The sequence below is a fragment of the Oceanisphaera sp. IT1-181 genome, from assembly GCF_033807535.1.
In the GTDB taxonomy this organism is placed as follows: Bacteria; Pseudomonadota; Gammaproteobacteria; order Enterobacterales; family Aeromonadaceae; genus Oceanimonas.
Genome location: NZ_CP136856.1, coordinates 330,001 through 387,671 on the forward strand (window position 1 = coordinate 330,001; position 57,671 = coordinate 387,671).

Genomic DNA, 57,671 nt, shown 5'->3' on the forward strand with positions numbered 1-57,671 from the left:
CAGCCGCAGTGACCAGGTGGCTGGAACTGTTTATCAAAAACACAGCACTGTGCAAACTCGTAAGAGGACGTATACGGTGTGACACCTGCCCGGTGCTGGAAGGTTAAATGATGGGGTTAGCCTTCGGGTGAAGCTCTTGATTGAAGCCCCAGTAAACGGCGGCCGTAACTATAACGGTCCTAAGGTAGCGAAATTCCTTGTCGGGTAAGTTCCGACCTGCACGAATGGTGTAATCATGGCCACGCTGTCTCCACCCGAGACTCAGTGAAATTGAATTTGCGGTGAAGATGCCGTATACCCGCGGCTAGACGGAAAGACCCCGTGAACCTTTACTATAGCTTGGCACTGAACATTGGCCCTACATGTGTAGGATAGGTGGGAGACTGTGAAGTAGTGACGCTAGTTGCTATGGAGTCAACCTTGAAATACCACCCTTGTATGTCTGATGTTCTAACGTAGGCCCCTTATCGGGGTTGCGGACAGTGCCTGGTGGGTAGTTTGACTGGGGCGGTCTCCTCCTAAAGAGTAACGGAGGAGCACGAAGGTTGGCTAAGTACGGTCGGACATCGTACGGTTAGTGCAATGGCATAAGCCAGCTTAACTGCGAGACGGACAGGTCGAGCAGATACGAAAGTAGGTCATAGTGATCCGGTGGTTCTGTATGGAAGGGCCATCGCTCAACGGATAAAAGGTACTCCGGGGATAACAGGCTGATACCGCCCAAGAGTTCATATCGACGGCGGTGTTTGGCACCTCGATGTCGGCTCATCACATCCTGGGGCTGAAGTCGGTCCCAAGGGTATGGCTGTTCGCCATTTAAAGTGGTACGCGAGCTGGGTTCAGAACGTCGTGAGACAGTTCGGTCCCTATCTGCCGTGGGCGTTGGATGATTGAGAGGAGCTGCTCCTAGTACGAGAGGACCGGAGTGGACGAACCCCTGGTGTTCGGGTTGTATCGCCAGATGCATTGCCCGGTAGCTACGTTCGGAATCGATAACCGCTGAAAGCATCTAAGCGGGAAGCGAGCCTCAAGATGAGTCATCCCTAGGGCTTTACGCCCTCTGAAGGGCCGTTGGAGACTACAACGTTGATAGGCAGGGTGTGTAAGCGCAGCGATGCGTTGAGCTAACCTGTACTAATTACCCGTGCGGCTTAACCATACAACACCCAAGAAGTGTGAGACCTTGCGTAACAAGGCGACTTAAATTATTTCAGACTAACAAATTCAGCTCTCCAGATTACAATTTATGCCTGGCGGCCATAGCGCTGTGGAACCACCTGATCCCATGCCGAACTCAGTAGTGAAACGCAGCCGCGCCGATGATAGTGTGGCAGCTGCCATGTGAAAGTAGGTCACTGCCAGGCAACCAATTCAAAAAGCCCTTCACTGATGTGAAGGGCTTTTTCACGTCTGCAGCGCACACACTTTTACATGGTAAGGTAGACACTGCGGAGCGTAGCGACTTCTCTATGGTGAAAGGTGGCCGAAGCACGCCCGGAAAAGCAGCGCTTTGCAGTACTTCGCGACCCGAGCTCTGCCTTTTACCCTGAATAAGGGACTGGCCATGCCAGGCAACCAATTAAAAAAGCCCGATTCGAAAGAGTCGGGCTTTTTTTGTCTGAAATTTAGCAATAAGCTAAAAAAACATCGACTGTTGTATTTTTGCCCTCTCGAAATATCTCTCCGTTCAAAGTCGCAACTACAAAAACGAAGTCTGCCCTGCTTGTGTTCGTTTAGTGAGGCAACGCTCAATCATAGCTAGCCATTAGCCGCTAAACCTTGCCGAAAAGTAAGAAACGTCATAGCGTTAGGTTGTCATTAAGTGATTGCATTGCGATGCTAAATTAAGTGGTGACTATAAAAGGGCTAAGCCCGAGGGAGCAGGTCTATGGATGATAATGCCCGTAAACGCTTTATTCTGGATACCAATGTGCTCTTACATGAGCCACTTTCTATTTATTCCTTTAATGAACACCAAGTTTTGATACCCATGACGGTGCTGGAAGAACTGGATCGCATCAAAGATCGACAAAAAGACGTGAGCCGAGATGCCAGAGTCGCGATTAGAACCTTGGAGAGCCTGTTTCATGACGCCACACCGGATCAAATCATCGCCGGTGTCCCTTTAGGAAAGTTAGGAGAAGAGGCATCAGGCTCAATTGCTATCGTTACCGATAAGCACTTGCCTGAAGGTTATGCGATGTTTACCGATGATGAAGCGGATAATCGCATCATTAACACGGCGTTGTATCTGCAATACCAATTTCCCGACAGTAAAACCGTATTGGTGACCAAAGACATCAATATGCGCTTAAAAGCCAAAGGGGCAGGGCTGAAGTATGTTGAGGACTATCGCTCCGATCAATTAGTGGATGATATTCGTTTATTAGCTAAGGGATTTTATCATCAGGAAAACAGTTTTTGGGAGCGAGTGGGCGAGTGTGACAGTGAAACTCGTGGGCGCGAAGTTATCCATACGGTCGCCGATGAATTGCTGCCGGGTGCGCATATAAATCAATATCTGATAGATGATACCGATGACTTTGCTGGGCGCGTATTAGAAAAATTGGGTAATAAGGTTCGCTTCGTGGATCTGGGGCGCGAGCGCATGATGGGCCGTAAAGCTTGGGGCATACAGCCGAAGAATATTTATCAGGCCATGGCTTTGGATGCATTATTGGATCCCAATATTGAATTAGTGATTTTAACCGGCCCCGCAGGCAGTGGTAAAACGCTACTGGCGATGGCTGCGGCACTAGAGATGACCATTGAAAAGGGCATTTACGATAAAGTTATCGTCACGCGCAATACGCCAGAAATCGCCGAAAGTATTGGCTTCTTACCCGGTACTGAAGAAGAAAAAATGGCACCTTGGCTAGCGGCGATTACCGATACACTGGAAGTGCTGCACAAGCAAGACGAGTGTATGGAGGGCTCACTAAAATACATTATGGATAAAGCCAACCTGCAGTTTAAATCCGTCAATTTTATGCGGGGCCGTAGTATTCAAAATACCTTCGTGTTGCTGGATGAATGTCAGAACTTAACCGCCTCGCAATTAAAAACTATTATTACTCGTTGTGGAGAAGGCACGAAAATAGTGTGCTCTGGTAACTTGGCACAAATAGATTCTAATTACCTAACGCCCGTCACTTCAGGATTAACCTATATAGTGGAGCGTTTTAAAGACTTTGAGGGCAGTGCTAACGTCTACCTCAATGGTGTGATGCGCAGCCGTTTGGCGGCGTTTGCAGAAGAAAATCTTTAAATTGAAGTAAAAAATAAAGAATAAGTGCACAGCTTATCTATCATCTTCCATTACCACCTTGACCCAGATAAGCGGCTAATTCTGAAGTGCGGGGGGCTAATAATAGCTCCCCGTTTCCTTGCTCCAAGATGCGCCCCTGATGAATAAACACCAATTGGTCTGCTATCCGTGCCGCTTCTTCCGGATGATGGGTGACCAGCAGAACGGTGAGCTGCAGTTGATCCGCTTGGCTGCGTAACAGCGCCAATAACTCATAGCGCAACGCGGGATCGAGAGCAGAGAAAGGCTCATCTAATAGCAAGATAGGGCGTCGACGAGCTAAGCTGCGCGCTAAGCCCACTCTTTGTTGTTGGCCTCCGGATAAGGAGGCTGGCATACGTTGCAGTAAGTCAGCGATACCAACTTGGCTGGCGACCTCTTGGATCTGCTGCTCTTGTGCGGCGTTGAGCTTGAGAGAGGGAGATAAGCCAATCGCAATATTCTGATAAACACTGAGATGCCAAAAAAGATTATGGTCTTGAAATAGCGTAGTGATCGGTCGTTCGGCTGGGGATAGTGCGTTTAAGGATTGGCCATTAAATAGTAAGTCCCCCGAATCAATAGGCGAAAAGCCTCCAATCATGGCTAGTAACGTGGATTTTCCTGCGCCGCTGGGACCAATGAGTGCGGTTATCTCTCCTGCCTTGGCGGACAAGGTGAAGTTAAGATCAAGCTCTGGGTAGCGAGCACAGAGCTCAGTTAGTTGCAGCATCTTTGCCTCCCAATACACCCTCAATCAACATAAATAATCCTAGGCTTAACATTAGTAACACCAATGCCGTGGCACTGGCTTCGGTAAGCTGATAATTACCCAGCTGCTGATATAGCAGCCAAGGCAGCGTTTGTAGTGACTGGCTGCCAAATAAGGCAATGGCACTCAAATCGCCCAGCGATAACATCATGGCCAAAGCAAAAGTGAGCGCCATGGATTTTCGTAACAGTGGCCACTCCACTTGTTTAATGCGTGCCCAGCCATTAATGCCTAAACTCTCGCACAGTTTGTGATGCTGGCGACTGACTCGCTCCATCGGGGCTTGTAAGGCGCGCAGGCCATAGGGCAACGCCATTAAGGCATTCACTAATAACACCAGTATTGGCCCCAGCGTAAACACATCGGCCACGTTGCGCAGCATAATAAACAAGCCGGTTGATAACACCACCGCCGGTAGCACCAAGATAATGGAGCCGATGGCTTCCATCAGCGCGGCACTGCGTCGACGCTGTAACTGCAAGCGAAGGTGGCGGCTAGTGATCAGCAGGCTCACGGTAAACAGCATAGATAACAGCGCCGCCCCCGAAGCAATCAGTAGAGAGGTGCGTGTGGCATGCCAGAGCTGGGCCGAGCTTAGGGCGGCGACGAGTTTAGGATTTAAACCACTGCTGATAATGGCCAGCAGCGGTGGCAAAAACAGTGCTAAGCACAAGATTAAGACTAACGTGTCCCACAATCGTAAACTTAATTGGTGGCGATCTGGGCGAGCGATTAGCCCCAGATTACTAGGCTGGACGGCAGTAGAGCGGGAAGTAAAACGATATTGCAGCAGTAAGAAACTGGCGCAAAACAACAGTTGCAATAAGGCCAGCATACCGGCGTAGGGCAGGTCGAAATCAAAGCGTATCGCTTGATAGATGGCGACTTCTAAGGTGGTGGATTTAGGGCCGCCGCCTAGCGCCATTACGGTGGCGAAACTGGTGAAGCAAAGCATAAAGATCATGCTGGCAAGCGCAGGCAGTGCACTGCGCATCATCGGCCATTCTAGGCGTAAAAATAATTGCCAACCGTTAAAACCCAATTGGCTGGCAATGCGCCACTGGCTAGCGGGAATACTCTCTATGGCTTGCAGTAATATTCGCGCAGCCAAGGGCATATTGAAGAATATATGCGCCAATAAGATGCCAGTTAAGCCATAAAGGTAGCCTACAGATTCTAAGCCAAAAGCGTGCAGTAACTGGTTCACCCAGCCTTGGCGGCCGTGTACCGTGACTATGCCAAACACCACTAAGATCACCGGCAACACCAGTGATAGACCGAATAAGCGTAATAGCAGAGTACGACCGATAAAGCGGCGCCGTGATAAGGCTTGCGCCAAAGGTATGGCTAATAGCAGGCTAAGCAGGGTTGAGAGCAGCGCCTGATAGAAGCTAAACCAAATGATATGCACAAGGTAGCTATCGTTTAATAAGGCTCCTAAGTCGTGCTCGCGGCTTTGCAGGAGCAATGCCGTGATGGGACCCGCAGTCAGCAGCAGGATGGCGAATAGACTTAAGCTGCCGGGTAGCCACCAGTTACGCTTAGTCATCAGCGGATGACGGCGTTACGCCAGGCTCTTAGCCACTGACTGCGCTGCTTTGATACTTGCTCTGTGCTAAAGCTTAACGCCTGCTCAGGAACGGTTAGCTCTGCAAAACTGTCGGGCAAGAGGGTGTCGATCACCGGATACATCCAGTTGCCGCTAGCTACGTGCTGCTGAAATGCCGGAGTCAGCATAAAGGCCATAAACTGGCGGGCTAGCTGGGGTTGGCTACTAGTTTTTAAGACGGCGGCCACTTCTACTTGTAGATAGTGACCTTCGCTAAAATTTGCCGCCTTATATTGATGCTGTTGCTCGGCGCTAATGTGATAGGCCGGCGAGCTGGTGTAAGACAGCACTAAGTCGGCCTCACCCTTCAAGAACATACCATAAGACTCACTCCAACCTTTGGTGACGGCCACCGTACGCTGAGCTAGGTTTTGCCACACGCTTGGCGCTTGCTCGTCGTAGAGCTTTTGTACCCACAGCATTAAACCTTGGCCGGGGGTACTGGTGCGTGGATCTTGATACAAAATAGTGAGCTCGGGGCGCTCGAGTAATTCGGCAAAGCTGTGCGGCGGGTTTTTAAGTTTTTCGGCATTATAAATAAAAGCAAAATAGCCATAGTCGTAGGGCAAAAATACCGAGTCGGACCAACCATTCGGCACGCTAAGTGCAGGGAGAGTTTGCTGGTGTTCGGCCAATAAATCGGTGGCTTTGGCCGCGGCTAATAAGCTGTCATCCAACCCTAAAATCACATCGGCTTTGCTGTGTTTACCTTCTAGGCGCAACCGATTAAGGATAGAAACGCCGTCGTCTAGTGCTACAAATTTAAGCTGGCAGTCACATTCAGCTTCAAAAGCCTGCTTAATTGCCGGTCCTGGCCCCCAATCAGATGCAAATGAGCTATATGTATAAATGGTCAGTGTTTCTTGCTTCGCAAATGCGGAGCCGGCCACTAATAGCATCAGCAAGGGTAATAATTTATACACAGAGCACTCCTAATGAAGGAAAGGGCCACCACGTAAACGGGCGGCATTGCTGACTAAAATAAGGTCAACAGTAGTCGCAGAGGGAGATTTAGCCACTGCGCATGAATGAGCTATAACGATTGAAGTTGAAGGTATTGTAGGTCTATTTTTTTAGCTAAACCAGTGTCTTAGGGATCACAAACTTACAAGGAAAGTAAAACATGATGTTAACCAAGGAAGAACAGCGGGTATTTAATCGTATGCAGCTCAATACCAAGGTTATTCTTGCCACTGCCCAATCTCGCATTGAAGGAGTCTGTCGTAATTTGAGCGCACAAGGGGTGCTGATGGAAGTCTCCAATGGTCAATGCCAGATCGGTGAGGAATGGCAGCTAGTGGTGCCTTCGGCAGACAATCAAGTACAGCCATTAAAGGCCATGGCCAGAGTGTTGCGCGTCGACGCTGGTGAAAGAACCGATATGGTGGCACTCACGCTAACCGAAGTAAGATAACAGATACGGTAAAGTACGATTAAGAGGCACGATATACGATGGTGATAAACGGCACGGGTTTTCCAGTCAGTCTGAAAATCCCTGTGGCTTGGGGCGACATGGATGCACTGCAACACGTGAATAACGTGGTGTATTTTCGCTATTTTGAAACCATTCGCATTGAGTACTTTCAGCGCATTGGTTTGATGAAGTTATTAGCGAGTGAACAAGTGATGCCGGTGGTCGCAGAAACCAGCGCTCGCTATCGGCGGCCGGTTATTTTTCCCGATACCTTATTGGTGGAGGCAAAGGTGAGCGAAGTTGGCGAATGTGGGTTTAGCATGAGTTATCAAGTTACAAGCTTGCAGCAGGGTGAAGTAACTACGCAGGGTTCAGCACGAGTGGTGATGTTGGATAAAAACACCGGTAAGAAGAAGGTATTAACCGCAGAGCTTAAGCGGCAAATTCTACAGTTAGAACACTTACCAATAGAACACCTACCAACAGAGCCATAAAAAACGCCGACCTTCGTCGGCGTTTTAATTAGCATTATATTTAAACCAACAAACTTACAGCCAGCTAGGTTGCTGTGCTTCAAAGTCGTCGATTTGTGCTTGATGCTGCAAAGTCAGACCTATGCTATCTAGGCCGTTGAGCAGGCAGTAGCGGCGAAATTCATCAATTTCAAACGAGAAATTAAGATCACCTACGCGCACTTCCAAGGCTTCTAGATCGACGGTGACGTCGGCCGCTGGGGTCGCTTTCACGTGAGCAAACAGTGCGTCCATTTCGGCGTCGGTTAACTTAACCGGTACCATGCCGTTGTTAATAGCGTTGCCATAAAAAATATCGGCAAAGCTAGGTGCGATTACCGCTTTTAGGCCAAAATCGCTCAGTGCCCAAGGGGCGTGTTCACGGCTAGAGCCGCAACCAAAGTTTTCGCGCGCCAACAAGATCACCGCTTTATCAAACGGGGCTTGGTTGAGCACAAACTCAGGATTAGGCTGCTCACCGGCTTCATCTAAGAAGCGTGAGTCATGAAACAAATGCTTACCAAACCCTGAGCGCGTTACTTTTTGTAAGAACTGCTTAGGGATAATCTGATCCGTATCCACGTTCGCCACATCCAAAGGGGCGGCAATACCGGTTAATTGCTTAAATCCGCTCATCTCTAAAACCCCTTATAAATCACGAATGTCGACGAAGTGTCCGAACACGGCAGCGGCAGCGGCCATGGCAGGGCTCACCAAGTGCGTACGACCACCGCGGCCTTGGCGACCTTCGAAGTTACGGTTACTGGTGGCAGCACAACGCTCGCCGGGCAGTAAACGGTCGTTGTTCATGGCTAAGCACATGGAGCAACCAGGCAAGCGCCACTCAAAGCCCGCTTCGAGAAAGATCTTATCTAAGCCTTCAGCTTCGGCTTGAGCTTTCACCTGCTGTGAACCTGGTACCACTAACGCTTGTACGCCGGCGGCGACTTTACGGCCTTGGGCGATGGCGGCTGCAGCACGCAAGTCTTCGATGCGGCTGTTAGTACAAGAGCCAATAAACACCTTGTCTACGCTAACGTCGGTCAGCTTGGTGCCACCTTCTAATGCCATATACTGCAGTGACTTAATGGCGGTTTGACGCTCGGCGACATCGGTCATGTCGGCGGGTACAGGAATGGTCTCATTAATGCCCATCACCTGACCTGGGTTGGTGCCCCAAGTTACTTGCGGTGCGATATCGGCACCGTCTAACTCAACCACGGCATCAAACTTAGCATCAGCATCAGACTTCAACGTCTGCCAATAAGCGACGCCGTTATCCCAGTCCTCACCTTTAGGCGCGAATGGCTTGCCCTGCAAATAATCAAAGGTGGTTTGGTCGGGGGCGATTAAACCGGCTTTCGCGCCCAGCTCAATGGCCATGTTACAGATGGTCATGCGCGCTTCCATGGATAGCGCCTCAATCACGCTGCCGCAGAATTCCACTACATAACCGGTACCACCCGCGTGGGTGACCTTGCCGATAATGGCCAACACCACGTCTTTAGCGCTAATGCCGGGCTTAAGCGCGCCATTAACTTGGATTTTCATGGTTTTTGCACGACCCTGTTTCAGGGTTTGCGTGGCCATCACGTGCTCAACTTCTGAGGTGCCAATACCAAATGCCAAGGCGCCAAAAGCACCGTGAGTGGCGGTATGGGAGTCACCACACACGATAGTGGTGCCAGGCAGGGTTAAGCCTAATTCAGGACCGATAACATGCACGATGCCTTGGTACTTGTGGTGCAAGTCATACAAAGGCACGCCAAACTCTTCACAGTTCTTGGCCAGCGTTTCCATTTGGATGCGGGCCATTTCACCGGAGGCGGCAATGTCATTGGTTTCTGTGGATACGTTGTGATCCATGGTCGCCCAAGTACGGTCTGGGCGACGCAGCTTGCGGCCTTTTTCACGCAAACCATCAAAGGCTTGCGGAGACGTTACTTCGTGCACTAAATGGCGGTCGATATACAACAAAGGTGTTTCGCCTGCTTCGTTACGCACCAAGTGCGCATCAAAGACTTTTTGATATAAGGTCTTAGACATTAGCTTGCTCTCCTAATGCGATTCGCAATGTGCTCGCCCATTTGTACCGTAGTTTGTACTGGGTTTTTCGCGTCTGGGCTGTAGAGATCACCACTGAAGAAACCTTCGGCTAAGGTTTCGCTGACCGCGCGCTCAATGGCGGTGGCGGCTTCTTCCAGCTTAAAGCTGTAACGCAGCATAAGTGCGGCCGATAAAATCTGTGCGATCGGGTTAGCGATACCTTTACCGGCAATATCTGGCGCCGAACCACCCGCGGGCTCGTATAAGCCAAAACCTTGGTCGTTCAAGCTCACAGAAGGCAGTAAGCCCATAGAGCCGGTCAGCATGGCCATTTCGTCAGAGATAATGTCGCCAAACAAGTTAGAACACAGCATAACGTCAAACTGGGACGGATCTTTGATCAGCTGCATGGTCGCGTTATCGATGTAGATATGGTTCAAGGTCACGTCTGGGTAATCTTTTGCCACTTCTATCACTACTTCACGCCACAAGATGGATGCTTGCAATACGTTGGCTTTATCGACGGAGGTCACTAGGCCACGACGACCTTGGGCCGCTTCAAAGGCTAAGCGTGCGATACGCTCAATCTCAAAACGGTGATACACCTCGGTATCAAACGCTTTTTCTTGCTCGCCTGAACCTTCACGGCCTTTGGGTTGACCAAAGTAGATGCCACCGGTCAGCTCGCGCATACACACGATGTCAAAGCCACGAGCACTGATATCGGCACGCAAAGGTGAGAAGCCTTCTAAGCCTTTGTAGATACGTGCTGGGCGCATATTACAAAATAGCTTGAAGTGACCGCGCAGGGGCAGCAGGGCGCCGCGCTCAGGCTGGTCGTTCGGCGGTAAATGTTCCCACTTAGGGCCGCCTACCGAACCGAACAGCACAGCGTCGGCTGCTTCACAGGCCGCCAAGGTCGAGGCCGGCAGCGGAGTGCCGTGGTTGTCGATGGCGATGCCACCCACATCATGGTGACTGTACTCCAGACGAAAACCAAACTCAGTCTGTACCTTGTCTAATACCTTGAGGGCTTCTGCCATCACTTCTGGGCCTATGCCGTCACCGGGCAATACGGCGACCTTGTAACTTGCACTCATACTCACACTGTCTCCACACGAATTTTATTTTGAATGGCTTCTTTTTTTTCTGCGACCTGTTCGGCACGCCAAATGCTGTTAATCACATGTACTAAGGCTTGGGCAGACGATTCGACTATGTCGGTGGCCAGACCCATGCCGTGGAATTTGCGCCCGTTGTGCTCGGCGACGATGTCCACTTGGCCAAGGGCGTCTTTACCTTCGCCCTTGCTCTTAAGCTCATATTTGTCGACGCGAATATCATAACCCGTTACGCGGTTAATACACTGATAAACGGCATCCACTGGGCCATTGCCCACGGCGGCTTCATTGATGACTTCGCCACCAATGGTCATACGTACACTGGCGGTCGACATCACATTACTGCCAGACTGCACGCTGAGGTACTTAAGCTTGAACTGCTCGGGTTCTTCATGAATTTGGCTGAAGAAGACCAAGGCTTCTAAATCGTAATCAAACACCTGACCTTTACGGTCGGCCAGCTCTACAAAGCTTTCGTACAGTGCGTCGAGCTCATAATCTTGCTCGCCGTAGCCCATTTCGCTCATGCGGTGTTTGATCACATGGCGGCCTGAGCGCGAGGTTAAGTTCAACTCGTTCTTCTGCAAGCCAATGCTTTCTGGGGTAATGATTTCGTAGGTGTTCTTGCTCTTCAATACGCCGTCTTGGTGAATACCAGAAGAATGTGAGAAGGCATTAGCGCCAACAATGGCCTTGTTCGGCTGTACGGGCATATTGCACAGATTGCGCACTAACTGGCTGGTACGGTAAATTTCTTGATGCTTGATATTAGTGTGCAACCCTAAGAATTCGGCTCGGGTCTTCAATATCATGGCAATTTCTTCTAACGAGCAGTTGCCTGCCCGCTCGCCAATGCCGTTGATGGTACATTCAATCTGGCGTGCACCATATTGGACTGCCGCAATGGAGTTGGCGACCGACATCCCTAAGTCATCATGGCAATGCACAGAGATCACCGCTTTATCGATATTAGGTACGCGGTTAAATAAGGTTTGGATAATGCCACCAAACTCGCTTGGTACCGTATAACCCACAGTGTCAGGAATGTTCACCGTAGTGGCGCCGGCGTTAATTGCGGCTTCTACCATTCGGCACAGGTTATCGATGGGCGTACGGCCTGCATCTTCACAAGAAAACTCCACATCATCCGTATAGCGGCGCGCATGCTTTACCGCATGCACCCCCATGGCTAATACAGAGTCGAAGTCTTTGCGTAACTTGCTCTGCACGTGAATGTCGGATGTAGAAATAAAGGTGTGAATGCGAAACTGTTCGGCAGACTTTAACGCTGCTGCTGCGGCATCTATATCGGCTTCCAAGGCGCGGGCCAGCGCACACACGCGGCTGTTCTTGATATGGCGCGCTATGGTTTGTACCGATTCAAAATCACCTGGGGATGAAATAGGAAAGCCCACTTCCATCACATCTACACCTAAGCGTTCGAGCGCATAAGCAATTTGTAATTTTTCTTTAACCGTTAGGCTGGCGGAAAGCGCCTGTTCGCCGTCTCGCAAGGTGGTATCGAATATAATGACTTGGTCCGACATGTCGCTTTCCTCTTAATTGTGTACTGCTGAGAACTATGTACCGAGAGTCGTGTACTCGTGGTATGTACCTTGCCGCCCGCGACAGATATAAAAAACCCGTGCGGATGGCACGGGTTTTTTATTGGTATAGTATGTGGATGATGAATTCCAGCTACAACCGACCCATGCGCGTGAGCACTAGTGAGGTTAGTAATAATAGTAGCTGAGTGTGTTTGAACATAGCGCTCATCCATCATCGAAGAATAGTTTCGTGAACAACAGTATAGCAATAACTTTAAACGTAGGCGATGTCAATATTATTGTCGCATTTATCTTGCTGTGTTGCAGCTTAATAAACTGGTAATTAGTTTTTTACTAATATTTTGCTCTGTGTTTTGTTCAAGTGGCGAAGTCTTACACTGCTATTGACTGGTAGTCGATATAAGCGTCTAGCAAGGCGTTTCTGCCTGTTTGCTGAGTAAGCCAGCAGCAGGCTGAAGGTATTTAAGAAGGCGTATCAGTTTTAGCAAAAGTACTAATAGCATATATAAAGCGGTGTGTGGCGATATGGTTCTAAAATGCGGACTTCTGCGCAAAGCCTGCTATTAGCATGTGACGCTAGGTTAATGAGCTGCTAGCCTTGTTAGCAGACTCAAAGTAGTCAGGTTCAATCGTTAGACCCCAGTTAGCAGGTTCAAACTAGCCTCTGGTTGGTGGGATATAAAATTAGTGCGTCAACGGCACTGATCACAGGCTGTAGAGCTTTAACAAAGCTCGTAGACAAGCGATTTAAAGCAGGTTAAGGTGATTTTTCTTCCTTTTTCTGCCTAACTTTATCCCATCAGGCAGAAGTGTTTGTTTTTTATATAAAGATAAAAGCTATTTGCTTTGCACTGTTTTCATGTCTAAAAAGTGTCATGCCTAAAAGGTGTAACGCCTAAAAGGACTAGCACGCACAGCCGCACAGCAAATAGAGTAAAGCCTGGAGGGCTTATCATGGAGATGTTATCAGGCGCACAAATGGTGGTTCGGGCGCTGGAAGATCAGGGAGTCGAGCATTTATTCGGCTATCCCGGCGGTTCAGTGCTTGATATCTATGACGCCTTATTTGAAAACAGCAAAATTGAACATGTATTAGTGCGCCACGAACAGGCAGCGGTACATATGGCCGACGGCTATACCCGCGCTACGGGTAAAGTCGGCACCGTGCTGGTGACGTCAGGCCCAGGTGCGACTAACTGTATTACCGGTATTGCCACCGCTTATATGGACTCGATCCCTATGGTGGTGCTGTCGGGTCAGGTGCCAACTTATTACATTGGTGATGACGCCTTCCAAGAAACCGATATGCTGGGTATCTCGCGGCCTATCGTTAAGCACAGCTTTATCTGTAAGAAGGCCTCAGATATTCCGCTGGCCATTAAAAAAGCCTATTACATCGCCGCCAGTGGCCGCCCTGGTCCTGTGGTTATTGACTTGCCGAAAGATGTGCAAAACCCGCTGGAAAAACATCCCTATGTTTATCCTGAATCGGTGTCGATGCGCTCTTATAACCCCACCAGCGTGGGTCATAAAGGCCAAATCAAAAAGGCCATGCAAGCGCTTGCTGCTGCCAAACGCCCGATCATGTATGTGGGCGGCGGTGCAGTAACCGCAGAAGCCAGTGCTTTGGTGATTGAGTTAGCAGAAAAGTTTAACTTGCCGGTGACTAACACTCTGATGGGGCTCGGCGTGATGCCGGGTACGCATAAGCAGTTTGTGGGCATGTTGGGCATGCACGGAACTTATGAAGCCAATAAGAGCATGCATAACTCGGACTTTATTCTCGCCATTGGTGCGCGTTTCGATGACCGGGTAACCAACAACGTCGCCAAGTTCTGCCCCGATGCCACCATAGCGCACGTCGATATCGACCCGACCTCGGTCTCGAAAAATATCAAGGCGCACATTCCTATTGTGGGCTCAGCGGATGCGGTATTAGAGCAGATGCTGGACATCATTCGTGAGCTGGGTTTAAACACTGACCCTAACGCCATGACCGATTGGTGGACACAAATTGACGAATGGCGAGCACTTAAGTGCTTAGATTATGCCAAAAGCGACACCTATATTAAGCCGCAACAAGTCATTGAGTCTATCTATCGTATTACCGAAGGTAAGGCCATGGTCAGCTCAGACGTGGGCCAGCATCAAATGTTTGCCGCGCTCTACTACCCGTTCGATAAGCCGCGCCAATGGATCAACTCCGGCGGTTTGGGCACCATGGGCTTTGGTTTACCGGCCGCCATGGGCGCGCAAATGGCACGACCCGATGCGGTTTCTATCTGTGTGACCGGTGATGGCTCTATTCAGATGAATATTCAAGAGCTGTCTACCTGTATGCAATACAACATACCGGTGAAGATTATCTCCCTGAACAACCATTCGCTTGGCATGGTGAAGCAGTGGCAGAAGATGTTTTATGAAGGTCGCGAAAGCCACTCTTATATGGACTCTTTGCCGGACTTTGTGAAACTGGCGGAAGCTTATGGCCATGTGGGCATTCGGGTATCGGATCCTAAAGAGCTGGATGCGGCACTCGAGAAGTGTTTCTCGATGACCGACAAGCTGGTGTTTATGGATATTATTATCGATCCAGAAGAGCACGTTTATCCGATGCAGATTAAAACCGGTGCTATGGATGACATGTATTTAAGTAAAACGGAGAGAACCTAATGCGGCGTATTATATCCCTGTTACTGGAAAACGAGTCCGGTGCCTTGAGCCGCGTAGTGGGCTTGTTTTCTCAGCGCGCTTATAACATCGAAACTTTGACCGTAGCACCGACCGAAGATCCGACGCTGTCGCGCATGACCATAGTCACCGCCGGTGATGAGCGCCAAATTGAGCAGATCATCAAGCAGCTGAACAAGCTGGTGGATGTGCTCAAAGTGAGTGACTTGAGCGAAGGCGATCACATAGAGCGCGAAATTGTGCTGGTGAAAGTGCGAGCCGATGGCGCGAATCGCGATGAAGTAAAGCGCACCGCCGATATCTTTCGCGGCCAAATCGTCGATGTGTCGCCACATCTGTACACGGTACAGTTGGTGGGCACCAGCGATAAGCTCGATGCTTTTATTCGCAACATGAGTGAGAGCACCGAAGTCGTGGAAGTGGTGCGCAGCGGTGTGTGTGGTATTGCACGCGGCGAAAAATCACTGCGCTCGTAATTGAGCTAAGCGTGATGCATCTCAAAAACCGCCTTCGGGCGGTTTTTTTATGGCGAGCAAGAGCTGTAAAGTGTGCGGTGTAAGAGAAACAGGTCGCTATACTGACGCTCAGTAATGGATGGCTGCCACAGGGTTGAACGCTGCCAGTTAGGCAAATCTACTCGCGCCTTACCATTCACGCCTCTCACTTCACAGTCCCGCTCTCAATTCGTAAAATAAGTTGACATCTAACCTCAGCAGTTGAAAATCAGCAGCAGATGTTTGGTGCTATGGAGCCAGCAATGCTAGCGCAAAGAGAGACTGTCGAGTCTCTGAGTCAGCCAAAAGAGCAAGAGTGTGTCGAGCAGAATAATACCGAGTCGGTACTTGTTCATCGCTATGGCGGCGTTATGGAAGGGCTGGCTGAGATGTTTGGTCAGCACTGTGAGCTATGCTTGTACTCGCTGATGGAACCCAGCCAACCTTTGCTAAAGCAGGTACAAGGCGAGCAGGGCACACACTTAGTCGGTGAGCCCATGCCGGAGTCGCTGGCACTGCATGTTACCGCGCTGCTTGCAGACTCGGTGCACCATGTTACTTACTTTGCGCACACTCGGTTAGGCGCGCCAATTAAGACCTCTTTGCAGTTGCTGGTCAATGCACAGGGCGAGGCGTTAGGCTTGCTCTGTATCCATCTGCACTTAGGCGCCCCTTTTCATGAGTTGCTGGGCGAGTTAATGCCTAAGCCGCAAGTGGCTAAGCGTGTCGAAGTGTCACCGGAAAACTTCAATAATAACGTTGAAGAGCTGGTGACCTTGACCGTAGAGCGCACCATAGAGGGCATTAACGCCAATGGGCTGGTGGCCAATCATCTTAAAAATAAACATATAGTGACCACGCTATATGAGAAGGGCATTTTCGACATCAAAGACGCCATTGCCATGGTGTCGAGCAAGCTCAATATCTCAAAACACACCGTTTATCTTTATATTCGGCAAAAAAAACGCGATGACGAAGAGCTATCGCCCCCCACCCCGGAGACATCATGACTAAAAGCATCATAGCCACAGAACACGCCCCCGCTGCAATCGGCCCTTATGTGCAAGCCACTCGAGTGGGTAATATGCTCTTTACTTCAGGCCAGATCCCGCTGGATCCAGTTACCATGGAAGTCGTAGCCGGCGGTATTGAGGCACAAACCAAGCAGGTAATGGATAACTTATTGGCTATCCTGACCGCTGCTGGCGCCGACAGCACCCATGTGGTCAAAACCACCTGCTACTTGAAGGACATGGCCGACTTTGTACCTTTCAATGAAGTCTATGCCAGCTACTTTACGCTGGGTGCGCCGTCTCGTTCTTGCGTAGAAGTGGCGCGGCTGCCGAAAGACGTGTTAGTAGAAGTGGAAGCCATTGTCTGCCTCGATTAATTCAGTGATGGATGTGTATCCAGCAGCCGAGGCGACACCCACAGCGCTGCGCTTTGCCTTATTAGTGACCGGGCCAAGTTACGGCACGCAAGCTGCCAGTGATGCTTATCGCTTCGCTCAGGCTGTGCTTGAACAAGGCCATGTGCTGAGCCATGTTTTTTTCTATCAAGAAGGCGTGCATAACGCCAATCACTTGGTGGTGCCGGCAAGCGATGAAACTAACTTGCAACAAGCCTGGGCTGCATTGGCGAAGACGCAAGGGCTGCGCTTAGATGTGTGCGTGGCCGCCGCGCTACGCCGCGGTGTGTGCGATGAAGTGAGTGCTGCGCACGCGAATTTGAGCCAATGGAACTTGGCCGAGCCTTTTTATTTGAGTGGTTTAGGCCAGCTTGCCGAGGCTGCACTGACCGCCGATCGGGTAGTGCAATTTTGAGGGCGCTGTTATGAAGAACGAGCATAACGCTCTCGAACAGGAAGGTGTTTGCTTGTGAATAACGTCGCCTTTCTGTTTCGTACGGCTCCCCATGGTTCGGCGTCAGGCCGAGAAGGCTTGGATGCGGTGCTGGCCACGTCCGCCCTCAATGAAGACATAGGGGTGTTCTTTAGCGATGATGGTGTCTATCAGTTATTGGCTGAGCAAGACCCCAGCGCTATTTTAGGCCGCCACTATGCACCTACCTTTGGTTTGCTCGACTTGTACGATGTGGAGCAGGTGTACGTGTGCCAGCGCTCGTTAACTGAGCGGGGCATAGGGGTGGCGCAAATCACCATTCCTGCTCAGGTGCTGGCGCCCCATGACTGGCAACAGACACTGGCAGGCTTTAACGTTCGGCTGAGCTTTTGAGTCTTCAGCGTGTAAGCATTCAGCTGAGTGACTAAGGGAAAACATGCTGCATACGGTAAAACATTCGCCTTTTAGTCATCAGGCATTAGCACACGCTTTGCGTGAGTTCCAGCCCGATGATCGGCTGTTGTTATGGCAAGATGGCGTGATTGCGGCTACGGTAGCCCAGTCGCAAGCACCTTTGGGGCAAGCCTCCTGGTGGCAAGCACCATTACAAACGTTGGCGAACAGCCAGCGTTTGTATGTGATGGCAGAAGACTTACAAGCACGTGGTTTAAGTCAGGCAATAGGGCAGCCAATTAGCATGCTCGATTGGGTCGATTTAGTCGCAAAATGGGGCAGCCCCCAAGCTTGGTAGTCTGATGCACATAAATTGTACCGCTAAAACTGTATAAATCTTGACTCAGAGCGGTAGCAAGCATAGAATTTTGCGTCCTCGCTTTTTGAGGACCGTTTTTCACAACTGTAGAACGATACATTTTCAGGAGCTGTTAATGACTACTATTAACCAGCTGGTCCGTAAACCGCGTAAGGTCGCTGCTGCAAAGAGCAACGTACCTGCGCTGGAATCGTGCCCGCAAAAACGCGGCGTATGTACCCGTGTATATACCACCACCCCTAAGAAGCCTAACTCTGCATTACGTAAAGTATGTCGTGTTCGTCTGACCAATGGTTTTGAGGTTAACTCATACATTGGTGGTGAAGGCCATAACCTGCAAGAGCACTCCGTAGTGCTGATCCGCGGCGGTCGTGTTAAAGATTTACCAGGTGTGCGTTACCACACCATTCGTGGCGCGCTGGATACCTCTGGTGTTACTGCACGTCGCCAGGGCCGTTCTAAGTACGGTGCCAAGAAGCCAAAGTCTTAATAGTTCTCTGTTAAGTAAGGCCAAACATTTTATTCAATAACACTATTGTGTTTTGGGTTATCCCTGAAGTTACGGAGAATTTTCAATGCCAAGACGTCGCGTTATCGGCCAGCGTAAAATATTACCAGATCCTAAATTCGGATCCGATTTGCTGGCAAAATTTGTAAACATCCTGATGGTAGATGGTAAAAAATCTACTGCTGAGACTATCGTTTACACAGCCCTAGAAGCAGCTGCTGCAAAAAGCGGCAAAGAGCATTTGGCGCTGTTTGAAGAAGCCTTAGAAAACATTCGTCCTACAGTTGAAGTTAAATCACGCCGCGTAGGTGGTTCTACCTACCAGGTGCCAGTAGAAGTACGTCCAGTACGTCGTAATGCCTTAGGCATGCGCTGGTTAGTAGACTCTGCGCGTAAGCGTGGCGAAAAGTCCATGGCTCAGCGTTTAGCTGGCGAGCTGTTGGATGCTGCTGACAACAAAGGTTCTGCGGTTAAGAAGCGTGAAGACGTGCACCGTATGGCTGAAGCAAACAAAGCGTTTGCACATTACCGCTGGTAATTGGATGGGTGCGCTGTTTGGCGCACCCCTTTTAATTACTTACTAAGGGCATTGACCTTAGAAAGAGGATCTTATTGTGGCTCGTACAACTCCAATTGAGTACTATCGCAACATCGGCATTAGTGCTCACATTGACGCCGGCAAAACCACCACCACAGAGCGGGTGCTGTTTTATACCGGTGTAAATCATAAAATTGGTGAGACTCACGAAGGTTCCGCTACCATGGACTGGATGGAGCAGGAACAAGAGCGTGGTATTACTATCACCTCTGCTGCGACCACCTGTTTTTGGGATGGCATGGCTCACCAATATCCACGGCATCGCATCAACATCATAGATACGCCAGGGCACGTTGACTTCACCATTGAAGTTGAACGTTCCATGCGCATACTCGATGGTGCTGTTATGGTGTACTGTGCGGTAGGTGGCGTTCAGCCGCAGTCTGAAACCGTATGGCGTCAGGCGAATAAATATAAAGTTCCGCGTATCGCGTTCGTTAATAAAATGGACCGTACCGGTGCTGACTTCTTACGTGTGGTTGAGCAGATCAAGTCTCGCCTTAGAGGCGAAGCTGTTCCTGTACAATTACCGATCGGCTCCGAAGAAAACTTCAAAGGGGTGATCGACCTAGTGACAATGCAAGCCATTGACTGGGACGAAGAAAACCATGGCACGACTTTTGTTACTCATGCCATTCCAGCTGAGATGCAAGAGTTAGCCGAAAAATGGCGTCAGAACATGGTGGAAGCTGCTGCTGAAGCCAACGATGAACTGATGGACAAATACTTGGAAGGCGAAGAGCTGAGTGAAGCCGAAATTAAGGCCGCTTTGCGTCAACGCGTGTTAAATAGCGAAATCATTCTCGTGACCTGTGGTACGGCCTTTAAAAATAAAGGTGTCCAGGCCATGTTAGATGCGGTTATCGACTATTTACCTTCTCCAGTAGAAGTTCATGCCATTACCGGTCTTAAGATCGACGGTGAGACGCCAGATTTGCGTCCTGCTGACGATAAAGCCCCTTTTTCCGCCTTGGCGTTTAAAGTGGCAACCGACCCGTTTGTGGGTAACCTGACTTTTTTCCGCGTGTATTCTGGCATTATAAATACCGGTGATGCCGTGTTGAACTCAGTCAAGGGGAAACGTGAACGCCTTGGTCGTATCGTGCAGATGCACGCCAACAAACGCGAAGAAATTAAATCCGTTTGTGCAGGCGACATCGCCGCGGCTATCGGTCTCAAAGACGTGACGACAGGTGATACCCTGTGTGATCCCAGTGCGCCTATTATTTTAGAGCGCATGGATTTCCCTGAGCCGGTTATTTCTGTGGCCGTAGAGCCCAGAACTCAAGCCGACCAAGAAAAAATGGGCATGGCTTTGACACGTTTGGCGCAGGAAGATCCGTCTTTTCGCGTCAATACCGATGAAGAGTCTGGTCAGACAATTATCGCCGGTATGGGTGAACTGCACCTTGATATCCTTGTCGAACGCATGAAGCGAGAGTTTGGTGTGGAAGCTAACGTGGGTAAGCCCATGGTGGCCTACCGCGAAACCATCCGCACTAGCGTGGAGCAAGAAGGTAAGTTCATCCGCCAATCAGGGGGTCGTGGTCAATTTGGTCATGTATGGCTCAAAATTGAACCTCGCGAACCCGGTGCGGGTTATCTGTTTGAGAATGCGATCATCGGTGGCACTGTTCCTAAAGAATATTGCCCAGCGGTAGATAAAGGTATTCAAGAACAGATGAAACAAGGCGTATTGGCCGGATATCCGATTGAAGATATCAAGGTCACATTATACGATGGCTCTTATCACGATGTTGACTCTTCTGAAATGGCCTTTAAAATCGCAGGTTCCATGGCGTTTAAAGAAGGCTTCATGAATTGCGACCCCGTGCTGCTTGAACCTGTGATGAAGGTTGAAGTTGAGACGCCAGAAGAGTATATGGGTGATGTAATCGGTGACGTAAACCGTCGCCGTGGTATCATCGAAGGCATGGAAGATGGCCCGTCAGGCAAAGTTATCAACGCCGTGATCCCGCTGTCGGAAATGTTTGGCTACGCTACAGATCTGCGTTCACAGTCGCAAGGTCGTGCTTCTTACTCCATGGAGTTTGAAAAGTACGGCGAAGTACCTGCAAGCATGGCTGAAGCGTTGGTTGCTGCTCGTAAAGGTTATTAATCTTTTTGTTTTAATTACCCGCTTACAAAAGTGAAGTGGGAACAAATTAGGAAGGACTAGTCCGTGTCTAAAGAAAAATTCGAACGCGTAAAAACACACGTAAACGTTGGTACTATCGGCCACGTTGACCACGGTAAAACCACTTTGACTGCTGCTATTACTACTGTATTAGCTAAGAAAATGGGCGGCACCGCACGCGGCTACGCTCAAATCGATAACGCTCCAGAAGAAAAAGCACGTGGTATCACCATCGCCGCTTCTCACGTTGAGTACGATACTGAAGCACGTCACTACGCACACGTAGACTGCCCAGGTCACGCTGACTATGTTAAAAACATGATCACCGGTGCTGCTCAAATGGATGGCGCAATCTTGGTTGTTGCTGCGACTGATGGCCCTATGCCACAGACTCGTGAGCACATCCTGTTGGCCCGTCAGGTTGGCGTTCCTTACATCATCGTGTTCATGAACAAGTGTGACATGGTTGATGACGAAGAATTGCTGGAACTGGTTGAGATGGAAATCCGTGAGTTGTTGTCTGAGTACGACTTCCCAGGCGATGACACTCCAGTAATCCTGGGTTCTGCACTGAAAGGTCTGGAAGGTGACGCTGAGTGGGAGCCAAAGATTCTTGAACTGGCTGACGCACTTGACTCTTACATCCCTGATCCAGAGCGTGCAATCGATGGTGCTTTCTTGCTGCCAATCGAAGACGTTTTCTCAATCCAAGGCCGTGGTACTGTTGTAACTGGTCGTATTGAGCGCGGTATCGTTAAAGTTGGTGAAGAAATCGAAATCATCGGCCTGAAAGACACCGTTAAGAGCACCTGTACTGGTGTTGAAATGTTCCGTAAGTTGCTTGACGAAGGTCGTGCTGGTGAGAACGTTGGTGTTCTGCTGCGCGGTACTAAGCGTGAAGACGTTGAACGTGGTCAGGTTCTTGCTAAGCCAGGTTCAATCAAGCCACACACTACTTTTGAATCAGAAATCTACGTTCTGTCAAAAGAAGAAGGCGGTCGTCACACTCCGTTCTTCAAAGGCTACCGTCCACAGTTCTACTTCCGTACAACTGACGTGACCGGTACTATCGAATTGCCAGAAGGCGTTGAGATGGTTATGCCTGGTGACAACGTACACATGGTTGTTACTCTGATTGCTCCTATCGCGATGGAAGACGGTTTACGTTTTGCTATCCGTGAAGGTGGTCGTACTGTTGGTGCTGGTGTTGTAGCGAAAATCGTTGCTTAATTAGCGCTTAAAAGTATATAAAAAGGAGGCCTAGGCCTCCTTTTTTTATGCCTGTACTGGCGTTACGCCAAGCCATTATCTAGGGTAGTGGTTTAGCGTAACGCTTGAGTGTTGAAACGGCGTTCACGCGGTCTCATTTATTTGTTGAGGTGCTTGATGGACATTAAATCCGTAACCGATTCGCTGTCAGTGACAGACCAAGTCACGAGCGATGACTTATTAACACTTAAAAACGCCGGCTACGGCACTATTATCTGCAATCGACCGAATGGTGAGGCTCTAGAGCAACCCGCCGCTGAGAGCTTGGCTGAGCGCGCCAAAGAGCTGGGTTTACATTGGCATTGGCTGCCAATTAAGCCCGGTGAGTTTAGTGAGCAAGAGATAGCGCAATTTGGCGAACTGTTGAATCAAGCTGAGCGCAATAAAGAGCCGGTGTTGGCGTTTTGCCGCACCGGTACCCGCTCCATTACCTTGTGGGCATTATCACAGGCCGCAAGTGTGCCCAGCGCACAACTGGTGCAACAAGCCAGTGCCGCCGGCTACGACCTCTCGGGCCTAGCGCCTCGTCTTGAAAGCGCTTATCGCAGCTAGCTTGCCTTAACGGATTACATACCCACACCTTAGATAAAAAAGCTTATAGCCGCCGCTATAAGCCTTAAATGCGCGTTAGGACGAGCTTGATCTGCTCTCGAATAAAAAGTGTGAAGTGAGTTAAAATTTAAGCACTAATGACTTGCATTGATAACTAATATCATTTAGATTCCTTTCATTGATGCGGAGGATCTAACTATGTATGTGTGTTTGTGTAAGGGCATTACTGATAGTCAGCTGCGTGACGCGATTGCGAACGGCGGCAATGAATTTAAACAATTAAAGCAACAGCTAGCTGTGGGCTCCCAGTGCGGTAAGTGCGTGCCGGTCGCCATGGCTATTTTGGCAGAAGAAAATGCCAAAGCCTGCCTGTATTACGAAGTCGCTTAAGCGCCACCAAGGTGACCCTCCACCGCTATTGATATTTCTCGCATCAAGCACACTCAGCCCCGTTTAGGGGCTTTGTTGTTTTAAGGTCTCACTCGGTATTTTTCTCACACTTTATACCAATCTAAGTAAAAATATGACCTATCTCATAATTTCGGTGAAGAGGACTTCAGCAAAGTTTTTTTACCTTGTAGCCGTCAACTTGTTCGACGGGCCAGCTTCGCTGGCTGTTTTAAAACATAAAACCGTGGCTAATAAATTGCCACACTACAAAAGACAGATGCAGTGTAGCCGTCCGGCTCTTCGGTGAAGAGGACTTCGACGGTCTTGCGAAGCAGGATGATATGATCAGTTATATTTCCAGAATGGTATTAGGGTCTGTTGACGTTTGACTATAAGATATTGATATAAAAGAGAAAGCTCGTATTGTTCAAGTTATCACATTCTAATGGTACGAGTTTGCGATGCCCCGATTACTGCTCACTGATGAGTTCTGGTCGAAGCTACGGAAAATTTTGCTGCAAGAATCCATCTATGACAAGCGTGATTTACGTATGACGGTAGAAGGTATGCTTTATCGTATGCGCACTGGTTGCCCTAGGCGGGATCTGCCCACCGCTTTCGGAGGGTGGAACAAAGTTTACAAGCGCTTTAATGCCTGGTCAGCCGCAGGCAAGTGGCTCAGGATCTTCAAGGCGCTGGTGGTGCAGCCAGACCTGGAGTGGACCTTCATTGATGGCACCTACGTCAAGGCGCATCAACATAGTGCAGGGGCAGCCCGTTCTGATAACCAAGCCATAGGGAAAAGCCGGGCAGGTAACACCACCAAGATTCATCTGGCCGTGGATGCCTATGGCCTGCCCATCGAATTCGATATCACCGGCGGTGAGGTTCACGATTGTAAGGCCGCGCCGAAACTGATTGCCAAGCTGCCGGCCACACAAGCCATTATCGCGGACAAAGGCTATGACAGCGAACCGCTCCGGGAGCAGATCGCATCACAAGGCGCTCAACCCGTCATCCCCAGAAAGCGCAATTCCACCAAAGGTAACGCTGACTTGGATAGAGGTTTGTATCGTTATCGACATTTGGTGGAAAACGCCTTTGCTCGGTTAAAGCAATATCGGGCCGTGGCGTCGCGCTTCGACAAGTTGAAGCGGAATTACGCAAGCACGGTGGCCATGGCCTGCGGGTTTCTATGGCTGCCCATGTGAAACGTCAACAGACCCTAGCTGTTAGTTCGCGCAGTAAAATATTTTAAACCGTTCCGCCTCGGCGAAATGCGAGAGCAAGCGTTCGCCTACAAAAAACAAATTCACCGCTCTTTGTTTGGTTTGGCGTTCGACGCAAACCTGTCGCCTCACGCCTTAGCCACAAGTGCTAGGCGCTCGACTTTGTTTTAGCTAGTATGGGGTTCGCTTTTTATTAGGACTCAAACACAGATGAAAGAAACCTGTCGTATTCTGCCCGCGCATAAAAATGTGGCCTTAGTGGCCCACGACCATAAAAAAAGCCAATTACTGGAATGGGTAGGGCGGCGTGCCGAAGCTCTCAAGTTGCATCATCTCTATGCTACAGGCACTACCGGCAGCATGCTGAGCCGCCAGATTGGCTTGCCGGTTCGTTGTTTGATGTCTGGCCCCATGGGCGGAGACCAACAGCTGGGTGCGCTGATTGCCGAGGGCAAAATCGATGTGTTGATTTTCTTCTGGGATCCGCTGAATGCGGTCCCTCACGACCCCGATGTGAAGGCCTTGTTGCGCTTAGCCACGGTGTGGAATATTCCCGTCGCCACCAATGTGTCGACCGCGGATATGCTGATGGACAGCATGCAAATGAGTCAGGATTTTAGTATTTGTATACCGGATTACGAAGGTTACTTAGCAGAAAGAACGAAGGAATAGCTAAGAGATAGCGGTAAAAACGCCTTACGCTGTACGCCCTACGTTGGTCTCCGGCTGGTTCAGAATGTTTTGACGTATCGCGTACGGCGTAGAGCGTTGTTTTCAGCCTTAGCCATGCCTATCTAACTGCTTGTAAGCGTACTTGGGTCTGTCACTCATGATTAAGCTCTTTTGCTCTTCGGTCATATTGGCCGGATTTAGCCCTAACACCTTAAAAGTCAGCAGCGGGCGGGCGGCAATGGCGATCATTAACGGCTTAATGGCATTTAGGCCAGCTTCGCCGGGCTCGCCGAACGCGTAGCTGAGGATGCCTTGCTCTAACAAATTTTTGACGGCAGGCTCAGTCACTGGCAATTTAATGACGCTTTTGCGCTGGATAACAAACTCACGCAATACGGCTTTTTCATTGGCATCCAAATAATCCAATAACTCTTTCAAGAGCCGTTGTTGCATCACACGCTGCTTACGATAAAACACATACTGAAATCCTATGATGGCCGTATGGGATAAAAAGTAGGATCCAGCCCCCACCATACCTAATATAAATAGCAGGCGATAATCATGCAGCCACAGGCCAAAGGCGCCGGAAAATAGCGTGTTAGGCAGCAAGCTGATTAAGGTACTGCTCAACAGCAACCAGCACATAAAGCGATTAAAGGACGATATTTGTCGTAAATCCCACATATTTTTCTCCGTAAAAGGGCGGGCGTCAGCACTGACTTGCGAGCTAAGAAAACTGCCGAGCCTCACGGCATAAAGCAATATATATGCCATTAGCACCATGTTAACGTCTTTTAACCCATAAACAGAGAAAGATCGGTAAGCTTAAGACTGAATGAATAATGGCTAAATAAGCGAGGCGTTAAGTTACCTTAACGTAAAGATCATATAAAAGATCTTAACATTTGGCGTGTTTTATGTTTTATTAGTGCTCAATTAATTTTTATCACTAGATTCGACTATTAGAATATCGACAGGGAGTCCGAGAAAATGAGCTCAGTAACACTTGAACAAGCGTTGACCATTACCCGTGGTGCTTTACAGCGTGCGTTAGAAATTTCTGCTGCACCAATGACAGTTGCTGTATTAGACAGCGCCGGTTATTTGGTGTCGCTGCAGCGTCAAGAGGGTGCCAGTTTATTGCGCCCAGACATTGCCAAAGGTAAAGCGTGGGGTGCCGTGGCCTTAGGTCGTAGCTCTCGTGGTTTGGCTGAAGTAGCCGAAGCCCGTCCTGCTTTTGTCGCCGCGGTAAACGTGATGGCTCAAGGCCATATTATTCCAGCAGCGGGTGGCGTATTAATCCGTGATGCACAGAATAAAATTATTGGTGCCGTGGGCATCAGTGGCGATACACCTGATGTAGACGAGCTGTGCGCCGTAGCCGGTGTAGAACTGGCTGAGCTAATTGCTGATTGTAAATAAGACTGCATAAATTCACGGGTATAAGCATGGCGGCAAGGTAGCTTAAATGTGTATAGTCGTAACCAGCTAATCTGATGTATTAGTAGCAGAGTAATGTTGATTGCAGAATAATTTTGCAAAATATTAATGTTACTCCTACTGAGCGCCCATTTTATAGGGCGCTTTTTTTTGATTAAATTCAGCCGAAATTCGGGTAGGGTTAGCTAAGATACCGACGGAATGATAGGGAGTTCAACGACACTATGTCTCGGATCAGAGCCAAAAACGAAGAAATTATTATACGAGCCGCGAGCCGCGTATTTGCTGAACATGGCTATGCAGCAACCAAAACCGCCGTGATTGCCGAGCTGGCCCAATTACCTAAGCCTAATATTTATTATTACTTTGGCAGTAAAGAGAAGCTCTATCGCGCCGTACTAGAAAGTGTGGTCGAGCCGTTGTTAGCCGCGTCAGCCCCTTTTATCGAATATCAGGATCCGGTGGTCGCACTCACGGCATATATTAAATCCAAGCTCATGATCTCCAGGCACTACTCCTACGCCTCTAAAGTGTTCGCCAATGAAATCATGCATGGCGCTCCCCATTTACCCACCGACATTGTCGAGCAACTCGCCGAGCAAACTCGCACCTTGACCGCCAAACTTAATGACTGGATAGCACAAGACTTAATGGCGCCGATTGATGCTCACCATTTGTTATTTGCGATTTGGGCCTCCACCCAAACCTATGCGGACTTTAATTGGCAGATCACCACGGCGCTGGGTAAAGAAGAATTAGACGACCAAGACTTCGATCGCGCTGCCACCCTTATCACCCGCATGGTGATTGGCGGTTGTGCCGTTAAATCTTTACCTGCGGATCACTAACGCTTCACCCGTCAGTTAAGGTGCTTTATACCAAGTACTTAATAGCATGTATTTTAATACCAAGTACCTTAACTGACTGTTTTAAAAACCGCGTTTATCGCCGCCTTACTGTACTGGTGCTTTTACTCTTCCCTACGATACTGATTTACAACTTCTCTTCTTCCATGCTTGCTCATTTCTTTACTCGCCGTTTCCTTGTGTTGCCACGCTCTTTTCTGTCGCCAACAGGCGATGCCTTACGCCTGCAGCCAAGGCGCGATCACTCAAGCGTTACTGTCGCGAGCTACAATAAAGTAGCGGTTGCGATCAGGTGAAAATCACAAAGAGTACACAATACTGATTTGCATTTAAGACGCTGATTAAAAAGAGTTAATTTTATTTATCGGCTTAGTTGATCACGGTAAGGTTAATAATAAGTAAATATTTTATTGACTATATGGTCAGCTTTCACTTTAATTACACGTGAAGATATTATTGCTTTGCAGTCTTGCAAGGTGTGCAGTGTATAGCTGAAGGAGGTTAGCTTGATTAAGTTCCTACTTAACCAAGAGTTGCGAGAGGAAAGTGACCTGTCGCCAAATATGACGGTGCTTAACTATTTGCGTACTCGCGTAGGTAAAAACGGCACCAAGGAGGGGTGTGGCTCGGGCGACTGTGGTGCCTGCACCGTAGTGTTGGGAGAGCGTGTGGATGAGCATATTCGCTACCAGACCGTTAACTCCTGCCTGACCTTCGTCTCAACACTGCACGGCAAACAATTGCTCACCGTCGAAGACTTAAAAGCTAAAGACGGCAGCTTGCATCCGGTGCAGCAAGCTATGGTGGATTTTCATGGCTCGCAGTGCGGTTTCTGTACGCCAGGCTTTATTATGTCGATGTTTGCCTTAAGCAAAAATAAGCCCGCTGCTACGCAACCCGATATCTTTGAAGCACTGGCCGGCAACCTTTGTCGTTGCACTGGCTATCGCCCGATAGTGGATGCGGCCAAGACCATTGCTGAGCAACCACAGCTTGTTGATCAGTTCTCGCGCTATGAAACTGACATCTTGGCCAAGCTGGATAAAATAGAAACAGACACCCTAGTTACCCTTAACGGAAACGACAAGGTGTGCTACTCGCCGGTATCCAGCGATGAGCTGGCGGCATTGTTAGTTGAGCATCCCGATGCCCAGCTATTGGCCGGTGGCACCGACTTAGCCTTACAAGTGACGCAGTTTTATCGTGAACTGCCGAAGATGATTTATGTGGGCAACGTGCGCGATATGAAGCAGCTCACCGAAGATGATGAACAGCTGGTGATTGGTGCTGCGCGCAGCTTAAGTGACAGCTTCGAGCCCTTGAATCGGGTATTCCCCGATATGGGCGAGCTGCTGCATCGTTTTGCGTCTTTGCAAATTCGTAATCAAGGCACCCTTGGCGGCAACGTGGCCAACGCTTCTCCTATTGGTGATGCCCCGCCGGTGTTGATGGCCTTAAATGCCCGCTTAGTGCTGCGCAAAGGTGAGGTACGTCGCGAGCTGCCCATTGGCGACTACTTTTTGGATTACAAGAAAACTGCCCAGCAAACCAGCGAATTTATTGAACAGATTATCGTGCCTAAGCCTAAGCCAAATCAGCACTTCAAGGTGTATAAGCTGTCTAAGCGGTTAGACGATGATATTTCTGCGGTCTGTGGTGCCTTTAACTTAACCATTACCGATGGGCTGATCACTGACGCGCGCATTGCCTTTGGCGGCATGGCAGCCGTGCCTAAGCGCGCAGCGGCCTGTGAGCAAGCCTTGCTCAATCAGCCGTGGAACCATGCCACCGTTAAAGCAGCCATGAAAGCATTAACCGGCGATTTTGAGCCGCTGTCTGACTTTAGAGCCAGCAAAGAATATCGCAGCAAAACCGCCACTAACCTGCTCTACAAGTATTTTCTGGAGCAACAAAGTCTGCAACTGGAAACTAGGGTGACGTCTTATGTCTAATCAAGCGCAACTAATTCTGACCATGGATGAAATGATGGCGCAGGTTAAACAAAACCTGCAAACCGGCGTAGGCAAAAGTGTGCCCCACGACAGTGCCGCCATGCAGGTGGCGGGAGAGGCGCAATACATAGACGACCGCTTGGAGTTTCCTAACCAGTTGCACTTGTATGCGCGAATGTCGGATCGCGCCCATGCGCGCATCACCAAGCTAGACGTCAGCCCTTGCTATGACGTTGAGGGCGTTACCTTGGTGATCACCGCCAAAGATGTACCCGGTCAGTTGGACATAGGTGCCATTTTACCCGGCGACCCGCTGTTGGCTGATGGCGTCGTGGAATATGTGGGCCAGCCCATCTTTGCGGTCGCCGCTAAAGACTTAGAAACGGCGCGCAAGGCGGCCATGTTAGCCGTGATTGAATATGAAGACTTACACCCAGTGCTGTGTGTAGAAGAAGCATTGGCCAACAAGCACTTCGTTACCGAAAGCCATAAGCAGCAAAGAGGCGACTCGGCGGCAGGTTTAGCCAAGGCTAAGCATGTGATTGAAGGCAGCATTCATATTGGTGGCCAAGAGCACTTTTACCTTGAGACCCAAATTAGTTCAGTGGTGCCCACCGAAGATGGCGGCATGATGGTGTTTACCTCCAGCCAGCATCCCACTGAAATTCAAAAATTGGTGGCCAGTGTCTTGGGCGTGCCCATGCATAAGGTGGTGGTCGATATGCGCCGTATGGGCGGTGGCTTTGGCGGTAAAGAAACCCAAGCTGCCGGTCCTGCCTGCATGGCGGCTGTGGTGGCCCACCTGACCGGTCGACCCACCAAGATACGCTTGCCGCGCATGGAAGACATGAACATGACCGGCAAGCGTCATCCGTTTTATAACACCTATAAAATTGGTTTCGATGATACGGGTCGCATTCAAGCCACCGACATTATGGTGGCCGGCAATTGTGGGTATTCCCCAGACTTATCGTCCTCAATCGTGGACCGCGCCATGTTCCACTCCGACAACGCTTATTACTTGGGCGATGCCACAGTAGTGGGTCACAGATGTAAAACTAACACCGCCTCTAATACTGCGTATCGGGGCTTTGGTGGGCCGCAAGGCATGATGACCATAGAGCATGCGATGGACGAAATCGCCTCTTACTTGGGCAAGGATCCGCTGGAAATCCGCAAGCGCAATTTCTATGGTAAAGAGGATCGAAACGTCACTCACTACCATCAGCCGGTAGAGCACAATATTATTCACGAGATGGTGGCGGATCTTGAAGCCTCCAGTGAATACGCCAAGCGTCGCAGCGAAATCAAAGCCTTTAACGCCCAGAGCCCGATTTTGAAAAAGGGCTTGGCGCTGACGCCGGTGAAGTTTGGTATCTCCTTTACTGCCAGTTTCTTAAATCAGGCGGGAGCCTTAGTGCACGTGTACACGGATGGCAGTATTCATCTGAACCACGGCGGCACCGAAATGGGGCAAGGGCTGAATATCAAGGTGGCACAAATTGTCGCCGAAGAGTTTCAGGTCGATATTGACAGGATCCAAATCACCGCCACTAACACCGATAAAGTGCCGAACACTTCACCGACCGCGGCTTCTAGCGGCACGGATCTTAACGGTAAGGCGGCGCAAAATGCCGCGCAAACTATTAAGCAGCGCTTGATCGACTGGGCAGCCGGGCACTTTCAAGTGACGCCAGAAGAAGTGATCTTCAAGAATAATTTGGTACAGATCCGTCATCAGATGTTGTCGTTCCCAGAATTTATTCAGCTGGCTTATTTCAACCAGATTTCGCTGTCCAGCACCGGTTTCTACCGTACACCTAAGATCTTCTACGATCATGCCACCGGATCAGGCTCGCCTTTCTATTACTTTGCTTACGGCGCCGCCTGCTCTGAAGTGGTGATCGACACCTTAACCGGTGAGTACAAGATCTTACGGGCGGATATTCTGCATGACGTGGGCGACTCACTAAACCCAGCCATCGACATTGGTCAGGTAGAAGGCGCCTTCGTACAAGCTGTGGGCTGGTTAACCACCGAAGAGCTGGTATGGAACGATAAAGGCAAGTTGATGACTCAAGGGCCGGCGGGTTACAAGATTCCGGCGATCACTGATATGCCGATTGATTTTCGCACTACCTTAGTGGAAAACCGCAAGAATCCTGAAGACACCGTCTTCCATTCTAAAGCCGTGGGCGAGCCGCCCTTTATGCTGGGTATCTCGGTGTGGTGTGCGCTAAAAGATGCGGTGGCCAGTGTGTCCAACTATAAAAAGTATCCACACATGGACTCACCCGCCACACCCGAGCGCGTACTGTGGGCGGTGGAGCAAATGCAGGCTTGGTTTGAGCAAAATGAAGCTGTTACTGCTGCTGAGGAAGTGTTGGCTAAGTAGCAGGTTTGGGTGATTAAGAGGCAACAGGGCTGCCTCCTCCGACACGCTACAAGTACATCCATGTAAGGCTCACACATGACGTCCTTGTCATGTGATGGTCGGCTGAGGTAATCCCTGTTGCCTCTCAGTGACTATTGAGTCATCTGAGAAGAGCAAGTCAGCATCTGCTGGTGAGAGGTATAGAGGTAACGTCATGTTCAAGGATAACTGGATTCAGATCTTGGCTGAGCTAGAACGCAAAGGTGAACCTTGCGTGCTGGTGACGGTGGTTGAGCATAAAGGCTCAACGCCCAGAGACAGCGGCACCAAAATGCTGGTCACCGAGCACACCTGCTACGCCACCATAGGCGGCGGTCATCTTGAGTACAAAGCGTTGAAATTGGCCCGTGACATGCTGTTAAACGGCGAGCATTTGATGAAAGTGGAGCGCTTTAATTTAGGCGCCAGTCTGGGGCAATGTTGCGGTGGCATGGCCAGCATTATGCTGGAGCCTGTGGTACGCGCCCGCCATCATTTGGTGTTGTTTGGTGCGGGTCATGTAGCCAAAGCCTTGGTGCATGTCTTGGCGACCTTGCCGTTTCGTATTACTTGGATTGATGAACGCGCGTCTGAGTTTCCTACCGAGCAGCTGAGCGGTGTAACGCAGGTGGTGAGTGATGACCCCGTCGGTGAGATTGCTGATCAGCCAGCAGGCAGTTTCTATCTGGTGATGACTCATAACCACCAGTTAGATCTTGAACTGTGTGCAAAAATTTTAAAACGCCAAGATGCCCGTTATTTTGGGGTGATTGGCTCGCAAACTAAGCGCAAGCGCTTTGATTACAAACTCAAAGAGCGCGGCTTTAGTGAGGCGGATTTAGCACAGATGATTTGCCCCATCGGCTTGGCCGAAGTGGTCGGTAAGTATCCGGCGGAAATTGCGGTGTCTGTGGCTGGTGAGTTAATTAGCGTTTATCAGCAAGCGCTGGCGTCAAGAGCTGGCGAAGTTACAGAGCGAGATAAACCGACGGTAACGAGTTTGGTATAACCGAGATTAAAACTTAAAATATTTTTTGCCACGGAATCCTCAGAATTCACGGAAGAGTTCACAAGCGAAAAAATACTTATTATTTTTAAGGGCTTACTCCCTATAATTTGGAGTGTTTTTCCCCTTATCCCTTATATTTATTTAGGTTTGGCTCTTATACATAAAATCCCTTTCAGATCTGATCTCTATTTTTTCGTGGGTTCCGTGGATTCCGTTACAAAGGCTGTATTACTGAATTTTTGGAGAGTTTTTATGACACCCATAACCGCGTATCGCGCCGCCATTTTGCACAGTCTCGGTGATCCCACACAAGTGGGGCTAGAAGACAGTTATGCCTATTATGAAGATGGCTTATTAGTGGTGAGCGAAGGCTTGATTGCCGACATCGGGCCTGCCGAGCAGGTGCTGGCGCGTTTAGCCGCTGATACGCCCATTATTGAACTTAAAGATAAGTTGATTAGCGCCGGCTTTATCGATACCCACATTCATTTTCCGCAAACTGAAATGATCGCCTCCTACGGCGAGCAGTTATTGGACTGGCTCAATAATTACACCTTTCCTGAAGAAGGTAAGTTTGCCGACCCTGCGCATGCTGCGCGGGTGGCCAGCTTCTTCTTAGATGAATTACTGCGTAACGGCACCACCACCGCCATGGTATTTGGCACCGTGCATAAGGCATCGGTTGAAGCCTTCTTTACTGAGTCAGACAAGCGCAATATGCGCATGATTGCCGGTAAGGTAATGATGGACCGCAACGGGCCTGACTATCTGCTGGATACGCCAGAGTCTGGCTATGCGGACAGTAAAGCGCTGATTGAGCGCTGGCATAAGCAGGGCCGCCAGTTGTATGCGGTCACGCCACGCTTTGCGCCTACCAGCACCGAAGCTCAGCTCGCTATGGCCGGGCGCTTGTTAGCCGAATATGATGACGTTTATTTACAGACTCATTTATCGGAAAACAAACAAGAGATTGAGTGGGTGAAGTCTTTGTTCCCGGAGCGCGCCGGTTATCTGGATGTATACGATCATTTTAACTTACTCGGTGAGCGATCGGTGTTTGCCCATGCGGTGCATTTAGAGCAAGAGGAATGCGCGCGCATGGGGGAGACAGATTCGGTGATCTCTTTTTGCCCGACCTCTAACTTGTTTTTAGGCTCAGGCTTATTGGATCTACCCAAAGTCGAGGGTCACGGTATTCGGGTGGGATTGGGTACAGACGTGGGTGGCGGCACCAGCTTTTCTATGCTGCGCACTATTGCCGAGGCTTATAAAATTCAGCAGTTACAAGAGCATAAATTGCACCCGATTAAAGCCTTGTATCTGGCGACATTAGGCGGCGCACGCTCTTTAAGCTTGGACGATAAGATAGGTAACTTAAATGTCGGTAAAGAGGCGGACTTCTTGGTGTTGGATTTGCACGCCACGCCTTTAATGGATGCACGCATTAACAACAGCCAGCATTTGTTTGAGCGGTTGTTTGTGTTAATGATGCTGGGTGACGACAGGGCGGTAAGTGAGACCTATATCTTCGGCAAACGCCAATATCAAAAATAAGCATAAACCTAAGCGACGTCACATAAAAACGCCCAATGCAGGGCGTTTTTTGTCTTCAGTCACACTCTGGATGTTTGTGTCTGTAGAAAAGTACAAAATACAGTAAGATTGTATACTTAATTACAAAATTTAACTAACCGGCAAATATTTGGATCGGCTTTGCAGCCATCAGGCCGGTCTAACTGGAAATCTAGATTATGAGTTCACTCAGTCAACTGGAGCCCAGACACGTCAAGTCGAGCTCAAATACTCAAGATGATGTCGTCTACGAATATATCTTTGATGCCATTCTTGAACAGCGGTTAGCACCGGGCACTAAGTTAAGCGAAGAAGCACTGGGCGAGATTTTTGGCGTCAGTCGTACCATTATCCGTCGCGCCTTATTGCGCTTATCTCATGAGCAAGTAGTGAGCATTCGGCCCAACCGGGGTGCCGTGGTAGCCTCGCCCAGCGTGGATGAAGCTCGACAAATCTTTGCCGCGCGCCGGGTGGTGGAATTGGCGGTGATTGAGCTGGTCGTAAAAAATGTTACCCCCCAAAGCTTGGCGCGTATTCGTGCCATGGTGCAGGCTGAGCAAGATGCGTTTGAGCGTGGCGATATCGGCAGCGGCATTCGCCTCTCGGGTGAATTTCACTTGGAGTTGGCCAATATCGCCAACAATATGCCTCTGCTTAACTTTCAACGCAGCGTAGTGTCGCAAACCTCTTTGATTATTGCTCAGTACGAAGTCGGGCATCAGGCTCAGTGCTCTTGTAATGAACACGAGGCTTTGTTGCTAGCCATAGAGTCTGGCGATCCGGCCCGCGCCATGGCCATGATGAAAAAGCATCTGGATCATATTGAAGGTAAGTTGAACCTGGACAATGAGTCGGCTTCTACCGACTTGCACGTGGTATTTTCCGACGTAGTCAAAAAGCAGCCGCCCACGCGTCGCGGCTAAGATTATTTACTTCAAGCATATGCAATATTTACCAATAAAAAGCGGAGCCAATTAGGCTCCGCTTTTTACGAACTACTCAAGGTCGATTCGTCGAACCATCACTCAGCGCTGCGGCACTGATTCCTTCGGTTGTGGCACTATTAACGTGGGAATACGTGAGTCGCGTAATACTTCTCTGGCCACGCTACCTAGCAAAGCTTGCAGCCAGCCTTTTTCATGGCCGCCCATCACTATCATGTCGCAGTTTAGGGTTTCCGCTCGCTCGAGTATGGTTTGCGTAGGGTGCCCTTCTATTACGTCACAGCTGACGATTCTTTGTGCCAAGCCTTGATCCTCTACGGGTAAAGTTAACCAAAAGTCTTCTAAGCGTTGCTGTAAGTCGGCTTGGGCTTGGCTCAGGCGCTGCTGCAAAAATTCCGCGCTGCCGCTTTGGTTATAAATATATGACTGCAAGGTTAAACGCTCATCGCTGGGCAGGTGTTCAATCACACTTAAAATGTGAATGCTGGCGCCAGTTTGCTGTGCTAAATACACCGCATAGCGAAAGGCAAACACCGCATTTTTTGAGAGATCGGTGCAATACAGAATTTTATTAATTTTCGGCAACATAGACACATCCTTAATGAAGATACCAAAAACAACGCCGAACGAATCGGTTTGATTCACTATATCAAAAGTCACCGCGCGCGAAACCATTAGATGCGGCGCCCAGACGGATTATGGGTGCGTTAAGTGGGTTTAGCCGGTGCGGGTGTGATACCGGTAATATCTGCTGTCGTTGTTTCTACTTTGCTTGCACCAACAATGGCTGGTGTCTTTGCAAGTACCTCAACCTTCACGGCTTCTACAGTACTGATAGTGGATGCTCCGGGAGCCGCCGCTCCTGGAGGCGCTAGATGACACTCTTGAAATATTTTAGCGGTGCAGGTTTGGCAAACACTCGGGTCTAATTGTTCGTAGATGCGATGTATGGCTTGGCCTTTATTTTGAAAAATATGGTCACGGCCGAGCTGCTTAAGAATGTTATTACGATTAATAATACGCAGTACGCCGCTTTTTACATTACTCAGATAGAGATCCCCACCCTCGGCGCGCCTGCGCTTGGCTTCTTGCAGCAGCATTTCTGCACCCACCATATCGACAAAATTCATCCCGTTGCCCACTATCAATACCCGCGGCTCGCGCACACTTTGCAGATACTCCTGCACATGGTTGACCGCGCCAAAAAACAACGAGCCTTCGATGCGAATAATGCGCAGTTGTGGACAATAAGGCAGGCGTTTTTTTTCTGCGTTGGTAAACAACGGATGCTTAGCATTAGGATCTGGCAAAATAGTGACGATGCGCGGATGCGAGGTACGTTTTAAATAGAAGACCAGCGATAAGATCACGCCTGCATAAATGGCAAATTCCAGTGCCACCAATAAGGTGGCGGCAAAGGTGACGATGAGGACTGTGGTCTCTGATTTGGCCGCGCGCATAATCATTTTTATATGATGAAAGTCGATCAGATTCCAGGCCACCATTAACAATAATCCGGCCATGGCGGGGATCGGCAACCAAGCGGTAATGCCAGAGAATAACTGCACTATGACTAATAGAAATAACGAGGCAAAGATGGCTGCCATCGGCGTACGGGCACCGGAAGTAAAGTTAACGCCGGTGCGGGTAAAAGAGCCGGAAGAGGCATAGCTAGAGAAGAAGGCACCCACCACGTTCGATAGACCTTGGCCGATAAACTCTTGATTATCATCAAGGCGCTGATGAGAGCGGCTGGCAATGGCTCGTGCAATAGAAGAGGCTTCGACCAAGCCCAGTATGCTAATGGCCAGGGCTCCAGACGAGAGGGCGCTGATATTACTAAAGCTTAAGTCGGGGATGCTGAACGGCGGCAAACTGGCGGGTATGGCGCCCACCATAGCAATGTGCTCTTGGCGAGGATCGAGTAAAAACGCCAAGCCACTGGCCAGCGCCAGTCCCATCAACATATTTGGCCAGCGCGGTAATAGTTTTTTGATCAGTACACACGCCACTAAGGTCGTTAAGCCAACCGCTAAGCTATAGGGGTTAGCATCATTTAAATGGCGCAGCACCTGCCAGCCGTTATCGGTAAAGGTGCCCTTGGTGTGCAGCGATAAGCCCAGCAGGTTTTGCAATTGGCTAACCACTATCACCACTGCCGCACCGGCGGTAAAACCAATCACCACCGAATGCGACACAAAGTTAACCAATATGCCTAATCTGGCCGAGGCCAACACCAGCTGAAACACCCCTTTCATCAGCGTTAAGGTGAGCGCCAAGGCGATAAACTCCGCCGTGCCCGGCGTGGCGAGCGGGCTGACGGAGGTAAACACCACAATCGACATAGCAGCCGTAGGGCCAGAAATTAAGTGCCAAGACGAGCCAAACAGGGCGGCAATAATGGCCGGCACTATGGCCGCATACAGGCCGTATTCCGGCGGCAAACCGGCAATCAGCGCATACGCCACCCCTTGCGGCAATACGATAATGGCATTGGTGAGGCCGGCTTGCGCATCGGCGCGCACGCTGGCGCGAGTAACCATGGGGGTCCACTGCAAGAACGGCAGTAGCCGAGTCCACTTTTTAGCTTTGCCTTGCGCTTGGTTTGACATGTGAAAGTGCGCTCCCTTGGCCATGAATAGCGTCTGCTGAGTCTTAGGCTTGAGTATACATTATTGATTAAGAGTGAGGCGTAAGGAGTCAGGCGTGAGGAGATCTTAAAGAATAAGGATTTTTTCGCCACGGAACCCACGGGAGTAATAAAAATAAGAGAGCAGAAGATGTTTTTAGTGGTTTAAGTTGGGTGTTATGCCGTTCTCTTCACGCCTCATTTTTTGCAAAAAAAAACCACCGCTCGGGCGATGGTTTTAGTAAAGCTTAACTAGACCAAGCTAGCCTACATATATATAAATTTAGCGATAAAAATCGCACTTAATACATAGACGCCAATCGAGACTTGGCCGGTGGCCAATTTAAGCACTGCATAGCTGACAAAGCCCATGGCGATGCCGTTGGCAATGGAGAAGGTTAGCGGCATCATTAAGGCGGTGATGGCGGCTGGCGCCATCTCGGTATAATCTTCCCAGTCAATTTTAGCCAAGCTGCTCATCATGGCAAAAGCCACGTAAATCAGCGCGCCGGCGGTGGCGTAGGGTGGGATCATGCCGGCTAATGGCGCTAAAAACATCGCCAAAATAAACAGCACGGCGATAGTCACGGCGGTTAAACCGGTACGACCACCTGCGGCCACACCGGCGGCACTTTCTACGTAACTGGTGACCGGCGGGCAACCCACGAAGGTACCAATTACCGAAGAGGCACTGTCAGCCTTGAGTGACTTGCCTAAGCCTTCAATAGAGCCGTCCGCATTGCGCAAGTTAGCGCGCTCAGCCACGCCCATTAGAGTGCCGGCAGTATCAAACATATTGACGAACAAGAAGGCTAAAATCACAGTAATCATGCCAACATTAAGCGCACCCATAATGTCGAGCTTCATAAAGGTCGGCTCTATGCTGGGTGGCATGGCGAAGATGCCATTATATTGCACTATACCCATGAAGAAACCGATCAGAGTGACGCCTAACACGCCCACTAACACGGCGCCAAATATCTTGCGATAAGCCAAAATAGAGATAACTAAAAAGCACACGGCAGCCAGCCAAGCGCTGGGTTGAGTGAAATCACCCAAAGTCACTAAGGTGGCGGGGCTTGCTACCACTATGCCTGCGGTTTTCAGGCCCACTAACCCTAAGAACAAACCGACACCGGCGGTCATGGCATAGCGTAATGACTCGGGAATGGCATCCAGCACCCATTCGCGAATCTTCCAAAAACTCATGGCGGTAAAAATAATGCCGGACCAGAACACGGCGCCTAGCGCCACTTCCCAGCTGTAGCCCATTTCACCGACCACGGTAAACGCAAAGAAGGCGTTCAAGCCCATGCCTGGCGCAAGACCGACTGGCCAGTTGGCGTATAAGCCCATAATAAGAGTGGCAAGGGCGGCACCGATACAGGTGGCCACGAACACAGCACCCGGATCCATGCCGGACGAGGCCATAATATTGGGGTTTACAAAAATAATGTACGCCATGGTGATAAAGGTAGTTAAACCGGCGAGCAGTTCAGTTTTTACCGAAGTACCATGGGCTTTTAATTTGAAGAGCTTTTCTAGCAGACCAGAAGCTGGCGGGGGTGAGGTTTCAGCGGTTCTCGCGCGCTGAGTGGTGTCGTTGTTGGCGTTTTCCATAACGGATATCCTCGAATAGTATGGTAGCAAACTGTCAATGCCGAACGAAGTTGCTATTCGGCATTGACAGCTGCGACTGCCTATTACCCGTTAGCTGCCTCTGTAGGTAGAGTAGCTATAAGGTGAGATCAGCAGAGGTACGTGGTAGTGCTCTTGGCCTGCAGCCAAGCCAAAACGGATAACTACGTCATCCAAGAAAGCCGGCTCAAGCAGTTCAACACCTTGCTTGCGTAAGTAAGTACCAGTGTGGAATACCAACTGATATTTACCTGGCACATAGTCGTCGCCTTGCAACACAGGAGCATCGGTACGACCATCAGCGTTGGTGTACACAGTGTTGATTAAAGTGGTTTTTTCACCGTCTTCAACACGATATAGTTCAATTTTAATATCTGAACCTGGTTGGCCTTTAGAAGCGTCGAGGATATGTGTAGTTAATCTGCCCATTTTTAGTTACCTTGCGCGAGTTACGCGTCTCCATTAATTCAAGGCACTGTCGTCGCCATAATGCTGATTGCTTACGGCATTTTTTACATTACACCGCACTGCGATAACAGCGGCGACGACAGAACTAATTTTACATCAAGATAATATTGGCTGTCTACGTCTCATTAACAAAAACATAACCCCTCGGTCACATTTTTAGTTGACGAATGAGCGTCGCTTTATCCTGATGAGTTAGGATTGTCTTTGCTTTAGAGCACCAAAGCAAGATAAGCTGCAAGATCTGATACAAAAATCAAACCTGTTATTTACATATATCTGTTTTATTGTATACAATAAAGACGATGATCTACTGGCCAGCCCTCTGCAAATTCTTGTCTCGGCTGGTTTCTAACCCGCGTTTCAAGGAGTTTCCTGATGAGCCAAAAAAACGACTATCCCCGCGATCTCGTTGGGTACGGTGCTAACCCGCCGCACCCTGAGTGGCCAAATAAGGCCCGCATCGCTATTAACTTTGTACTGAACTATGAAGAAGGTGGTGAGCGTAACGTATTGCACGGTGATGGTGAGTCTGAGGCCTTCTTGTCAGAAATGCCGACAGCAGTGGCGTTTCCTGATGCTCGTCACATGAGCATGGAGTCTATCTACGAATACGGTAGCCGTGCCGGTGTATGGCGTTTGATGCGTTTGTTCAAACGCTATAACATTCCTATGACCATTTTCGCCGTGGCCACTGCCCTCGAGCGTTATCCTGATATTGCTAAAGCATTCATGGCCGAAGGCCACGAAATTTGCTCCCACGCCTATAAGTGGATCTCTTATCAGTTTATGAGCGAAGAAGAAGAGCGCGAGCACTTCAACAAAGCCATGGAAATTTTTGAACGTGTGTGTGGCCAGCGCCCACAAGGCTGGTATACCGGCCGCGACAGCCCTAACACCCGTAAAATAGTGATGGAAGATAAAGGAATTTTATACGATTCCGATTCTTACGCCGATGACCTGCCTTACTGGGTCGACAATCAGGGCGAAGGCCACTTGGTGATCCCATACGTAATGGACACCAACGACATGCGCTTTGGCCTGAATGGTTATAACAACGGCGAAGAGTTCTTCCAGTATCTGAAAGACTCCTTTGATGTGTTATACGAAGAGGGTGCAGAAGCCCCCAAGATGCTTTCCATTGGTATGCACTGTCGTATCCTGGGTCGTCCGGGTCGTATGGCTGGTCTTGAGCGCTTTATTAAATATGCGCGCAGCCATGACCACGTGTGGTTTACCCGCCGTATCGACATTGCTAACCACTGGCATGAGAATCATCCTTATAAGGGAAGCAAGTAATGAGCCGTTTTACTACCTGTACGCCTAGCACGATGAGCCGCGATGAGTTCGTGGCTGCATTCGCCGATATCTACGAGCACTCCCCTTGGGTTGCTGAGCAGGCGTTCGACCAAGGTCTGAGCAGCGAAGATGACACCATTGCTAACTTGCATAGCCGTATGGCGGCCGTGATGAGCAATGCAGATAAGCAAGCTCAGCTTGATCTTATCAATGCTCACCCGGACTTAGCCGGTAAAGCTGCCCAACGTGGCGAACTGACTGAAGCTTCTACCAATGAGCAAGCGGGTGCTGGCATCAGCGAGTGCAACGCGGAAGAATTTGCCCGTTTCACTCACCTGAACAACGCCTATAAGGAAAAATTCCAATTTCCTTTCATCATGGCAGTTAAAGGTTCAGACCGTCACCAGATCCTGGCCGCATTTGAAGAGCGTATTAACAACGACTACGACACTGAATTTGCGCGTGCGGTAAATGAGATCAACAGAATTGCTGAGTTCCGTTTAAGCGGCATGTAATTTTGTTTGCCTGACTAACGTAATGTAGTCGGCGATGTAAGAGCGTAATAAAAATACGGGGTGGCTAGGGTCGGTGATCTTAACACCCCGTTTTAATGAATTTCTTGGAGGCAGTAATGATCAAGACTCTTAAAGTAGAGCCGTTGACCAAAGAAGCGTTCGCCGATTTTGGTGACGTTATCGAGTCTGTTGGCCGTGATCACTTTATGATCAACAATGGTTCAACTGAGCGCTACCACAACCTGGGTGAAGTGCAGTTGGACGAAGATGGTCAAGGCATCATCAGCATCTTCCGTGCTAAAACGCTGGAATACCCGCTGCAAGTGAAAATGCTGGAGCGTCATCCGTTTGGCTCTCAGTCTTTCATCCCTTTGTTTGGTCATGAGTTCTTGTTAGTGGTTGCCCCTGTGGGCGACGGCACCATGAGCATTGACCCAAGCACAGTACGTTGCTTCCGTGCTAACGCCCGCCAAGGTGTGAACTACCACAGAAACGTGTGGCATCACCCTATCATGGCGCTGCGCGATGACGACGAGTTCTTGGTCGTAGACCGCACCGGCCCGGGTAATAACTGTGATGAATTCTTCTTCGACGAATCCATTCAAATGACAGTTAAACTCGACTAAAGTCGGCTTCAACCCACAGTGAATTAAAAAACCTCTTGCCCTGCGGCAAGAGGTTTTTTTATTTTCACGCTTCAGGTCTCACCCATCTCGGGTTAGCTTGTACATCAGAACCTGCTACGCAGGCTTTCGCAAAGCCTCGCAGCTAAAGCAGCGACGACGAGCGCGTGCCTACATTCGTGCACCCTGTGAATGCCGGAGCCGCCTATCTTTATGCCGTCTTCCTGACGCACGTCAGGATCTCGCTCTTGTGTTTTGTTTAACTTACCGCGTTATCGCTTACGGTTTATCGCTCCCCGCAGGGGCCATACCTAGGTGCACCCTAGCGAACAAGAAGCCGCGGGTGTTTTAGTTTAGCTCGGCGCTGTATTTTCCTCACGCCTCACGCCTCACGCCTCACGCCTCACGCCTCACGCCTCATCCTTCACGCTGGCCGCTATTTTTTCGTACTTATGATTAGATTCAGTGCTGCGCTCTGTGATCACATGGGGATTTTCGCCGTTAAACTCGCGCATAAAAATATCCCACACCACTAAGAACAGTGCGGCGATTAAAGGCCCAATTACAAAGCCGTTAATGCCCATTAAGCTAATGCCGCCTAAGGTTGAAAACAGCACTAAATAATCCGGTAACTTAGTATCTCGGCCCACCAATAGCGGGCGCAGCACGTTATCCGCCATGCCAATCACTAAGGCGCCAAACGAGATCAATATAGTGGCAGAGACCCAGTCACCAGTGGCATACAAGTAAATGGCCACCGGCAACCACACAATTCCCGCGCCCACCGCCGGAATCAACGACAAGAAAGCCATGACTACGGCCCACAATATGGGGCTGGGTAGTGAGAGCGCCCAAAAGATAAAGCCGCCCAGCGCCCCTTGTACAATCGCCACCACCAAGTTGCCTTTAACGGTGGCGCGCGTTACTTCAGCAAACTTAGTAAACAGCTTGCGCTCGCGTGCATCACCTAAGGGCAGCGCTTTGATCATCAGCTCAATCAGGGTGCGACCATCCCGTAATAAGAAGAACGCCAGATACAGCATTAAGGCGGAGTTCATAATAAAACTAAAGGTAATTTGCCCCGCGCCCAGTGCTTTTTCTGCCATTACTTTGCCGGCAGACGCTGCACCTTTAGCAATACTTTCGCGCACGCTGCCTAAGTCGATACCGAGTTTATCAAACCACTGTGGAACCGCAGGGAAAGCATTGCGCATTTGCTCCAGCCACTCGGAGGGATTTATTTCCCCTTTATCTACACGCTGATACAGCGCCAAGCCTTCTTGAGCAAAAGTGGTGGCAATCAAAAAGATGGGCAGTACCACTATCACCACACAAATCAACAGGGTCAGCAGTGCCACCCGATTCGGCTTATCGCCTAAGTGCTTACGCAGTCGCTCTTGCATTGGATTAAAAATGATACTGATGGCGCAGGCCCAAAAAATAGCGCCCCAAAATGGCCTAAGTAGCAGCACGAATAGCAGGCTGACCAACAGCAGCAGAAAAAGAAAAGAACGCCGTTCCATTACGTCGCGCATAAATAGCTTCCTAACCGTGTATGTCTAAAAAGGAGTTGTTAGCGTGCTTGCCAAGCTGTCCCGCTGTGACATAAAAAATCCTATCGCCTGCGGACTCTGCCGCGCCATTTATCCGCAGGCCTGTGGCGACTGGAGTATAAGCGGGTGCGGTCTTGTCTATCTAACGATAGTTTAGGTTTTATAGCAAAAGCTTACGCAGCCCCTTCGGGCAGCGGTAAGCCATCAGCCATACGCTGTAAGTTTAAGCAAAGCTGAAGGGCAGCGCCGAGTGAGCCAAAAATAAGAGCTAAACAGCGCTGTTTGGGTTTGCTCGGTGTAGATTTATCTTTAACGTCAGGCGGTCGGCGTTTAACGTATCGCGCCTCAGCCATTACTGAGTACGGTAGCGACTCACTAATTGTTGCAGTTGCGCGGCCAGCTCGCCTACTTGCAGGCCAACCTCACTGGCAGCCTGAGATCCTGCATCGGTTTGTTGGGCGATGGACACAATTTGATGCACGTTAATGTTAATGCTTTCCGATACCTGAGTTTGCTCCTCGGCGGCGCTGGCAATTTGTTCGTTCATGCTATTAATGGTGCTTACCGCGCCGTCGATATCTTGCAATGCCACATCAATGCGCCGTGCTTCATTGACTGTTTGGCTGCTGCCCTCACGGATCTGCTCAATGGCGTGCACCGCCTGTTGTGCCCCTTGTTGGAGGCGGCTGATCATGGTGTGAATTTCTTCGGTGCTGCTCTGGGTTCTGCCCGCAAGCGTACGCACCTCATCGGCCACCACCGCAAAACCACGGCCTTGCTCACCGGCCCGCGCGGCTTCAATAGCGGCGTTGAGCGCTAACAAGTTAGTTTGCTCGGCAATGCCACGAATAACATCCAACACAGATCCAATTTGCTCCGAGTCTTTACCAAGACGCTGAATAATGTCCACGCCGCTCACGATTTGAGTTTCTAAACCGTCAATCACCTTGATGGTGCCCTGCACCAGTTGTTGCGCCGCAGCCACTTGCTCTTGTGCTAACTGCGCCGCTTGTGCAGCTTGCGCTGCACTAGCGGCTACCTCTTGAGCAGTAGCGGACATCTCATTCATGGCGGTGGCCAGTTGATCACTCTCATGATGCTGTTGGCCGATACCGGTTTTAGTCTCATCCATAAAATGCTGCATCTGAGCGCTGGCCGCTTGCAAAGAATCCGCCGAGTGACGGGTGTTTTGCACCAACATACTCATTTGGTTGGCAAACAGATTAAAGGCGTTGGCGAGGCTGCCCAGTTCATGGCCTTGGCGGTTATTCAAACGTCGGGTGAGATCGCCTTCGCCTTCGGCTATGTCTTGCATGGTGGACACCGCTTGGCGCAAGGGCGAATGAATACTGCGCACCAACACCAAAGCCGCGCCGGCAATCAGCATAAACAATAAGCTGGCCGACACGGCAGAGTTAATCAGCCCTTGACGTACCGCAGTAGACAGCTCAGCCTCTAAAATGGTCACAGTGGCTTGCAAGTCATCAATGTAGAAGCCCGCGCCCAGCATCCAGTCGGTACCGGGAACCGGAGTAATACTGGCCAACTTTGGGGCATTCACTTGGGTATCTGGCTTAGGCCAATTGTATTCAATATAGCCGCCGCCTTGCTCTGCTAAAGCCACATACTCTTGTACTAAATAGCGGCCATCTGGGCTGGTGGAGTTCAGATAGTTATTGTTTTCGCGGGCCGGATTATCGGCGCTGACGATTTGGGTTCCTTGAGTGTTATAGACAAAAAAGTAGCCGGTACCCGCATCAAAACGCAGGCCGCGTAAGTGGGCTTTAGTGGCCACAATCTCATTGCGTTGCAACAAAGGCGCTATGCCGCTCATTGCCAGCTCCGCATAGTTTGCTAATTGCTGCTTACGGGCATCGTACAGCGACTGATAGAGGCTATCGCCACTGAGTTTATTAAGGCGCAGTGATTGATTAACGTTAATCCAAGCACTCACTGCTGCCAGCAGTAATAGCGGCAGCAAAGCCAGTAACAGTATTTTTTGCTTAATAGAGAGTCTATTCATCCCTGTACTCGTTATGTTAATGATTGCATACAATCTTTTATCATTTTGTGACCGATAAGTCATTGGTGTCGATCAGATAATGAGTAAATGTAGGGTCATGTCTGGCTCTGAAGTGTCGGTGCAGGTGCCTTGTACCGCCGAGGCTGTTAAAGTTGTCGCAAATTTACCAGCCAGCAGAGACCACATGAGCCTTATTTCCAACCCGCTTGCTCTCGATTCTCCCCTTGCGGAGACGTCAGAGGCCGCCATAACTGGCACCTTAATTAAAATGCCGGCACAACTCGATAACGGCGTCCATTATCAGCTGGCTTTAGGCGAGCACAGAGTCAGCCTTAATGCCCATTTAGGTAAACTGATTACCCTGACCCACACGGGGCAGATTTTTTGTAATGCCTGTAATCGCAAAACCAATAAGAGTTACGCTCAGGGCCATTGTTTCCCGTGTATGAAGAAGCTGGCGCGCTGTGACATGTGCATTATGAAGCCAGAAACCTGCCATTACTTTGCCGGCACCTGCCGCGAGCCAGAATGGGGCGAGCAACACTGCATGGTTGAGCACATTGTTTATTTGGCCAATACCTCAGGCTTAAAGGTGGGCATTACCCGCCACACTCAAGTGCCGACCCGCTGGATTGACCAAGGCGCTACTCAGGCGTTGCCTATCTTGCGCGTCGCGACCCGTCAATTATCGGGGCTAGTAGAAGTAGCCTTGGCCGAGCTGGTGGCCGATAAAACCAACTGGCGCACTATGCTCAAGGGCGGTGAAGCGGACATCGACTTAAAAGCCGAAGCCGCGCGTTTGTTACCTGTCATCCAGCAAAAAATCGACGAGCTGCAGCTCAACTACGGTGCGCAAGCGGTGACGGTATTGGATGAAGACGTAGTTAACCTCAGCTATCCAGTGCTGGAATACCCGACCAAGATTGCCAGCCATAACTTCGATAAAAATCCTGAAGTATCCGGTGTTTTGCTCGGCATCAAAGGCCAATATCTAATCTTGGATAGCGGGGTGATCAACCTGCGAAAATTCACCGGCTATGAAGTAAGCTTTAGTTAAGCGTAGGAAGCACTGCGTACGTATTACACCGTTTAACTGCAAATCTTAGTCGGGCGCTTTAAGATCCAGTAGCCGCAGGGCAGAGCACTAAGCTTAAGAAAAACCCGAGCCTGCAAGTTCGGGTTTTTTATATTCGGTGTGTTCTTGCATTGTTACGACGCTAGCGAAAGGGGGCGCTGCTAGTAGCCTTACCTTTTTTTAACTCGAGCTTGGCGCATTGCGCTGGGCCGGATTGCGCGTAAAAGCGCCGGGCTTAAGATTACTGCCCTCGCTTTGGTCATACTGCTTAGCGGCACTGGCCCACCAAGTTAACTGACTAAAAGTACGACTAAAATATCCGTCCCAATCGCTGGCATTCACACCTGCTAAATACGAGCCCTCGGTGTTTAGTACCTCTTGCGCTTTTGGCAGATGGATCATGGCGGACACCGGTAAACAGCCCAGCTCCGATAAGAAGCTGCGCATATTAATGGCTGCGCGCACACCACCCCATTGTCCCGCCGAATAAGTGACGATGGCGGACGGTTTATAGGAAAACAGCGAGCTACCAAAGTGATTCAATAAGTTGGCTAAAGCGGGGCTCATGCTGTGATTGTATTCTGGACTCACCATCACAAACCCGTCCGCCGCCTTAATCAACTCTGCCAGTTGCTGCAATGGCTCAGGTGCGGTGCCTGCTTTATAGGAGAAGAAGGGTTTGAAGCTCGCGCCTAGGTCATAATCCAGCGGATCAATCACAGTGACCTTATGCTGCTGAGCCGATAATTGTTGTGCACAGCATAAGGCCACCCGTTGGCCTAATCGCGTCGGAGCGGGCGGGCCACTAATGCGTACCGAGCCTAAAAATACCAAGATATTTAATGTCATTACATCCTCATCTTTTTGCTAATGTGGGTCGTGCCGCGCGGGTCCGTTTAAGATGACGGCCGTTATTTACCAAGATGACAGGAATGTCATTTAGCTGTCAGCTTCTCGTCAGTGTGACCTTGGTATGCTGTGTCTATCAATCGGACAGGCCGGTCATCTAGGACACACATCATGTTGAAAACCACCTCACTGCTTATTATTGCCGCCACCAGTTTATTGTCTGCTCAAGCCGCGTTCGCCAGTACAGAACCAGCCAGTACAGCAACAACAAGTACCGGCGTCTGCTTTAACGTCATGAGCCAAGGTACTGATGGCGTAGACCGCTTCCAAGCAAAAATGGCAAAGCTCCAAGCAGAGCGCGCCGGCATTAGTACCGCAGACTGTGTGCCTGCCAAAATCTATCTTAATGTTGGCAGCAACGGCACCGAAGGGGTGGATCACTTTCAAGAAAAGTTTGTGTCATTGCAGTTAGAGGACAACGCGCACGCCACTCCTGCGACTGTGAGCTTGAACATGGCCAGCAATGGCACCGACGGTGTAGACCGCTTCGACAGCCGCATGCGTCAACTGGCTACTCAATAATTGCCATTTATTTAAGTAGCGCTTTATAGGTTTAAGCAAAAAGGTGAGCCTATTAAAATGCCGCCTGTGAATCACTTCACAGGCGGCATTTTTGTGTGCGGTTAATCCTTATTAAAACCTAAGGATATTAACGCCAACAGCTATTAACGAGAATGCTGCTGTGCACGCTTACCGCGTAATTTCTTCTTTTTGGGGCCCGTTTCTTGAGGCTTTTGGTTCTTTTTATAATGGACCGGCTTAGCCGCTACTTTGTGCTCAGTTTCGCCAGTTGGGCGGGCGCGGCGTGGCTTGCCTTTAGGCTGGCTGTCGCCGGAGTTAACGAGCTCAATGGTCGTTTCACTGGCACGGTTAGAACGGCCACTGATCACCTTGCGCGACAAGCTCTTCAGCAAAGAGGCGCGGCTGGTTACTTCAAAACCTGGCTTGATGATGCGTTGGATCTCGCCACCAATCAGTTTTTGAATGCGCTCTAACGATTGCTCTTCTTCACGGCTCACAAACGAGATTGCGGTGCCGGTGGCGCCGGCACGACCGGTACGACCAATGCGGTGTACGTAGTCTTCAGCTAAGTACGGCAGGTTAAAGTTCACCACATAATCCAAGCCTTGAATATCCAAGCCACGGGCGGCCACTTCGGTGGCAATCAGCACCTGGATCTTGGCGGCTTTAAAGTCGGCAATGGCGCGGCGGCGTGAGCCTTGGCTCTTATCGCCATGACACACGGCGGCTTCTACCTTGGTCTTCTTCAAGCCCTCTAATAAGCGATCTGCCTGTTCCTTGGTGCTGGTAAATACCAATACCTGAAACCAGTTGTGCTCGGCCAATAGCGTTTCAAACAGCTCAATCTTACGGCTTTCTTCTACCGGATACAGAGTGTGGGTGACGGTCTCAGCAGTACTGTTGATTTTAGTCACACGAATTTGCTGATGATCATGCAAAATTTTATGGGACAGCTCATTTACCGCAGGAGAAGTAGTAGCAGAGAACAACAAAGTTTGGCGATTTTTAGCGGTCAGTTGCATCAATTTCAGCACATCATTGATAAAGCCCATATCTAACATACGGTCTGCTTCATCGAGCACCACAAACTCCACATCACTTAAGGCGAGATTGCCGAGCGTCATATGCTCTAACAAACGCCCTGGGGTGCTTATTACTATATCAACGCCGGCTTTTAGCTTATTAGCTTGGCCACCCATTTTTACGCCACCGTAAAGTGCAGTCACACTGATCGGCAAAAACTGGGCATAGGCGCTAATAGAATCGCCAAGCTGCTCGGCTAATTCACGAGTCGGCGTTAAAATAAGCGTGCGCGGGCGATAGGCGACCGTGTCTTTGGGCTTGTCCAGCATGCGCTGCAATACGGGAATGGCAAAGGCGGCGGTTTTACCGGTACCGGTTTGCGCGGTCACTTGTAAGTCTTTACCCCGACGCGCCGGCACTATGGCCTGCTCTTGTACGGGTGTCATAGCACTGTAGCCACAGGCAACCAGAGCGCGTTGCAGATCGGGGGCTAAATCTAAAGATGAAAATTGCATAAGAGATCCTCTGTAGAGTAGCTACAGTCAAAAAACGAGGCCAGAATATACAGTATTTTGCAGCTATAAGAGAGGTTTGATTACACTTTTGACTGAATTTTGTGCAGTTTAACGCTTGTATCATCAATAATAGTGAATTTCAGCACTAATAGACCTGCCAAAGCAAATAATGGCGGCGGCCTAGTTGCTTGCTGCCCAGCTTATTACGAGTAGCTAACAACCTTAACTGCCGATGGCGTATCGAAAAAAGGGTGTCAGTAACTCAGGGGCGACGCATGATCAGTTTTTGCCCAACCTGATCAAGCTTCAATCGGCCAAACAGCAAGATGAACGGTTGGCCCTGTCTCCTTCGCCATAAGAGAGTAAATAGTGGCGATCTTGACCAACCTTGCTTTGTTATGGCCCAAAAACCCTTGCGCGATTATCTCGAAACGCTCCCAGACCTACGTCTGTCGGCGAAGTGCTCGCATGTATTATCAGAAATCGTTCTCATGGAGACGTGCTATGATGTGCGGATTCGACACTTGGAGTGAGATAACCTTGTTTGCCAAAGAGCGAGAGCAATTGGCGGTTTAAGACAATCAACCCACACTCAATGCCGAGCATCAGGCCCGATTTCAAGCATACAGGGACAGTACCATAACTGATGAACCGAGCCTCGGCTTCAGCGAACAGTTTGACGCTCAGCACGGTCGGAAAGAACATCGGCGATGCTCAGTGATGGCGGTTGAGAAACACACGCCGATTTGCCAAACATGGGAAATCAAGGCCTCCCAGATACGGGGGATCCTGTCTTCTCGGTTAAAGCCGAAGCGATGACTCAGCCAAGCGGTAAGGAACACCACCACCGCCAGCAGCGGGATATTTTAGGCAGTGTTCCGCTTTCTTTATTTTAAATAACGCAATAAAATAACCAAGTACAGTAGGGCGGGAGCACGCTTCTAAAATGGCTGCTTTATAGCCAAAATCTGCGTTCCTACGCGAAACTATCACCACTTCGTTTTAAATGTGCACGAAATTTTACGTACTAACGCCAAAAGGATAAACTTTAGGCAAAGTATGCTCCGCCCTGCCAAGTACAGTGGACAATATGAATATTATGGGAGTTGCTTTTTGTACTATTTACTCAAGGTTGTTCTGACAGCAGTGTTGGTTGTAACGATATCTGAGATCGCTAAACGAAGTACGTTGTTCGCAGCAGTATTGACGTCTATCCCAACAATGTCAGTATTTGCGTTTATCTGGCTCTATATCGACACTAAGGATGTAGAAAAAGTCAGTGCGTTATCTGTAAGTATCTTTTGGCTTGTATTTCCGGCATTGGCTTTATTTATTGCTTTGCCACTGTTATTAAAACAGGGATTAAATTTCTATCTGAGCTTAGGGCTCTCAATGGGTATTACTGTAGCCTGCTATGGGCTAATGATTTTTGCCCTGAAATATTACAACATCAATTAATCAAACATGTGCTACAACCTATAATATCAATGGCTGCTTAGGGGCATTCATAGACATAGATTTAAGAAATAACAATCAGAAATAGATAGGAAAAATCTTCAATTGTCAGGGTGAGAGCCTGAATATATTGTTAAATCATACTAAGAACATTCTGTTCACCTCTTACCCAAGACATCAGCGTTCAAAAAACAAACACTTCGAGGGGTTAGTATTATCCCAGACAAAACAAGGGCTCGATCGAAGCTATCTGTGTGGGCTGTCAGTATGTAATATCGGTTTACTTTTGTTCAATCAAGCACCCGTGAGCAAACGCTTATTGTTCATAAAACGATCATGCGTCGCCCCTGGTCAATAACCCATCGTATTAGATGTTAGATACTTGAGTCATGCAGACGGCTCTAATCGCATCTGTGCCTAAAAACACTTACACTGCGCTACGTTTTTTCGCTTCTGCTTTCTTCATTCGTAGGTTTACATGTCTTATCAATGCCCGCTTTGTCACCATGCTCTTACTGCCCGTGAGGGTGGTCTTGAATGTGAAAATAACCATCAATTTGACCGCGCTAAAGAAGGCTACGTTAACTTGATGCCCGTGCAGCATAAACGCTCAAAGGAGCCGGGTGATAATGTCGACATGATGCAAGCACGGCGCCGATTTTTAGCGTCCGATCAGTATCATAACCTGCGTGAAGCTGTGACAGAACTGTGTATAAAGTACACGGAAAACACCCCGCGACAAATCTTAGACATCGGCTGTGGCGAAGGCTATTACACCGCTTATGTTGCCGAAAAACTGGCCGCGCTTTCCAGCTGTACCACTTGCTATGGATTAGACATTTCCAAAGTGGCCATTCGCTATGCGGCCAAGCGCTACACTTCGCAACACATGCAATTTTGTGTGGCCTCCAGCCAGCGCTTACCCTTTGCCGATCACAGCTTAGACGCCGTAGTACGCATTTATGCCCCTTGCGAAGCCTCCGAATTAGCGCGCGTATTAACCGCCGCCGGCGTGATTATTACCGTCACTCCCGCCGCACGTCATCTCTATCAACTGAAAGAGCTAATTTACGATAACGTGCACCTGCACGACGAAGCCGCAGAAACCATCGATGGTTTCGAGCTAGTAGAAGAAGCCAAGTTAAATTACGACATGACCTTAACCGGCGAACAAGCAGACGATTTATTACAAATGACGCCCTTAGCCTGGAAAGCCCAAGCCGAGCTGCGTACCCAATTACAAGCCGCCACTCAGCTCATGTTTGAGGCGGACTTTATGCTGCGCGTATATAAAAGAGTGACGAGTTAATACAAAGCCGTGTAGAACAGTATCGACATTTCCGTTGACTGAAACAAACATAGGTAAACCTGTAAGAGTACGAGGACCGACCTTAAACGCATCAATACGACAACACAAAGGCACCAGCAAATCGTGCCTAACTAAGACTGATTAAGGTGTAAGGAGCTGGGCGAGTAGTCGTTGATGGGCAATTATCTAACTAGGATTTACTGTCGTTCTCCCCGAAGTATCCCTAAAGCGGCACACACGAAAAGGGCTAGCAGATGTTATCTGCTAGCCCTTCTGTATTTGTTGGGCCTCCCTCGCTTGAACTGGGGGCTTCATGATTATGCTAGGTGAAGTCAGTCTTAATCGGTATTTTCTCTCATGATTGCAGCTCTAAGGCCCTTGATGAGTGCCAGGTGCCACCGCCAGTTTGGCTGATGGCACCTGGCCAGATAATCACCCACAAATATCAATCGTTATAGGTGGCCGAAATTTTGTGAATACTGAGGTCGGCACCGTTAAACTCTTGTTCATCCGTTAAGCGGATCCCGACTAATAACTTGATGCTGCCGTAGATCAGCAGGCCGCCGCAAATGGCTATCGTAATTCCTGCCAGTGTACCGAACAATTGCGAGAAAAAGCTCACGCCACCCATGCCGCCTAAGGCTTGCTGACCAAATATACCCGCAGCAATACCACCCCAAGCGCCACAGATGCCGTGTAGCGGCCACACACCCAGCACATCGTCAATTTGCCATTTGTTTTGTTGCAAGGTAAACATCCAGACGAACAAAACACCGGCGATCATGCCGACCACAAGTGCGCCAATCGGATGCATAAGATCGGAACCTGCACACACGGCCACCAAACCGGCCAGAGGGCCGTTATGTATAAAGCCGGGGTCATTTTTACCCAGCAGCAGGGCGGCGATAATACCGCCAACCATGGCCATCATGGAGTTGAGTGCGACCAGACCGGAAATACCGTCCAGTGTCTGAGCCGACATTACGTTAAAGCCGAACCAGCCGATGGACAAAATCCAAGCGCCTAACGCCAAAAAAGGAATGTTAGAGGGCGGAAAGGCCACCAGCTTACCGTTACGATAACGGCCCTTACGTACGCCCAGCAGCAAGATGGCCACTAGGGCAATCCAGCCGCCTACGCTATGGACGACGACCGAGCCGGCAAAGTCGTGAAAAGCGGCGCCAAAAGTCGCAGTTAACCAGTCTTGCAAGCCAAAGTTATTGTTCCAAGCTATGCCTTCAAAAAAGGGATAAACCAGCGCCACCGACAAGGACGAAGCGCACAAAATAGGCCAGAACTTAGCGCGCTCGGCAATACCACCGGAGACAATGGCAGGAATAGCGGCGGCAAAAGTCATTAAGAAGAAGAATTTAACCAGCTCGTAGCCCTGTCCAGCTGCCAGCGTTTCGGCGTCTCGAAAAAAGGTGACATCATAGGCTACCCAGTAGCCAACAAAAAAGTAGGCGAGGGCGGAAAAGCCAAAATCGGTCATGATTTTAGCCAAGGCATTCACCTGATTTTTATGGCGAACTGTGCCGACTTCCAAAAAGGCAAAACCGGCGTGCATGGCAAACACCATGACCGAGCCCATTAATAAAAACAGCGTGTTGGCACTTTGTGCCAAGGTATCTATGGCATTACTGATGCTGTCCATGAATGCGTTCTCCTTTTATGCCTTCATTAGGTGCGTAATTTGCACTGTTTTGGTGCTTAGCTTGATAGTCGCTGTTCAAAATGGTGCTTGGGCGAGTTGGCCAAGTAGCACTCAACACCTGCTAGCCGTGGTTTGAGAAGGATAAAAGCGGAATATTCTCCCCGCCATGCAGGCGCCTAGCCTTTATCAAGCGCATCGCAAGGAGAGGGTTGCATAAATAATGCCAAAAATTTATAGGGGCTTATCGAGGGGATGTTTTCGTTGATAGTGGTCAGTTCACTGTGAACTTCTGTGCGCGATGTTATGTTGGTGAATTACCAGCGCCGCCTAGCAGGGTTGCCAGCATCGCAACGTTACTCACCCACTTCGACGCCGGATATACCAAGTGTCAGCTTATTACACTCAACGCTGCCACCAATTACTGCTCAACAAAGGCAGTACGGCTATCTCCCACCGCGTAAAAATGCCCGGTATTGGGAAGAAGGCCACCCCAGAAATGAAGCCGTTGCTGCACTTAAATCGGGTAACTTGGCTGAGTGGAAAACACGATCTGATTACCATCAGCGTTCACTATCAGAGACCGCCATGTCTCGATATAAACAGCTGCTTAGTCCGACCTGAGCCTGCGTAAATACAACGGTCAAGTTGGAGAAATATTAGCCGGAGTAAAGGCCATGAACAAAGCCATAGGACTGGGAATGCCGGTTCGTCAGCCTTTCAGTTAAAAACGCAAAGGCTAGTGAGAGTGGCTACTTCGGCTCTGATTTAGGAAACAACGCCTTTTCTTCCAATAAATAAAACAAACCTACCGTGGCGATAGGTTTGTTTTGAGATTTTTTAAATAACGATATTTTCTTGTTCGCCTTGTTCCCATTTAACAATGTTGTTAAATGTAATTCTGGCTCTTCTTACCATGGCTTCCTCTGTGGCAAACCCAATGTGCGGAACAAGCACAGTATTGGGAGCCGATAGGATAGGATAATCTGTAGGAACTGGGGGTTCCATCTCCACTCTATCTAAACCAGCACCAGCTATGGTCCCATTGTGCAGTGCTTCTGCCAACGCATCATGATCAACAACCGGTCCAATGGCGGTGTTGATTAAGAATGAACTAGTTTTCATCAATGCTAGTTTATCTTTATCAATTAAGTTTTTGGTTTCATCTGTGAGTGGTATATGAAGGCTGACAATGTCACTGGTCTCTAAAACTTCATCTAGCGACTTATATTGCACACCTTTGTCTATCAGCTCTTGGTTTACGCTTCTGTTATAAGAAATAACGTTACAGCCATAAGCCAAACCTAATTTAGCGACTGCGCTACCTATGTCTCCAGTACCTAATAAGCCTAAGGTTTTACCATTTAAATCAATCTGTCGGTAGCCATTTTTTGTGCCTCCCTCTCTAGTTACAGCGTCTAAAGGTACAATATTACGTAATAGTGCAGTTATTAGCCCAAAAGTAAGCTCTGCTACAGAGTTTGTACTATACCCTGCGGCATTTGATACTTTAATTCCTTTCTCTTTACACTTTTCTAAGTCGATATGGTTATAACCCGTGAAGGCTATTGAAATATATTTTAATTTTTCTGCTGCATCGAGAACTTCACCACTCAGTGCCGTATTAGCGAGCACTAAAACCTCTGCATCTTTGATTCTGACTTTAATAGTCTCATCATCTAATTTACCATCGTTATATACAACTAACTCATGGCCACTATCAGTTAAAGGTTGTGATATTATATTGAACTCATCATCGCTAATACCTAGAGATTCTAAGATTACAATTTTCATTTTTTTACCTTTCCTCAAATTGTTTATTTTTGCACTTAATGATGCTGTTAATTTGTTATCTAAGAGTACCATTATACAAACATTTTTAAAACGGCCTCATATGAGCATTGTTTGCGACTTTGCTACTGGTTATGGTTGATAGAGTCTCGGTTATAGAGCTAAATAAAACCACCCGTTTAGCGTTACGATAACGGCCTTTACGTACGCCGAGTAGCAAGATGGCCACTAGGGCAATCCAGCCGCCTACGCTACTGACGACGACCGAGCCGGCAAAGTCGTGACAGTCTGCGCCAAAGGTTGTGCTTAACCAATCTTGTAAGCCGAAGTTATTATGCCTTCAAAAAAGGGATAAACCAGCGCACCGATAGGGATGACGCGTACAAAATAGGCCAGAACTGAGCGCGTTCGGCAATGCCACTGATTAGGTGCGTGATTTGCACTGTTTTGGTGCTTAGCTTGATATTCGCATAAATAATGCCAAAAATTTATAGAGGCTTATCGAGGGGGGAGATTTCGTAGCTAGGGGGGCGTGCGAACGACGGCTTTCTGCCTATATACATTCGAAAAAGTCGTTAAAAGTAGCAGAGAAGAGGGAGAGGTAAAATATGGAGGCCCTCCCAGCCATCATCGGATGACGTAATATTTACTCGCGTTAGTTTTAATTTTTTATTCGCTTTATTTTTAGTGCCGCTCTACTGATCAAGCGAGCGGCTACTCAGACTGATAAATACAGAAGGCTGTTTTCAGGTTTAAATAGTGGCGTGGCGTATTCGAGCAGAAACCCATTCTGAAACCAGTACTGTGGCCAGTATCATCACAAAAATCACACTCACCTGACTCCACGCTAGGCTATTGATAGCTGCATTAAGTTGTAGGCCGATGCCGCCAGCCCCGACCATCCCCAGCACGGTGGACTCACGGATGTTGATGTCCCAACGGTAAACACTGATCCCAGCAAAGGCAGGCATCACTTGGGGTAATACGCCATAGCTCATT

The 57,671-nt window shown here is 49.3% G+C and carries 52 protein-coding genes, 2 rRNA genes and 2 pseudogenes (2 of these 56 only partly in view); 36 read left to right on the top strand and 20 right to left on the bottom strand.

Annotation, left to right across the window (positions count from 1 at the left end):
* The 3 genes from R0134_RS01525 to R0134_RS01535 all read left to right on the top strand — a co-directional run.
* A 23S ribosomal RNA gene (locus R0134_RS01525) occupies nt 1-1,159 on the top strand; it begins 1,734 nt to the left of the window's first position.
* Nucleotides 1,160-1,249: 90 nt separating this feature from the next.
* A 5S ribosomal RNA gene (gene rrf / locus R0134_RS01530) occupies nt 1,250-1,364 on the top strand.
* Nucleotides 1,365-1,888: 524 nt separating this feature from the next.
* Nucleotides 1,889-3,268 (top strand): PhoH family protein, encoded by a 1,380-nt coding sequence (locus R0134_RS01535; RefSeq protein ID WP_319783157.1) that lies wholly within the window; start codon nt 1,889-1,891, stop codon nt 3,266-3,268.
* Nucleotides 3,269-3,308: 40 nt separating this feature from the next.
* Here R0134_RS01535 and thiQ read toward each other — a convergent pair whose 3' ends face one another.
* From thiQ to thiB, 3 genes are read right to left on the bottom strand one after another with little or no spacing between them, the layout of a single operon-like run.
* Nucleotides 3,309-4,019 carry a thiamine ABC transporter ATP-binding protein gene (gene thiQ, locus R0134_RS01540; protein WP_319783158.1) on the bottom strand — a complete coding sequence of 237 codons (711 nt, stop codon included), beginning with the start codon at nt 4,017-4,019 and terminating at the stop codon, nt 3,309-3,311.
* Nucleotides 4,003-5,607, bottom strand: coding sequence for a thiamine/thiamine pyrophosphate ABC transporter permease (gene thiP, locus R0134_RS01545; RefSeq protein WP_319783159.1), 1,605 nt, complete (start codon nt 5,605-5,607; stop codon nt 4,003-4,005). Before thiP ends, thiQ begins: the two co-directional genes overlap by 17 nt.
* Nucleotides 5,607-6,590 (bottom strand): thiamine ABC transporter substrate binding subunit, encoded by a 984-nt coding sequence (gene thiB / locus R0134_RS01550; protein WP_413641419.1) that lies wholly within the window; start codon nt 6,588-6,590, stop codon nt 5,607-5,609. Before thiB ends, thiP begins: the two co-directional genes overlap by 1 nt.
* A gap of 200 nt (nt 6,591-6,790) precedes the next feature.
* On the opposite strand from thiB, the gene R0134_RS01555 reads away from it, so the two are divergent.
* Entirely contained in the window at nt 6,791-7,081 is a 291-nt protein-coding gene (locus R0134_RS01555) for a PilZ domain-containing protein (RefSeq protein ID WP_319783160.1), read from the top strand.
* A 38-nt stretch (nt 7,082-7,119) separates the two neighbouring features.
* On the top strand, nt 7,120-7,575 hold the full coding sequence (locus R0134_RS01560; RefSeq protein ID WP_319783161.1) for an acyl-CoA thioesterase: 456 nt from the start codon (nt 7,120-7,122) through the stop codon (nt 7,573-7,575).
* 54 nt (nt 7,576-7,629) lie between these two features.
* Here the strand turns inward: R0134_RS01560 and leuD are convergent, their stop codons facing one another.
* From leuD to leuA, 4 genes are read right to left on the bottom strand one after another with little or no spacing between them, the layout of a single operon-like run.
* Nucleotides 7,630-8,229: a 3-isopropylmalate dehydratase small subunit gene (leuD, locus tag R0134_RS01565; RefSeq protein ID WP_319783162.1), complete on the bottom strand. Its 600-nt coding sequence runs from the start codon at nt 8,227-8,229 to the stop codon at nt 7,630-7,632.
* Nucleotides 8,230-8,241: 12 nt separating this feature from the next.
* Entirely contained in the window at nt 8,242-9,639 is a 1,398-nt protein-coding gene (leuC, locus tag R0134_RS01570; protein ID WP_319783163.1) for a 3-isopropylmalate dehydratase large subunit, read from the bottom strand.
* Nucleotides 9,639-10,739: a 3-isopropylmalate dehydrogenase gene (leuB, locus tag R0134_RS01575; RefSeq protein ID WP_319783164.1), complete on the bottom strand. Its 1,101-nt coding sequence runs from the start codon at nt 10,737-10,739 to the stop codon at nt 9,639-9,641. The genes leuC and leuB overlap by 1 nt, the downstream gene beginning before the upstream one ends.
* Nucleotides 10,740-10,741: 2 nt before the next feature.
* Complete coding sequence (leuA, locus tag R0134_RS01580; protein ID WP_319783165.1) at nt 10,742-12,307, bottom strand: 2-isopropylmalate synthase; 1,566 nt, start codon at nt 12,305-12,307, stop codon at nt 10,742-10,744.
* Between the two features lie 975 nt (nt 12,308-13,282).
* Here leuA and R0134_RS01585 point away from each other — a divergent pair.
* The 15 genes from R0134_RS01585 (at nt 13,283) to R0134_RS01655 (ending at nt 25,481) form a co-directional block, all read left to right on the top strand.
* Entirely contained in the window at nt 13,283-15,001 is a 1,719-nt protein-coding gene (locus R0134_RS01585; RefSeq protein WP_319783166.1) for an acetolactate synthase 3 large subunit, read from the top strand.
* A complete protein-coding gene (ilvN, locus tag R0134_RS01590; protein ID WP_319783167.1) occupies nt 15,001-15,495 on the top strand; it encodes an acetolactate synthase small subunit in 495 nt (164 codons plus the stop codon). The genes R0134_RS01585 and ilvN overlap by 1 nt, the downstream gene beginning before the upstream one ends.
* A gap of 281 nt (nt 15,496-15,776) precedes the next feature.
* Entirely contained in the window at nt 15,777-16,523 is a 747-nt protein-coding gene (locus tag R0134_RS01595; protein WP_319783168.1) for a transcriptional regulator, read from the top strand.
* On the top strand, nt 16,520-16,903 hold the full coding sequence (locus tag R0134_RS01600) for a RidA family protein (protein ID WP_319783169.1): 384 nt from the start codon (nt 16,520-16,522) through the stop codon (nt 16,901-16,903). Before R0134_RS01595 ends, R0134_RS01600 begins: the two co-directional genes overlap by 4 nt.
* A 7-nt stretch (nt 16,904-16,910) precedes the next feature.
* Nucleotides 16,911-17,336 carry a sulfurtransferase complex subunit TusD gene (gene tusD, locus R0134_RS01605; RefSeq protein WP_319784281.1) on the top strand — a complete coding sequence of 142 codons (426 nt, stop codon included), beginning with the start codon at nt 16,911-16,913 and terminating at the stop codon, nt 17,334-17,336.
* 54 nt (nt 17,337-17,390) lie between these two features.
* The gene (gene tusC / locus R0134_RS01610; protein ID WP_319783170.1) at nt 17,391-17,747 is read left to right on the top strand and encodes a sulfurtransferase complex subunit TusC; all 357 of its coding nucleotides are present in this window, start codon (nt 17,391-17,393) and stop codon (nt 17,745-17,747) included.
* A 43-nt stretch (nt 17,748-17,790) separates the two neighbouring features.
* Nucleotides 17,791-18,105 carry a sulfurtransferase complex subunit TusB gene (tusB, locus tag R0134_RS01615; protein ID WP_319783171.1) on the top strand — a complete coding sequence of 105 codons (315 nt, stop codon included), beginning with the start codon at nt 17,791-17,793 and terminating at the stop codon, nt 18,103-18,105.
* Nucleotides 18,106-18,241: 136 nt separating this feature from the next.
* On the top strand, nt 18,242-18,616 hold the full coding sequence (rpsL, locus tag R0134_RS01620) for a 30S ribosomal protein S12 (RefSeq protein WP_319783172.1): 375 nt from the start codon (nt 18,242-18,244) through the stop codon (nt 18,614-18,616).
* Nucleotides 18,617-18,701: 85 nt separating this feature from the next.
* Nucleotides 18,702-19,172, top strand: a complete 471-nt coding sequence (gene rpsG, locus R0134_RS01625; protein WP_319783173.1) for a 30S ribosomal protein S7 — start codon at nt 18,702-18,704, stop codon at nt 19,170-19,172.
* Between the two features lie 76 nt (nt 19,173-19,248).
* Nucleotides 19,249-21,351 (top strand): elongation factor G, encoded by a 2,103-nt coding sequence (fusA, locus tag R0134_RS01630; RefSeq protein WP_319783174.1) that lies wholly within the window; start codon nt 19,249-19,251, stop codon nt 21,349-21,351.
* Between the two features lie 63 nt (nt 21,352-21,414).
* Nucleotides 21,415-22,599, top strand: a complete 1,185-nt coding sequence (tuf, locus tag R0134_RS01635) for an elongation factor Tu (protein WP_319783175.1) — start codon at nt 21,415-21,417, stop codon at nt 22,597-22,599.
* Between the two features lie 156 nt (nt 22,600-22,755).
* A complete protein-coding gene (locus tag R0134_RS01640; protein ID WP_319783176.1) occupies nt 22,756-23,190 on the top strand; it encodes a TIGR01244 family sulfur transferase in 435 nt (144 codons plus the stop codon).
* Between the two features lie 198 nt (nt 23,191-23,388).
* Nucleotides 23,389-23,580, top strand: coding sequence for a bacterioferritin-associated ferredoxin (locus R0134_RS01645; protein ID WP_319783177.1), 192 nt, complete (start codon nt 23,389-23,391; stop codon nt 23,578-23,580).
* 461 nt (nt 23,581-24,041) lie between these two features.
* The gene (locus R0134_RS01650; protein WP_319783178.1) at nt 24,042-24,791 is read left to right on the top strand and encodes an IS5 family transposase; all 750 of its coding nucleotides are present in this window, start codon (nt 24,042-24,044) and stop codon (nt 24,789-24,791) included.
* 228 nt (nt 24,792-25,019) lie between these two features.
* Entirely contained in the window at nt 25,020-25,481 is a 462-nt protein-coding gene (locus tag R0134_RS01655) for a methylglyoxal synthase (protein WP_319783179.1), read from the top strand.
* 108 nt (nt 25,482-25,589) lie between these two features.
* Here R0134_RS01655 and R0134_RS01660 read toward each other — a convergent pair whose 3' ends face one another.
* A complete protein-coding gene (locus R0134_RS01660; RefSeq protein ID WP_319783180.1) occupies nt 25,590-26,165 on the bottom strand; it encodes a superinfection exclusion B family protein in 576 nt (191 codons plus the stop codon).
* A gap of 306 nt (nt 26,166-26,471) precedes the next feature.
* Here R0134_RS01660 and R0134_RS01665 point away from each other — a divergent pair, with 306 nt between their 5' ends.
* From R0134_RS01665 to R0134_RS01695, 7 genes are all read left to right on the top strand, one after another.
* Complete coding sequence (locus R0134_RS01665; RefSeq protein WP_319783181.1) at nt 26,472-26,903, top strand: GlcG/HbpS family heme-binding protein; 432 nt, start codon at nt 26,472-26,474, stop codon at nt 26,901-26,903.
* Nucleotides 26,904-27,145: 242 nt separating this feature from the next.
* The gene (locus R0134_RS01670; protein ID WP_319783182.1) at nt 27,146-27,769 is read left to right on the top strand and encodes a TetR/AcrR family transcriptional regulator; all 624 of its coding nucleotides are present in this window, start codon (nt 27,146-27,148) and stop codon (nt 27,767-27,769) included.
* A gap of 524 nt (nt 27,770-28,293) precedes the next feature.
* A complete protein-coding gene (xdhA, locus tag R0134_RS01675; protein WP_319783183.1) occupies nt 28,294-29,739 on the top strand; it encodes a xanthine dehydrogenase small subunit in 1,446 nt (481 codons plus the stop codon).
* Nucleotides 29,732-32,134 (top strand): xanthine dehydrogenase molybdopterin binding subunit, encoded by a 2,403-nt coding sequence (gene xdhB / locus R0134_RS01680; protein WP_319783184.1) that lies wholly within the window; start codon nt 29,732-29,734, stop codon nt 32,132-32,134. Before xdhA ends, xdhB begins: the two co-directional genes overlap by 8 nt.
* Before the next feature lie 193 nt (nt 32,135-32,327).
* Complete coding sequence (xdhC, locus tag R0134_RS01685) at nt 32,328-33,161, top strand: xanthine dehydrogenase accessory protein XdhC (protein ID WP_319783185.1); 834 nt, start codon at nt 32,328-32,330, stop codon at nt 33,159-33,161.
* Nucleotides 33,162-33,413: 252 nt separating this feature from the next.
* Nucleotides 33,414-34,715, top strand: coding sequence for a guanine deaminase (gene guaD, locus R0134_RS01690; protein WP_319783186.1), 1,302 nt, complete (start codon nt 33,414-33,416; stop codon nt 34,713-34,715).
* Nucleotides 34,716-34,912: 197 nt separating this feature from the next.
* A complete protein-coding gene (locus R0134_RS01695) occupies nt 34,913-35,656 on the top strand; it encodes a GntR family transcriptional regulator (protein ID WP_319783187.1) in 744 nt (247 codons plus the stop codon).
* Nucleotides 35,657-35,758: 102 nt separating this feature from the next.
* Here R0134_RS01695 and R0134_RS01700 read toward each other — a convergent pair whose 3' ends face one another.
* The 4 genes from R0134_RS01700 to uraH form a co-directional block, all read right to left on the bottom strand.
* Entirely contained in the window at nt 35,759-36,265 is a 507-nt protein-coding gene (locus R0134_RS01700; RefSeq protein ID WP_319783188.1) for a universal stress protein, read from the bottom strand.
* A 119-nt stretch (nt 36,266-36,384) separates the two neighbouring features.
* Nucleotides 36,385-38,289, bottom strand: coding sequence for a SulP family inorganic anion transporter (locus R0134_RS01705; RefSeq protein WP_319783189.1), 1,905 nt, complete (start codon nt 38,287-38,289; stop codon nt 36,385-36,387).
* A 284-nt stretch (nt 38,290-38,573) separates the two neighbouring features.
* Nucleotides 38,574-39,926, bottom strand: a complete 1,353-nt coding sequence (locus tag R0134_RS01710; protein WP_319783190.1) for an NCS2 family permease — start codon at nt 39,924-39,926, stop codon at nt 38,574-38,576.
* A 90-nt stretch (nt 39,927-40,016) separates the two neighbouring features.
* Nucleotides 40,017-40,373 carry a hydroxyisourate hydrolase gene (gene uraH / locus R0134_RS01715; RefSeq protein ID WP_319783191.1) on the bottom strand — a complete coding sequence of 119 codons (357 nt, stop codon included), beginning with the start codon at nt 40,371-40,373 and terminating at the stop codon, nt 40,017-40,019.
* A 414-nt stretch (nt 40,374-40,787) separates the two neighbouring features.
* Here uraH and puuE point away from each other — a divergent pair, with 414 nt between their 5' ends.
* From puuE to R0134_RS01730, 3 genes are all read left to right on the top strand, one after another.
* The gene (gene puuE / locus R0134_RS01720) at nt 40,788-41,708 is read left to right on the top strand and encodes an allantoinase PuuE (protein WP_319783192.1); all 921 of its coding nucleotides are present in this window, start codon (nt 40,788-40,790) and stop codon (nt 41,706-41,708) included.
* A complete protein-coding gene (gene uraD, locus R0134_RS01725) occupies nt 41,708-42,223 on the top strand; it encodes a 2-oxo-4-hydroxy-4-carboxy-5-ureidoimidazoline decarboxylase (protein WP_319783193.1) in 516 nt (171 codons plus the stop codon). Before puuE ends, uraD begins: the two co-directional genes overlap by 1 nt.
* Nucleotides 42,224-42,342: 119 nt before the next feature.
* Nucleotides 42,343-42,849: an ureidoglycolate lyase gene (locus R0134_RS01730; protein WP_319784282.1), complete on the top strand. Its 507-nt coding sequence runs from the start codon at nt 42,343-42,345 to the stop codon at nt 42,847-42,849.
* Nucleotides 42,850-43,256: 407 nt separating this feature from the next.
* On the opposite strand, the gene R0134_RS01735 is transcribed toward R0134_RS01730, so the two are convergent.
* Nucleotides 43,257-44,381, bottom strand: a complete 1,125-nt coding sequence (locus R0134_RS01735) for an AI-2E family transporter (RefSeq protein WP_319783194.1) — start codon at nt 44,379-44,381, stop codon at nt 43,257-43,259.
* A 370-nt stretch (nt 44,382-44,751) separates the two neighbouring features.
* A complete protein-coding gene (locus tag R0134_RS01740) occupies nt 44,752-46,422 on the bottom strand; it encodes a methyl-accepting chemotaxis protein (protein ID WP_319783195.1) in 1,671 nt (556 codons plus the stop codon).
* Between the two features lie 184 nt (nt 46,423-46,606).
* Here R0134_RS01740 and R0134_RS01745 point away from each other — a divergent pair, with 184 nt between their 5' ends.
* Nucleotides 46,607-47,479, top strand: coding sequence for a DUF2797 domain-containing protein (locus R0134_RS01745; RefSeq protein WP_319783196.1), 873 nt, complete (start codon nt 46,607-46,609; stop codon nt 47,477-47,479).
* Nucleotides 47,480-47,677: 198 nt separating this feature from the next.
* Here the strand turns inward: R0134_RS01745 and R0134_RS01750 are convergent, their stop codons facing one another.
* On the bottom strand, nt 47,678-48,346 hold the full coding sequence (locus tag R0134_RS01750) for an NAD(P)H-dependent oxidoreductase (RefSeq protein ID WP_319783197.1): 669 nt from the start codon (nt 48,344-48,346) through the stop codon (nt 47,678-47,680).
* A 171-nt stretch (nt 48,347-48,517) separates the two neighbouring features.
* Between R0134_RS01750 and R0134_RS01755 the strand changes: the two genes are divergently transcribed.
* Nucleotides 48,518-48,928, top strand: a complete 411-nt coding sequence (locus tag R0134_RS01755) for a hypothetical protein (protein ID WP_319783198.1) — start codon at nt 48,518-48,520, stop codon at nt 48,926-48,928.
* A gap of 143 nt (nt 48,929-49,071) precedes the next feature.
* On the opposite strand, the gene R0134_RS01760 is transcribed toward R0134_RS01755, so the two are convergent.
* Nucleotides 49,072-50,466: a DEAD/DEAH box helicase gene (locus R0134_RS01760; protein WP_319783199.1), complete on the bottom strand. Its 1,395-nt coding sequence runs from the start codon at nt 50,464-50,466 to the stop codon at nt 49,072-49,074.
* A 398-nt stretch (nt 50,467-50,864) separates the two neighbouring features.
* On the opposite strand from R0134_RS01760, the pseudogene R0134_RS01765 reads away from it, so the two are divergent.
* From R0134_RS01765 to rlmA, 3 genes and pseudogenes are all read left to right on the top strand, one after another.
* A pseudogene (locus R0134_RS01765) lies at nt 50,865-51,234 on the top strand (transposase family protein); the annotation flags it as partial.
* 291 nt (nt 51,235-51,525) lie between these two features.
* Entirely contained in the window at nt 51,526-51,924 is a 399-nt protein-coding gene (locus R0134_RS01770) for a DUF3147 family protein (protein WP_319783200.1), read from the top strand.
* A 475-nt stretch (nt 51,925-52,399) separates the two neighbouring features.
* Nucleotides 52,400-53,230 carry a 23S rRNA (guanine(745)-N(1))-methyltransferase gene (gene rlmA, locus R0134_RS01775; protein WP_319783201.1) on the top strand — a complete coding sequence of 277 codons (831 nt, stop codon included), beginning with the start codon at nt 52,400-52,402 and terminating at the stop codon, nt 53,228-53,230.
* Between the two features lie 445 nt (nt 53,231-53,675).
* On the opposite strand, the gene R0134_RS01780 is transcribed toward rlmA, so the two are convergent.
* On the bottom strand, nt 53,676-54,884 hold the full coding sequence (locus tag R0134_RS01780; RefSeq protein WP_319783202.1) for an ammonium transporter: 1,209 nt from the start codon (nt 54,882-54,884) through the stop codon (nt 53,676-53,678).
* Between the two features lie 358 nt (nt 54,885-55,242).
* On the opposite strand from R0134_RS01780, the pseudogene R0134_RS01785 reads away from it, so the two are divergent.
* Nucleotides 55,243-55,609, top strand: a pseudogene (locus tag R0134_RS01785) (transposase); the annotation flags it as partial.
* Nucleotides 55,610-55,721: 112 nt separating this feature from the next.
* Here the strand turns inward: R0134_RS01785 and R0134_RS01790 are convergent.
* The 3 genes from R0134_RS01790 to phnE form a co-directional block, all read right to left on the bottom strand.
* Nucleotides 55,722-56,675, bottom strand: coding sequence for an NAD(P)-dependent oxidoreductase (locus R0134_RS01790; protein WP_319783203.1), 954 nt, complete (start codon nt 56,673-56,675; stop codon nt 55,722-55,724).
* Nucleotides 56,676-56,760: 85 nt separating this feature from the next.
* A complete protein-coding gene (locus R0134_RS01795) occupies nt 56,761-56,910 on the bottom strand; it encodes a hypothetical protein (RefSeq protein WP_413641443.1) in 150 nt (49 codons plus the stop codon).
* A gap of 514 nt (nt 56,911-57,424) precedes the next feature.
* Nucleotides 57,425-57,671, bottom strand: partial view of a phosphonate ABC transporter, permease protein PhnE gene (phnE, locus tag R0134_RS01800; RefSeq protein WP_319783204.1) — the 3' portion only. 569 nt of this gene lie beyond the right edge of the window; 247 of the gene's 816 nt are visible here — the last part of the coding sequence; its start codon lies beyond the right edge, outside the window — the gene reads right to left on this strand; its stop codon occupies nt 57,425-57,427.

Bases quoted from the DNA above. Each gene is read 5' to 3' on its own strand.
- R0134_RS01645 (WP_319783177.1), top strand. From the start codon at position 23,389: ATGTATGTGTGTTTGTGTAAGGGCATTACTGATAGTCAGCTGCGTGAC.
- R0134_RS01750 (WP_319783197.1), bottom strand. From the start codon at position 48,346: ATGACATTAAATATCTTGGTATTTTTAGGCTCGGTACGCATTAGTGGC.
- uraD (WP_319783193.1), top strand. From the start codon at position 41,708: ATGAGCCGTTTTACTACCTGTACGCCTAGCACGATGAGCCGCGATGAG.
- R0134_RS01670 (WP_319783182.1), top strand. From the start codon at position 27,146: ATGTCTCGGATCAGAGCCAAAAACGAAGAAATTATTATACGAGCCGCG.
- thiQ (WP_319783158.1), bottom strand. From the start codon at position 4,019: ATGCTGCAACTAACTGAGCTCTGTGCTCGCTACCCAGAGCTTGATCTT.
- R0134_RS01695 (WP_319783187.1), top strand. From the start codon at position 34,913: ATGAGTTCACTCAGTCAACTGGAGCCCAGACACGTCAAGTCGAGCTCA.
- ilvN (WP_319783167.1), top strand. From the start codon at position 15,001: ATGCGGCGTATTATATCCCTGTTACTGGAAAACGAGTCCGGTGCCTTG.
- R0134_RS01665 (WP_319783181.1), top strand. From the start codon at position 26,472: ATGAGCTCAGTAACACTTGAACAAGCGTTGACCATTACCCGTGGTGCT.
- R0134_RS01745 (WP_319783196.1), top strand. From the start codon at position 46,607: ATGAGCCTTATTTCCAACCCGCTTGCTCTCGATTCTCCCCTTGCGGAG.
- R0134_RS01560 (WP_319783161.1), top strand. From the start codon at position 7,120: ATGGTGATAAACGGCACGGGTTTTCCAGTCAGTCTGAAAATCCCTGTG.
- rpsG (WP_319783173.1), top strand. From the start codon at position 18,702: ATGCCAAGACGTCGCGTTATCGGCCAGCGTAAAATATTACCAGATCCT.
- puuE (WP_319783192.1), top strand. From the start codon at position 40,788: ATGAGCCAAAAAAACGACTATCCCCGCGATCTCGTTGGGTACGGTGCT.
- xdhB (WP_319783184.1), top strand. From the start codon at position 29,732: ATGTCTAATCAAGCGCAACTAATTCTGACCATGGATGAAATGATGGCG.
- R0134_RS01585 (WP_319783166.1), top strand. From the start codon at position 13,283: ATGGAGATGTTATCAGGCGCACAAATGGTGGTTCGGGCGCTGGAAGAT.
- R0134_RS01740 (WP_319783195.1), bottom strand. From the start codon at position 46,422: ATGAATAGACTCTCTATTAAGCAAAAAATACTGTTACTGGCTTTGCTG.
- guaD (WP_319783186.1), top strand. From the start codon at position 33,414: ATGACACCCATAACCGCGTATCGCGCCGCCATTTTGCACAGTCTCGGT.
- R0134_RS01655 (WP_319783179.1), top strand. From the start codon at position 25,020: ATGAAAGAAACCTGTCGTATTCTGCCCGCGCATAAAAATGTGGCCTTA.
- thiP (WP_319783159.1), bottom strand. From the start codon at position 5,607: ATGACTAAGCGTAACTGGTGGCTACCCGGCAGCTTAAGTCTATTCGCC.
- R0134_RS01535 (WP_319783157.1), top strand. From the start codon at position 1,889: ATGGATGATAATGCCCGTAAACGCTTTATTCTGGATACCAATGTGCTC.
- uraH (WP_319783191.1), bottom strand. From the start codon at position 40,373: ATGGGCAGATTAACTACACATATCCTCGACGCTTCTAAAGGCCAACCA.
- R0134_RS01710 (WP_319783190.1), bottom strand. From the start codon at position 39,926: ATGGAAAACGCCAACAACGACACCACTCAGCGCGCGAGAACCGCTGAA.
- R0134_RS01600 (WP_319783169.1), top strand. From the start codon at position 16,520: ATGACTAAAAGCATCATAGCCACAGAACACGCCCCCGCTGCAATCGGC.
- R0134_RS01595 (WP_319783168.1), top strand. From the start codon at position 15,777: ATGCTAGCGCAAAGAGAGACTGTCGAGTCTCTGAGTCAGCCAAAAGAG.
- R0134_RS01650 (WP_319783178.1), top strand. From the start codon at position 24,042: ATGCCCCGATTACTGCTCACTGATGAGTTCTGGTCGAAGCTACGGAAA.
- xdhC (WP_319783185.1), top strand. From the start codon at position 32,328: ATGTTCAAGGATAACTGGATTCAGATCTTGGCTGAGCTAGAACGCAAA.
- leuC (WP_319783163.1), bottom strand. From the start codon at position 9,639: ATGTCTAAGACCTTATATCAAAAAGTCTTTGATGCGCACTTGGTGCGT.
- R0134_RS01770 (WP_319783200.1), top strand. From the start codon at position 51,526: ATGCTCCGCCCTGCCAAGTACAGTGGACAATATGAATATTATGGGAGT.
- R0134_RS01700 (WP_319783188.1), bottom strand. From the start codon at position 36,265: ATGTTGCCGAAAATTAATAAAATTCTGTATTGCACCGATCTCTCAAAA.
- R0134_RS01780 (WP_319783202.1), bottom strand. From the start codon at position 54,884: ATGGACAGCATCAGTAATGCCATAGATACCTTGGCACAAAGTGCCAAC.
- rpsL (WP_319783172.1), top strand. From the start codon at position 18,242: ATGACTACTATTAACCAGCTGGTCCGTAAACCGCGTAAGGTCGCTGCT.
- R0134_RS01755 (WP_319783198.1), top strand. From the start codon at position 48,518: ATGTTGAAAACCACCTCACTGCTTATTATTGCCGCCACCAGTTTATTG.
- R0134_RS01760 (WP_319783199.1), bottom strand. From the start codon at position 50,466: ATGCAATTTTCATCTTTAGATTTAGCCCCCGATCTGCAACGCGCTCTG.
- R0134_RS01555 (WP_319783160.1), top strand. From the start codon at position 6,791: ATGATGTTAACCAAGGAAGAACAGCGGGTATTTAATCGTATGCAGCTC.
- R0134_RS01640 (WP_319783176.1), top strand. From the start codon at position 22,756: ATGGACATTAAATCCGTAACCGATTCGCTGTCAGTGACAGACCAAGTC.
- tusD (WP_319784281.1), top strand. From the start codon at position 16,911: ATGGATGTGTATCCAGCAGCCGAGGCGACACCCACAGCGCTGCGCTTT.
- leuD (WP_319783162.1), bottom strand. From the start codon at position 8,229: ATGAGCGGATTTAAGCAATTAACCGGTATTGCCGCCCCTTTGGATGTG.
- R0134_RS01790 (WP_319783203.1), bottom strand. From the start codon at position 56,675: ATGAAAATTGTAATCTTAGAATCTCTAGGTATTAGCGATGATGAGTTC.
- leuA (WP_319783165.1), bottom strand. From the start codon at position 12,307: ATGTCGGACCAAGTCATTATATTCGATACCACCTTGCGAGACGGCGAA.
- R0134_RS01705 (WP_319783189.1), bottom strand. From the start codon at position 38,289: ATGTCAAACCAAGCGCAAGGCAAAGCTAAAAAGTGGACTCGGCTACTG.
- R0134_RS01660 (WP_319783180.1), bottom strand. From the start codon at position 26,165: ATGTGGGATTTACGACAAATATCGTCCTTTAATCGCTTTATGTGCTGG.
- rlmA (WP_319783201.1), top strand. From the start codon at position 52,400: ATGTCTTATCAATGCCCGCTTTGTCACCATGCTCTTACTGCCCGTGAG.
- leuB (WP_319783164.1), bottom strand. From the start codon at position 10,739: ATGAGTGCAAGTTACAAGGTCGCCGTATTGCCCGGTGACGGCATAGGC.
- R0134_RS01735 (WP_319783194.1), bottom strand. From the start codon at position 44,381: ATGCGCGACGTAATGGAACGGCGTTCTTTTCTTTTTCTGCTGCTGTTG.
- tusB (WP_319783171.1), top strand. From the start codon at position 17,791: ATGCTGCATACGGTAAAACATTCGCCTTTTAGTCATCAGGCATTAGCA.